This window comes from Thermococcus sp. (assembly GCF_027011145.1).
Lineage (GTDB): Archaea > Methanobacteriota_B > Thermococci > Thermococcales > Thermococcaceae > Thermococcus.
Window position 1 is genome coordinate 1 of the sequence record NZ_JALVAO010000048.1, and the last position, 56,394, is coordinate 56,394.

General features: G+C 50.8%; 58 protein-coding genes and 1 other RNA gene (1 of these 59 only partly in view). 40 read left to right on the forward strand and 19 right to left on the reverse strand.

Annotated elements, in window-relative coordinates; translation table 11 throughout:
• On the forward strand, positions 1-532 hold a 532-nt coding region (locus MVG27_RS05625), incomplete at its 5' end, for a GNAT family N-acetyltransferase (protein ID WP_297556340.1).
• Here MVG27_RS05625 and MVG27_RS05630 read toward each other — a convergent pair.
• Together MVG27_RS05630 and MVG27_RS05635 are read right to left on the reverse strand one after the other, a co-directional pair.
• Complete coding sequence (locus MVG27_RS05630; protein ID WP_297549993.1) at positions 529-1,302, reverse strand: TrkA C-terminal domain-containing protein; 774 nt, start codon at positions 1,300-1,302, stop codon at positions 529-531. The two genes, MVG27_RS05625 and MVG27_RS05630, sit on opposite strands and share 4 nt — an antisense overlap.
• A 6-nt stretch (positions 1,303-1,308) precedes the next feature.
• A complete protein-coding gene (locus MVG27_RS05635; protein ID WP_297549935.1) occupies positions 1,309-1,896 on the reverse strand; it encodes a DUF308 domain-containing protein in 588 nt (195 codons plus the stop codon).
• Between the two features lie 91 nt (positions 1,897-1,987).
• On the opposite strand from MVG27_RS05635, the gene MVG27_RS05640 reads away from it, so the two are divergent.
• The 5 genes from MVG27_RS05640 (at position 1,988) to MVG27_RS05660 (ending at position 5,024) form a co-directional block, all read left to right on the forward strand.
• Entirely contained in the window at positions 1,988-2,503 is a 516-nt protein-coding gene (locus MVG27_RS05640; RefSeq protein WP_297549937.1) for a YkgJ family cysteine cluster protein, read from the forward strand.
• A gap of 27 nt (positions 2,504-2,530) precedes the next feature.
• On the forward strand, positions 2,531-3,094 hold the full coding sequence (locus tag MVG27_RS05645) for a hypothetical protein (protein ID WP_297549938.1): 564 nt from the start codon (positions 2,531-2,533) through the stop codon (positions 3,092-3,094).
• A gap of 31 nt (positions 3,095-3,125) precedes the next feature.
• The gene (locus tag MVG27_RS05650; RefSeq protein ID WP_297549940.1) at positions 3,126-3,629 is read left to right on the forward strand and encodes a hypothetical protein; all 504 of its coding nucleotides are present in this window, start codon (positions 3,126-3,128) and stop codon (positions 3,627-3,629) included.
• An 84-nt stretch (positions 3,630-3,713) separates the two neighbouring features.
• Entirely contained in the window at positions 3,714-4,460 is a 747-nt protein-coding gene (locus MVG27_RS05655; protein ID WP_297549942.1) for a KaiC domain-containing protein, read from the forward strand.
• 18 nt (positions 4,461-4,478) lie between these two features.
• Entirely contained in the window at positions 4,479-5,024 is a 546-nt protein-coding gene (locus tag MVG27_RS05660; protein WP_297549944.1) for a hypothetical protein, read from the forward strand.
• Here MVG27_RS05660 and speD read toward each other — a convergent pair.
• Entirely contained in the window at positions 5,021-5,440 is a 420-nt protein-coding gene (gene speD / locus MVG27_RS05665) for an adenosylmethionine decarboxylase (RefSeq protein WP_297549995.1), read from the reverse strand. The genes MVG27_RS05660 and speD overlap by 4 nt on opposite strands.
• A gap of 315 nt (positions 5,441-5,755) precedes the next feature.
• On the opposite strand from speD, the gene MVG27_RS05670 reads away from it, so the two are divergent.
• From MVG27_RS05670 to MVG27_RS05740, 15 genes are all read left to right on the forward strand, one after another.
• Positions 5,756-6,664, forward strand: a complete 909-nt coding sequence (locus MVG27_RS05670; RefSeq protein ID WP_297549946.1) for a protein translocase subunit SecF — start codon at positions 5,756-5,758, stop codon at positions 6,662-6,664.
• On the forward strand, positions 6,661-8,181 hold the full coding sequence (locus tag MVG27_RS05675) for a preprotein translocase subunit SecD (protein ID WP_297549948.1): 1,521 nt from the start codon (positions 6,661-6,663) through the stop codon (positions 8,179-8,181). Before MVG27_RS05670 ends, MVG27_RS05675 begins: the two co-directional genes overlap by 4 nt.
• Positions 8,181-8,864, forward strand: a complete 684-nt coding sequence (locus tag MVG27_RS05680) for a TrkA family potassium uptake protein (protein ID WP_297549950.1) — start codon at positions 8,181-8,183, stop codon at positions 8,862-8,864. The genes MVG27_RS05675 and MVG27_RS05680 overlap by 1 nt, the downstream gene beginning before the upstream one ends.
• Positions 8,865-8,992: 128 nt before the next feature.
• Positions 8,993-9,304 carry a V-type ATP synthase subunit H gene (locus MVG27_RS05685; protein ID WP_297549952.1) on the forward strand — a complete coding sequence of 104 codons (312 nt, stop codon included), beginning with the start codon at positions 8,993-8,995 and terminating at the stop codon, positions 9,302-9,304.
• Position 9,305: 1 nt separating this feature from the next.
• Complete coding sequence (locus tag MVG27_RS05690; protein ID WP_297549954.1) at positions 9,306-11,315, forward strand: V-type ATP synthase subunit I; 2,010 nt, start codon at positions 9,306-9,308, stop codon at positions 11,313-11,315.
• A 3-nt stretch (positions 11,316-11,318) separates the two neighbouring features.
• The gene (locus tag MVG27_RS05695; protein WP_042691179.1) at positions 11,319-11,804 is read left to right on the forward strand and encodes an ATP synthase subunit K; all 486 of its coding nucleotides are present in this window, start codon (positions 11,319-11,321) and stop codon (positions 11,802-11,804) included.
• 35 nt (positions 11,805-11,839) lie between these two features.
• Positions 11,840-12,451, forward strand: a complete 612-nt coding sequence (locus MVG27_RS05700; protein WP_297549958.1) for a V-type ATP synthase subunit E — start codon at positions 11,840-11,842, stop codon at positions 12,449-12,451.
• The gene (locus MVG27_RS05705; RefSeq protein ID WP_297549997.1) at positions 12,451-13,551 is read left to right on the forward strand and encodes a V-type ATP synthase subunit C; all 1,101 of its coding nucleotides are present in this window, start codon (positions 12,451-12,453) and stop codon (positions 13,549-13,551) included. The genes MVG27_RS05700 and MVG27_RS05705 overlap by 1 nt, the downstream gene beginning before the upstream one ends.
• Positions 13,548-13,856 (forward strand): V-type ATP synthase subunit F, encoded by a 309-nt coding sequence (locus tag MVG27_RS05710; RefSeq protein ID WP_297549960.1) that lies wholly within the window; start codon positions 13,548-13,550, stop codon positions 13,854-13,856. Before MVG27_RS05705 ends, MVG27_RS05710 begins: the two co-directional genes overlap by 4 nt.
• Positions 13,857-13,862: 6 nt before the next feature.
• Positions 13,863-15,620 carry an ATP synthase subunit A gene (locus tag MVG27_RS05715; RefSeq protein WP_297549962.1) on the forward strand — a complete coding sequence of 586 codons (1,758 nt, stop codon included), beginning with the start codon at positions 13,863-13,865 and terminating at the stop codon, positions 15,618-15,620.
• 5 nt (positions 15,621-15,625) lie between these two features.
• A complete protein-coding gene (locus MVG27_RS05720) occupies positions 15,626-17,017 on the forward strand; it encodes an ATP synthase subunit B (RefSeq protein ID WP_297549999.1) in 1,392 nt (463 codons plus the stop codon).
• 28 nt (positions 17,018-17,045) lie between these two features.
• Positions 17,046-17,690, forward strand: coding sequence for a V-type ATP synthase subunit D (locus MVG27_RS05725; protein WP_297549964.1), 645 nt, complete (start codon positions 17,046-17,048; stop codon positions 17,688-17,690).
• A gap of 100 nt (positions 17,691-17,790) precedes the next feature.
• Positions 17,791-18,558, forward strand: coding sequence for an MBL fold metallo-hydrolase (locus tag MVG27_RS05730; protein ID WP_297549966.1), 768 nt, complete (start codon positions 17,791-17,793; stop codon positions 18,556-18,558).
• 9 nt (positions 18,559-18,567) lie between these two features.
• A complete protein-coding gene (locus tag MVG27_RS05735; protein ID WP_297549968.1) occupies positions 18,568-19,320 on the forward strand; it encodes a methyl-accepting chemotaxis protein in 753 nt (250 codons plus the stop codon).
• 13 nt (positions 19,321-19,333) lie between these two features.
• Positions 19,334-20,548, forward strand: coding sequence for a DHHA1 domain-containing protein (locus MVG27_RS05740; RefSeq protein WP_297549970.1), 1,215 nt, complete (start codon positions 19,334-19,336; stop codon positions 20,546-20,548).
• Here MVG27_RS05740 and MVG27_RS05745 read toward each other — a convergent pair.
• The 7 genes from MVG27_RS05745 to MVG27_RS05775 are packed head-to-tail and all read right to left on the reverse strand — an operon-like array spanning position 20,535 to position 27,292.
• Positions 20,535-21,377 (reverse strand): 7-cyano-7-deazaguanine synthase, encoded by an 843-nt coding sequence (locus MVG27_RS05745; RefSeq protein WP_297549972.1) that lies wholly within the window; start codon positions 21,375-21,377, stop codon positions 20,535-20,537. The two genes, MVG27_RS05740 and MVG27_RS05745, sit on opposite strands and share 14 nt — an antisense overlap.
• 27 nt (positions 21,378-21,404) lie before the next feature.
• Complete coding sequence (locus MVG27_RS05750; protein WP_297549974.1) at positions 21,405-22,070, reverse strand: hypothetical protein; 666 nt, start codon at positions 22,068-22,070, stop codon at positions 21,405-21,407.
• Between the two features lie 12 nt (positions 22,071-22,082).
• Entirely contained in the window at positions 22,083-23,399 is a 1,317-nt protein-coding gene (locus MVG27_RS05755; RefSeq protein ID WP_297549976.1) for an ABC transporter permease subunit, read from the reverse strand.
• Complete coding sequence (locus MVG27_RS05760; protein ID WP_297549978.1) at positions 23,392-24,390, reverse strand: ABC transporter permease; 999 nt, start codon at positions 24,388-24,390, stop codon at positions 23,392-23,394. The genes MVG27_RS05755 and MVG27_RS05760 overlap by 8 nt, the downstream gene beginning before the upstream one ends.
• Positions 24,391-24,430: 40 nt before the next feature.
• Entirely contained in the window at positions 24,431-25,336 is a 906-nt protein-coding gene (locus MVG27_RS05765; RefSeq protein WP_297549980.1) for a radical SAM protein, read from the reverse strand.
• Positions 25,337-25,383: 47 nt separating this feature from the next.
• Complete coding sequence (locus tag MVG27_RS05770; protein ID WP_297549982.1) at positions 25,384-26,085, reverse strand: dihydroorotate dehydrogenase electron transfer subunit; 702 nt, start codon at positions 26,083-26,085, stop codon at positions 25,384-25,386.
• Positions 26,069-27,292 (reverse strand): dihydroorotase, encoded by a 1,224-nt coding sequence (locus MVG27_RS05775; protein WP_297549984.1) that lies wholly within the window; start codon positions 27,290-27,292, stop codon positions 26,069-26,071. Before MVG27_RS05775 ends, MVG27_RS05770 begins: the two co-directional genes overlap by 17 nt.
• A 320-nt stretch (positions 27,293-27,612) precedes the next feature.
• Here MVG27_RS05775 and MVG27_RS05780 point away from each other — a divergent pair, with 320 nt between their 5' ends.
• From MVG27_RS05780 to MVG27_RS05815, 8 genes are all read left to right on the forward strand, one after another.
• Positions 27,613-30,162, forward strand: a complete 2,550-nt coding sequence (locus tag MVG27_RS05780) for an ABC transporter substrate-binding protein (protein WP_297549986.1) — start codon at positions 27,613-27,615, stop codon at positions 30,160-30,162.
• A gap of 154 nt (positions 30,163-30,316) precedes the next feature.
• Complete coding sequence (locus MVG27_RS05785) at positions 30,317-31,357, forward strand: ABC transporter permease (RefSeq protein ID WP_366078843.1); 1,041 nt, start codon at positions 30,317-30,319, stop codon at positions 31,355-31,357.
• Positions 31,358-31,367: 10 nt separating this feature from the next.
• Complete coding sequence (locus MVG27_RS05790) at positions 31,368-32,915, forward strand: ABC transporter permease (RefSeq protein WP_297556343.1); 1,548 nt, start codon at positions 31,368-31,370, stop codon at positions 32,913-32,915.
• Positions 32,916-32,925: 10 nt separating this feature from the next.
• A complete protein-coding gene (locus MVG27_RS05795; RefSeq protein WP_297548481.1) occupies positions 32,926-33,885 on the forward strand; it encodes an ABC transporter ATP-binding protein in 960 nt (319 codons plus the stop codon).
• Between the two features lie 11 nt (positions 33,886-33,896).
• On the forward strand, positions 33,897-34,904 hold the full coding sequence (locus MVG27_RS05800; protein WP_297548479.1) for an ABC transporter ATP-binding protein: 1,008 nt from the start codon (positions 33,897-33,899) through the stop codon (positions 34,902-34,904).
• A 27-nt stretch (positions 34,905-34,931) separates the two neighbouring features.
• Entirely contained in the window at positions 34,932-35,402 is a 471-nt protein-coding gene (locus MVG27_RS05805; RefSeq protein ID WP_297548477.1) for a hypothetical protein, read from the forward strand.
• The gene (locus MVG27_RS05810; RefSeq protein ID WP_297548475.1) at positions 35,399-36,163 is read left to right on the forward strand and encodes an NAD+ synthase; all 765 of its coding nucleotides are present in this window, start codon (positions 35,399-35,401) and stop codon (positions 36,161-36,163) included. Before MVG27_RS05805 ends, MVG27_RS05810 begins: the two co-directional genes overlap by 4 nt.
• A 9-nt stretch (positions 36,164-36,172) precedes the next feature.
• A complete protein-coding gene (locus MVG27_RS05815; protein ID WP_297548473.1) occupies positions 36,173-37,024 on the forward strand; it encodes an EamA family transporter in 852 nt (283 codons plus the stop codon).
• On the opposite strand, the gene glnA is transcribed toward MVG27_RS05815, so the two are convergent.
• Positions 37,015-38,337: a type I glutamate--ammonia ligase gene (gene glnA, locus MVG27_RS05820; protein ID WP_297548471.1), complete on the reverse strand. Its 1,323-nt coding sequence runs from the start codon at positions 38,335-38,337 to the stop codon at positions 37,015-37,017. The two genes, MVG27_RS05815 and glnA, sit on opposite strands and share 10 nt — an antisense overlap.
• Positions 38,338-38,560: 223 nt before the next feature.
• Here glnA and MVG27_RS05825 point away from each other — a divergent pair, with 223 nt between their 5' ends.
• The 4 genes from MVG27_RS05825 to rnpB all read left to right on the forward strand — a co-directional run bounded on the left by MVG27_RS05825 (position 38,561) and on the right by rnpB (position 41,255).
• Positions 38,561-38,965, forward strand: a complete 405-nt coding sequence (locus MVG27_RS05825) for a DUF61 family protein (RefSeq protein ID WP_297548469.1) — start codon at positions 38,561-38,563, stop codon at positions 38,963-38,965.
• A 5-nt stretch (positions 38,966-38,970) separates the two neighbouring features.
• A complete protein-coding gene (locus MVG27_RS05830) occupies positions 38,971-39,249 on the forward strand; it encodes a hypothetical protein (RefSeq protein WP_297470003.1) in 279 nt (92 codons plus the stop codon).
• Positions 39,250-39,283: 34 nt separating this feature from the next.
• Positions 39,284-40,894, forward strand: a complete 1,611-nt coding sequence (locus MVG27_RS05835) for a hypothetical protein (RefSeq protein ID WP_297548467.1) — start codon at positions 39,284-39,286, stop codon at positions 40,892-40,894.
• A gap of 39 nt (positions 40,895-40,933) precedes the next feature.
• Positions 40,934-41,255, forward strand: an RNA gene (gene rnpB, locus MVG27_RS05840) — RNase P RNA component.
• Here the strand turns inward: rnpB and MVG27_RS05845 are convergent.
• The 3 genes from MVG27_RS05845 to priL are packed head-to-tail and all read right to left on the reverse strand — an operon-like array spanning position 41,241 to position 44,327.
• Positions 41,241-42,095 carry a DMT family transporter gene (locus tag MVG27_RS05845; RefSeq protein WP_297548465.1) on the reverse strand — a complete coding sequence of 285 codons (855 nt, stop codon included), beginning with the start codon at positions 42,093-42,095 and terminating at the stop codon, positions 41,241-41,243. The two genes, rnpB and MVG27_RS05845, sit on opposite strands and share 15 nt — an antisense overlap.
• Positions 42,092-43,126 (reverse strand): DNA primase catalytic subunit PriS, encoded by a 1,035-nt coding sequence (gene priS / locus MVG27_RS05850; protein ID WP_297548463.1) that lies wholly within the window; start codon positions 43,124-43,126, stop codon positions 42,092-42,094. The genes MVG27_RS05845 and priS overlap by 4 nt, the downstream gene beginning before the upstream one ends.
• Complete coding sequence (priL, locus tag MVG27_RS05855) at positions 43,119-44,327, reverse strand: DNA primase large subunit PriL (protein ID WP_297548461.1); 1,209 nt, start codon at positions 44,325-44,327, stop codon at positions 43,119-43,121. Before priL ends, priS begins: the two co-directional genes overlap by 8 nt.
• A 209-nt stretch (positions 44,328-44,536) precedes the next feature.
• On the opposite strand from priL, the gene MVG27_RS05860 reads away from it, so the two are divergent.
• From MVG27_RS05860 to MVG27_RS05870, 3 genes are read left to right on the forward strand one after another with little or no spacing between them, the layout of a single operon-like run.
• Positions 44,537-45,289 (forward strand): ATPase domain-containing protein, encoded by a 753-nt coding sequence (locus MVG27_RS05860; RefSeq protein ID WP_297548459.1) that lies wholly within the window; start codon positions 44,537-44,539, stop codon positions 45,287-45,289.
• Positions 45,290-45,331: 42 nt separating this feature from the next.
• A complete protein-coding gene (locus tag MVG27_RS05865) occupies positions 45,332-46,495 on the forward strand; it encodes a hypothetical protein (RefSeq protein WP_297548457.1) in 1,164 nt (387 codons plus the stop codon).
• Positions 46,474-47,598: a tripartite tricarboxylate transporter permease gene (locus tag MVG27_RS05870; RefSeq protein WP_297556346.1), complete on the forward strand. Its 1,125-nt coding sequence runs from the start codon at positions 46,474-46,476 to the stop codon at positions 47,596-47,598. Before MVG27_RS05865 ends, MVG27_RS05870 begins: the two co-directional genes overlap by 22 nt.
• Here MVG27_RS05870 and MVG27_RS05875 read toward each other — a convergent pair whose 3' ends face one another.
• A complete protein-coding gene (locus tag MVG27_RS05875) occupies positions 47,599-47,904 on the reverse strand; it encodes a DUF5748 family protein (RefSeq protein WP_297548300.1) in 306 nt (101 codons plus the stop codon).
• Positions 47,905-47,994: 90 nt separating this feature from the next.
• Here MVG27_RS05875 and MVG27_RS05880 point away from each other — a divergent pair, with 90 nt between their 5' ends.
• Positions 47,995-49,185: a class I SAM-dependent rRNA methyltransferase gene (locus tag MVG27_RS05880; protein ID WP_297548302.1), complete on the forward strand. Its 1,191-nt coding sequence runs from the start codon at positions 47,995-47,997 to the stop codon at positions 49,183-49,185.
• 297 nt (positions 49,186-49,482) lie between these two features.
• On the opposite strand, the gene MVG27_RS05885 is transcribed toward MVG27_RS05880, so the two are convergent.
• Positions 49,483-50,226: a methyltransferase domain-containing protein gene (locus MVG27_RS05885; RefSeq protein ID WP_297548294.1), complete on the reverse strand. Its 744-nt coding sequence runs from the start codon at positions 50,224-50,226 to the stop codon at positions 49,483-49,485.
• Positions 50,227-50,262: 36 nt separating this feature from the next.
• Positions 50,263-51,525, reverse strand: a complete 1,263-nt coding sequence (locus MVG27_RS05890; protein ID WP_297548296.1) for a M20 family metallo-hydrolase — start codon at positions 51,523-51,525, stop codon at positions 50,263-50,265.
• A 106-nt stretch (positions 51,526-51,631) separates the two neighbouring features.
• On the opposite strand from MVG27_RS05890, the gene MVG27_RS05895 reads away from it, so the two are divergent.
• Positions 51,632-52,447: an MBL fold metallo-hydrolase gene (locus MVG27_RS05895; protein WP_297556348.1), complete on the forward strand. Its 816-nt coding sequence runs from the start codon at positions 51,632-51,634 to the stop codon at positions 52,445-52,447.
• Here MVG27_RS05895 and glmM read toward each other — a convergent pair.
• The gene (gene glmM / locus MVG27_RS05900) at positions 52,425-53,786 is read right to left on the reverse strand and encodes a phosphoglucosamine mutase (RefSeq protein ID WP_297549827.1); all 1,362 of its coding nucleotides are present in this window, start codon (positions 53,784-53,786) and stop codon (positions 52,425-52,427) included. The genes MVG27_RS05895 and glmM overlap by 23 nt on opposite strands.
• Before the next feature lie 13 nt (positions 53,787-53,799).
• Entirely contained in the window at positions 53,800-54,207 is a 408-nt protein-coding gene (locus tag MVG27_RS05905) for a UPF0146 family protein (RefSeq protein ID WP_297549829.1), read from the reverse strand.
• Positions 54,208-54,317: 110 nt separating this feature from the next.
• On the opposite strand from MVG27_RS05905, the gene MVG27_RS05910 reads away from it, so the two are divergent.
• The gene (locus MVG27_RS05910; protein ID WP_297549831.1) at positions 54,318-55,343 is read left to right on the forward strand and encodes a TrmB family transcriptional regulator; all 1,026 of its coding nucleotides are present in this window, start codon (positions 54,318-54,320) and stop codon (positions 55,341-55,343) included.
• Between the two features lie 5 nt (positions 55,344-55,348).
• Positions 55,349-56,394, forward strand: partial view of a glycogen synthase gene (locus MVG27_RS05915; RefSeq protein ID WP_297556351.1) — the 5' portion only. 301 nt of this gene lie beyond the right edge of the window; only the first 1,046 of its 1,347 coding nucleotides appear in the window; the start codon lies at positions 55,349-55,351; its stop codon lies off the right edge, out of view.

Genomic DNA, 56,394 nt, shown 5'->3' on the forward strand with positions numbered 1-56,394 from the left:
TAAGAGAAACATAAGACCGAGGGAGATTCGCTTCAGGGAAGTCGGTCATCAGATGGAGAAGTTTGGAGTTGAGCCCGAAATCGAGCACATAAAGCTCCTCCGCGAGGATTACGATGCCGCTGGTGGAAAGGAAATCTTCCTGAGCTTTGAAGACGTCAAAAACGATATCCTGATAGGGTTCTTGAGATTGAGGATTCCGAGTGAAAAAGCCCACAGGAAGGAGATAAACTGCTGTCCTTCAGCAATAGTCAGGGAGCTCCACGTCTACGGCCCGCTCGTTCCGATTGGAGGGAAGCCACGCTATGAATGGCAACACAGAGGTTACGGAAGGGAGCTTTTGAGTGAAGCTGAAAGGATTGCCCGTGAGGAGTTCGACGTGAAGAAGATGTTGGTCATAAGTGGCGTCGGAGTCAGAGAGTACTACAGAAAGTTCGGCTACTGGAAGAACGGCCCCTACGTGGCTAAGAGACTCGATAAGGGTTACGCCAGCTATAAAAAGAGCAAAGAGTTCGATGCGCACCTGAATACCTAAGGTCTGGCCTTTATCTCCTCTTCCATTGCCCTGAGTTGGGCCCTTTTTACGGCTTCTTCGTGAGCTTTGTCACCTTTCTTCCCCTTTACCCTCTTAGACAGTTCCATAAGGGCTTCCTCCGGGCCGTAACAGACCAAAACGTCCCCGGGAAGGATTATTGTGTCGCCTCTGGGTGCCCCTATGTAGACCTCTCCCTCCCTGGTTTTTCTGTATATTCCGAGAACCAGTATGCCCTCCTTGTCCAGCTCTAGTTCCCTCAAACTTTTGTTGGCGAGCCAGCTGTTTTTCTTCACCTTTATCTGGGAAATTGAGTAGCCGTGGGTTATCCCCAAGAGCTGGGCGTAGTCGTAGACCCTGAGCTCTGGAAAGGCTCTCTGGAGGAACCTTCTAATCCATTTTCTCATGAACCTATCGACTGTTTTGGACGTGAAGACGACGTAGAGCACAAGGAGGCTCGCTATTAGGACGAGCAGATAATCTGTGGCCTCCTCTCTTCCCTTTCCGACGAAGGTTAATACAAGAGTCGCTATGACGGAAGTTATTCCAGCGCTTCCCAGGAATATGAGAATTCGGATAATCTTTCTCCTCGCTGGATGTGAAACGACGTATTCGCTTTCACTTGTGGTAAAGCCCGTTCCTGAAAAAGCCGACTGGGCCTGGAAGGAGGCGACTTCCCTTGAGAGGCCCGTCATTTCAAGGGCTACTGCCCCAATCCTGACTATTATAAGGGAAACTGTGATTGCCAAAATTAGGGAAATAAGGGCTATCAGCCCCGTTCACCCCGCGGCTGTTTTGGTAGTTGCCTCGTGTTCGGCCTTTGCACTCAGTGCTATCGCTATGAAGTTTGCACCGCTCATTATCAGGTCAACTGAAACGAATAGCCCAATCGCCCAGAGGCTCGACCAGGGCCACTGAATAACTATCAGGAACCCCAGGATTACCGTCAGAACACCCGAGAGTGTCATCAGAGCCCACTGGCTGATATCCCTGTTCTGGAATGCAACGCCAATCCTTATGGCACCTATTAGCATCAGCGAGAAGCCCAGAACGAGAGTCAAAATTGTCGTTGCCAGAATCGGGTTCTCGAGCGTTGCTATACCGCCTATTACGTACACCACACCCATGATAATGTGGAGGGTTCTGCTCTTCCAGTCCTTGGCTTTGGCGATTCCCTGTATGACCTGCAGTGTTCCGCCGACGAGCATGAAGGCACCGAAGATGGCAACACTCGTTATGCTAACCAGGGGTAGCAACAGTAACCCGGCGAAGCCCAGCGTCATGAAGATTATCCCGAGTCCCAAGAGCCATACCCAGTTCTTCCCGACCTCTCCGTATTCCACGTTCTCACCCCCAAATTTTTTCACGAAAAGTTACTTTAAAGCTTTAAAAAGTTTTCTGTGGAAAAGTTACTAAAACATTGGGAAGTTTTATAAAGCCCTCCGCGGGGGAGAGAGCATGCGTTTCAAACCTAAACCGTTCACGGAACCCCTGCCCTTCAGGTGTCTCTACTGCCTCGACTGCTGCAGGGGGAGACACGTTTACCTCACGCTCAAGGACATCGAAGGGATAGCCAAGGCTGGCCACGACCCGCAGGACTTCGTAACCTTCTCGGTAGAGGGAGATAAGATACGCTTCGTCCTTGCCATTCGGGAGTGGGATTTGGGATGCGTTTTCCACGACCCCGAGACCGGAAAGTGCAGGATTCACCCGGTGAGGCCCATTATATGCCGGATTTACCCCTTCATGGTCTCTCGTAAGCCACTTGGCGTTGATGGTGAGAAGCCGTTTGAGTACAAGGGGGAAACCCTCTGGCTCTACTACGACGAGAGCTGTCCCGGGATAAACGCGGAGGAGCCGGAAGTCGTGATAAGCCCCGAGGAGATAGCGGAACTCGGCCTGGAGTTCGAGCGGGAGTTCAAAAGAACCGACATGGACGGCTTTGCAAAGCTTCTCGACGAGCTCGAAAAGTAGATATACAACTTCCCCTTAATACTCCTTATGAGGGGCCTCCTGCTGGCATCTGCTTACCTCCTTCAGGGTGTTCTCAACGTGGTCTTTTACGGGATTCCCTCGGTGATGTTTTCTGCTCTCCTCCCGCAGAGCGTTTTTCAGGAAAGCGCGTGGCTCCTGCCCTTTCTGGTTCTCCTGTACTTCTCCCTCGGTGCACTCTCCCTTTACTACCTGGGTTTCACAACTCTACCGAACAGGGGGAAATACCTCGGAGTCATTTACTTCTCCGTGGGGCTTATAGGTTCCCTGGCAATCTGCTTTGAGTCCGCTGTCGAGACGCCTGTTCTGAGAGCTGTCTTCGCTCTCTGGGCTCTTTCCTCGCTCCTCGGCCTGTTTCTTATTCCACGCACCGGAAACCTGGAGGACGTTCTGCCCCTTTTGACAGCTTTGACGCTACTATTACTGCTGTTCTCCGGTGCTGTGAGCTTTCTGACGGCCCAGTGGATTGTCGAGGACTACTACGCACACCTTCACATGAGCGGGGGCATTCCTGAAAACGCGAGCATTATAGTTGCCCGTCCCGAGAACGTTTCCATCAACGGGACGGGCTAAGCTTTTAAGTTTCCCATTGATGCTTAGGAACATGGAGCGTGAACTCCGTTACCGGCGCGCCTCCGCATGGGAATACGATTTGATACTCAGGGAGGCCGAAAAGTACGGCGAGCTCAGGCATAGCTTTTTTGGCGTTGTCGAGGGCAAGTTCAGGGACGTCTACGCTGTGAACGAGAGGGTATGGGCTGAGATAGAAACCCTCAAGCTCAAACCCTACGCCTATGGGACGTTCGTCGGGACAATAAAGGTGGACAACCTCGTTGAGAAGTTCTACCCCAACGTTGAGTTCTTCTACTTCGTTGACGTCCAGAAGAACTACGCGGTTCTGAAGCCGAAGGCCGGCTTCCTCTTCACGACGGGCAAAGACGTCCCGAGGAATGGCGTTAAGGAGTACATCTGGCGGGGAACTAAGAAGCTCGTTATTTTCGATGAGAACGGGATAATCCTCGGCATAGGCAGGATAAACCCCGAGAGCAGGAAAAAGTTCATTTTGAACGTCACCGACATCGGCGAGTTCCTGAGGAGAAGGCGCTAAACTTTTCTAACGTGACGTAATCTTTTTAAGACCTTTTGCGTAGAGCTTAATGGTAACTAAAAGTAACTAAAGGGGGTGACGCTCATGATTAGGAGGGTTAAAACGGGCATCCCTGGGATGGACGAAATCCTTCACGGTGGAATCCCTGAGCGAAACGTTGTCCTTCTCAGCGGTGGTCCCGGGACGGGAAAAACGATATTCAGTCAGCAGTTCATATGGAACGGTCTTCAAATGGGTGAGCCTGGTATTTACGTTGCCCTCGAGGAGCACCCCGTTCAGGTGAGGCAGAACATGGCCCAGTTCGGCTGGGACGTGAGGAAGTACGAGGAGGAAGGGCTTTTCGCAATGGTTGACGCCTTCACGGCCGGAATAGGAAAGAGCAAGGAGTACGAAAAGTACATAGTCCACGACCTAACGGACATCAGGGAGTTCATAGACGTCCTCAGGGGGGCCGTTAAGGACATCGGTGCGAAGAGGGTCGTTATAGACTCCGTCACAACCCTCTACATCAACAAGCCCGCGATGGCTAGGAGCATTGTCATGCAGCTCAAGCGCGTTTTGGCAGGGTTGGGAGTTACGAGCATACTTGTGAGCCAGATAAGCGTTGGGGAAAGGGGTTTCGGCGGACCGGGTGTTGAGCACGGCGTTGATGGAATAATTCGCCTTGATCTGGACGAGATTGACGGCGAGCTCAAGCGCTCGTTGATAGTCTGGAAGATGCGCGGAACGAGCCATTCAATGAGAAGGCACCCATTTGAGATAACTGACAAGGGAATAGTGGTTTATCCGGATAAAGTCCTCAAAAGGAAGACAATAGTTGAAATTGAATAAACACGAGGGGGTGAGAGAATGGAGGTGCCCCTGAACCCAATGGGAAGGGAGGAGATACACAGGCTTGAGAGCATACTGCTCTTTGCGACCCTCTTCAGGCCTGAGGTCATAGAGCTAATCAAGGACCCGGCCGAGAGATTGACATGGGTCGACAGTTTAGCTGTTGCGGCAGGAGCGATAGCCAGGGAGAAGGCCGGCATGACTGTCAGGGAAATTGCAGAGGAACTCGGCAGGACCGAGCAGACAATCAGAAAGCACCTCAAGGGCGAGACCAAGGCCGGGCAACTGGTCAGGGAAACTTACGAACTCATAAAGCAGGGCAAGCTCGATGAGCTCGTCAGAAACGTCGAGGTTCTGGCCAAGGGTGGCCAGCTGGTTGCCCTTGAGGAGTACGAGAAGCTCAAGAAGGAGAAGGAGGAACTTGAGGCCAAGGTTAAGGAGCTTGAGGAGAGAGTCAGGGCATTGGAGGAGGAGAACAGGGAACTTAAAACAAAGCTTGAGAACGTCAGGAAGATACTATCGGACGCTTTGGAGAGGATAAGGGAGGTAGAAAAGCTTCTTTAAATTCCATTCCCATTTTTTCTCAGACTTTCTTCCCAAGTAACTATCATGTGGGTAAACGTTTCATCATCTTCTTCAATTCCACGCTTTATCTCACTCACGTGGGCGTACTTTGCTTTGAGTTTGTCGAGGATATAATCAACGGCCTTCTCCGGATTGGCCTTAGTCCCGCAAGTGTAAACATCTAAAGCAGCGTAACCCTTCTCGGGCCAAGTATGAATTGAAATATGGCTCTCGGCAACGATAACGACTCCGCTGACGCCGGTTGGTGAGAACTTGAAGAAGTAGCTTGACTTGACCTCCATGTTGCCGACCTTCGCCGCCTCGAGGAATATCTCTCTTATTCTGTCCGCGTTGCCGAGTATCTCTGGATCACAGCCAGCGGCCTCAACAACATAATGAAAGCCGATGGTCTCTATCTCGCTCATGGTTTCTCACCTGAGGGGTGGGTAGTATGCTCCCTTTTTAAAGTTAATCCTGGAAGCGAACGGGAATGAAAAGGCCGTTTCTGTTCTAAACTGACCGGAACGGAATTTTATGAATTTAAACTGAAAGTTTTTGGTAGTTTTTGGATAATCCTGTTACCCTCTGCTAAAATTGGCTTTGAGGCGAGTGAAACCGTTTAAACCTTTCTGGTGAGTGGTGCTCAACTTAAACCCAAGAACCACTAATTTTAAAACTCACTCCCTCAAATTAACCACAAGTCAGGATTACAAAACGCCAGGGGTGAACATATGTCTAGGAGGAAAGCTAAAAAGCCCGGTGAAACAAATGAATTCCGGGCAAAAAAGCGCGAAAAGTTAAAGTTCTTAGCTGAGATGGAACCAAAGAAGATGATAATTTATCCGCTTGCGGTTTTCATAGTTGCGTTGCTTTTAGTTGCTGTCCATTTTCCTCCACTCGGCATTGATCTCAGAGGTGGTGTTGTTGTAACGGCCTACGGTGTAAACGCCAACCCAGATACAATTGAAAAATGGCTGAGCAACGAGCTTGGAGTTCAGGTCACCGTCGAGAGTTTCACGAGCGTTGAGGGAACCAAAGGAATTCGTGTTTACGCTCCCACGGGGGTTGACCCTGTTCAAATAATCAACCTCCTGAAGCAGAAGTATCCCAACGCCGAATACACCCACAGTGAAGTCCTTCCGACGTTTGGAGAGCTTGCCAAGAAACAGGGTATAAAGGCAATAACCTTCGCCTTCATAGCGATGGCCGTTGTGGTATTCCTGTTCTTCAGGAATCCAGTTTCGTCACTGGCTATAATATTCTCGGCCCTCTCGGACATGACAATAGCCGTTGCAATGATGGGTGTCTTTGGCATTCAGCTTACCACCGCGACGATAGCCGCGCTTCTGATGCTCATCGGTTACACCGTTGACAGCAACATACTTCTCACTACCAAACTGACGAAGAGGAAGGAGGACACCATTGAGGAGGCCTATCTAAGTGCCGTTTCAACTGGCTTTACAATGAGCACTACAACCCTTGGAGCACTCTTCATGCTCTGGCTGATATCAACTTCACCAACTATAGATAACATAGCTATAGTCCTTATCTTCGGTCTCCTCGCCGACTTCATGAACACCTGGATCTTCAACGCTGGAGTTCTGAGGTGGTATCTCTCAAAAAGGGGGGTTAATGCATGAACAGGAAGCTTAAGAAGCTCCTTTTCAATTGGAGGATTCTCCTTCTCATACTATTCCTTGTGGGATCAATAGCGACGTTAGCCACACGTCCTCTGACATTTGGAATCGATATAGCTGGTGGAGTTGCCATTATAGCCCAAACTGAACATCCTGTTGATTCTAAAACCATGGAGCTCGTCGTTGATTCCCTCCAGAAAAGGCTTAACACCTTCGGTTTGAGGGACATACAGGTTCAAGGACAGGGAAACGATATAGTTGTTGTCAAGGTTGCCAACGTAACGAGTGCAGAAGAAGCAAATGCTCTCAAGAAGGTCATTGAAAGCCAAGGTGTATTCTACATGGAGTTTGACGGTGTAATCTTTGGAACGGGTAAGGACATAGTTTACGTCGGACCTCCTCAAATAAAGCCTGATGGGAGCTGGTCTGTTCCTTTTAGAATATCCAAGGCGGCGGCCGAGAAGTTCGCAAAGTTGGCCAAGGGAAAAGCCGGATGGCCCGTTGACATGTTCCTTGACCCTCCAGCAAACTCTCTCCTCGTGGTTCCCAAGAGCATATATGACCTCATGAACAGCACAACCTTCAATGCCCAGGCTCCTCAGGCTCCTACTTTACTCCAGAGAATCCACAAGGCTCTCAACATAACGACCATAGTTTATACCAACCAGAGTGCGGAGGAGCTCAAAAAGCTGGCCGATGGGAAGCCCATAGTCCTCGTTGATGTTGGCGAAAACTTGGTTAATTCACTCAAATCAATGAACGTGAGCGTTCGCTACGTTCCCAAGCAGAGTGGCGTTAGCGATACCCAGCTTATCAAGAGCGTCCTCGGTCTCTACGGTCCCTACTCCCTTGGTGAGGGGCTCGCCAATGGAGAGCCTCAGACAGACGTTCAGATAAGCGGTCAGGCCCCGGATAGACTTACTGCGGAGCAGGAGGCCAAGACTGTCTACACTGTCCTCAAGAGTGGTTCCCTTCCGGTTAAGCTCAAGGTTATAGGAATGCAGTTCATATCACCAAAACTGGGTCAGGACTTCAAAAAGCAGGCACTATACGCTGGAATAGCGGCGTTGATAGCAGTTTTGGCAATCGTATACTTCCACTACAGGAGGTGGAAGATAGCCATACCCGTGGCGAGTACGAGTCTCTTTGAAGTGATTATAATCCTTGGAATAGCAGCTTTGATAAAGTGGAACCTTGACTTGCCGAGTATCGCGGGTATTATAGCGGCAATAGGTACCGGTGTTGACCAGCAGATAGTTATAACTGATGAGCTTCTTGGGGGAGAAAAAGTTGCAAGGATCACAAGGCGCTCTAGTACTTTAAAAAGAATCGGACGTGCATTCTTCATAATATTCGCCTCAGCGTCAACTACAATAGCGGCAATGAGCTTTCTCTTAGTCTACTTCGTGGGAACATTAAAGGGATTTGCAGTGACAACAATAATTGGAGTTCTCATCGGAATCTTTGTAACAAGGCCTGCCTACGCTGAAATTGCAAAGTATCTCGTTGGTGAGGAGTGATGTATGTCATTATAATGGGGGCAGGGAGAGTCGGATATCTAGTTGCAAAAATGCTCGAGGCCGAAGGGCATGATATTACAATAATTGAAATGGACAGGGAACGTGCCAAAGAACTCTCAATGCATGTAAACGGGTTGGTTATTGAAGGAGATGCAACCGATCCAAAAACTCTGGAGGAGGCTAATATAAAGCAAGCAGATGCTTTTGCGGCATTAACCGGCAAAGATGATGCGAACCTGTTGGCGTGTATATTAGCCAAGAACCTTAATCCTAGTGTCAAGACTTCACTAAGAATAAGCAATCCTAAGAACCGGAGGATCTTTGAGGAAGTCAAGGATCTAAAAAAATACTTCGACTTCGTAATTTCACCGGAGGAGATAGCGGCGGAATACATAAGCAGAAACATCGTTACGCCGGGCTTTGATAGAGTTCTCTTCCCAAAGGAAGGAGCTGAGATCGTGAGATTCAACATAGACAAAAACAGCAAAATTGCAGGAAAACTCGTAAAGGAACTTAAGCTACCAAAAGATGCTTTAATTATAGCGGTTTACGATGAAAAAGGTAATTTAATAATCCCCTCTGGAGATACGAAGTTGCCCGAAAGAGGCCAAGTGATAGTTTTTGCCAAGAACTCCGTTCTCAAAGAAGTGAAGGAACTTTTGGAAGGAAAATCCGAGTCCTAAGATTAGACTACTACCTTTAATCTTTTTCCCATCTTGTTCTTTGAAGACCATAAACTATTTAAACTGATTAGGGAAGCCAAAGTTGGCGAAAAGTTCAGCTGTTTTCATGGTCATCGGAGGGACGGCTCATGGAGGACGTCATTAAACGGATTGTTGATGCAGAAAAGGAAGCAGAGAGACGTATTGAAAAAGCCAAGGAAGAAGCTAAGTCCATAGTCCTAAAGGCTAGGGAAGAAGCCAAGGCTATTGAAGATGAGATAATTTCTAAGGCCCAGGTTGAAGCTGAATCCCTTATCCAAAAAGCCCGTGAGGAAGGTGAAGCTGAGGCCAAGAGAATCATCGAAGAAGGTGAAAAGGAAATACAAGCTCTTAGATTAAAAGCTGAAGCTAACTTTGAAAATGCAATAGTTCAGGCAATAGAGCTCGTGAGAGGGGGCTGAAATGTTCAGGCCCGAAGAAATGGTAAAAATTGACGTAATAACCCTTAATCGCTATAAGGATGCGCTATTGACTTATCTCCATGAAGCAGGTCTCGTTGAAATTCGCGAGCTTGACGTTAAAATAGCTCAAAGGGATACTCCCAATGAGTATCACCGAAAAGCCGCCTCATACAGTATAACAATCTCCCGTCTTGCAGACTTTCTTAGGGCCTATAGAAAAACAAGGGGAGGGGGAATAAAGGAATTTTTCTTCCCCAAAGAAAAGCCGAAAAAAACGTATCGATATGAGGGCATTGAGAAACTCATCAAAGATACAGAGGAATTTTTAGCTAAAGCTGAGCCTGAGATAAAGGCCGTTGAGGGCAGGATAAGCTCTCTCCAATCGGAAATAGAGAGGATAAAGGAGTCAATATCTATCCTTAAGCTACTTTCAGTCTTTAAACTTCCTGTGAAGTACCTCCGACATAGCGGGATAGTTGAAGTTTCTGTTGGTTCTGTTGAGAAAGTTAAGTTCTCTGCTCTTGTTGAAGATCTCAAAATGGCTACAGAAGGCAGGATAGCTCTCGCAAGCAGGGACGCTGGAGACAAAGTCTTGTTGGTAATAGCAACCTTGTCTAGAGATCACGATAAAGTTAATTCAGTGCTTGCGAAGCACTCATTTGAAAAGATTGAAGTCCCTGACGGAGATGGTACACCAGAAGAGCTTGTGACTGATTACCAGAGAAAGCTTGACGCAAAGCTCAGAGAGCTTGAAAATGCTAAAAAAGAAGCTGAAAAACTTGCAGAAAAGTATTACGAAGACGTGGTATTCTATCAGGAACTAATGGAAAACGAACGTGATAAGGCTTCGGTTCTTCCAATGCTTGCCAGAACTAACATGACGTTTGCATTAACCGGCTGGCTTCCGCGCGTTGACGTTCCTAAGATTCTTGAGGGAATAAAGAAAGTTACCAAAGGTAAGGCCTACATAAACATTAGAGAGCCTACAAAGGATGAAATTGAGGAGATTCCGATAAAGCTCAAGAATCCAAGATGGGCAAGACCCTTCGAGATGCTCACAGAGATGTACGGCGTTCCTAGATATGATGAGATTGACCCGACGCCGATAATAGCCTTCACGTACTCGTTCTTCTTTGGCTTCATGCTCACGGATTTCATGTACGGCCTCATAGTGGGAATAGTTGCCGCACTGCTCGTCAAGGGCCACAAGAAGTTCAATGATGGAACATACAAGTTCGCCTACACGTTGCTCGTCAGTTCGTTCTTCACGATGCTCATGGGAATCCTCTTCGGCAGTTACTTCGGCAACGCCGGTGACATAGTTCTCCAGTACATCACGGGTAATCCAAACGCCCACTTCCCCCGCATAGCTGACACGTTGAAGGATCCAATGTTTGTCCTTATGCTTGCTCTCGCCATAGGCCTCGCCCATCTCTTCACGGGCTACACCATAGGCTTCATTGTAAAGTGGAAGAACGGGGACAGGAAGGGTGCAGTGTTTGAACAGCTTCCCTGGATGCTCATCATCATAAGCATAGTGCTATTTGCCACAAAGAACGCATCCCTTATGCTCCCAGCCAAGGCCCTCTTTGGAGTGGGTATAGTGCTCTTTGCCATCGGGGAAATCATGGCCAACGGCGGACTGGCGGCGCTGATGATAATCTCGGACTTCTTCGGCTTCGTTGGAACCTGGCTCAGCTACGCCCGTCTGATGGCGCTGGCTCTGGCAACGAGTGGAATAGCGATGGTCGTTAACGTCCTTGCCGCAATGGTCTGGGGAATCAAGATAAGCATTGTTCCTCTGGGGATAGCAATTGGAATCATAATCTTCATAGGCGGTCAGCTGTTTTCGACCGCCATAAACGCCCTTGGAGCATTCGTTCACTCACTCCGTCTCCAGTATGTTGAGTTCTTTGGAACGTTTTACTCGGGCGATGGAAAGCCCTTTACGCCCTTCAAGTCCAAGAGGGAGGTTTCAAAACTTGAGTTGAAAGCTGATGGAGGTGCATGAAAGATGGATCCGATAGTTTATGTCGCCCTTGGCGCGGCGCTCGCAAGCGGAATAGCGGGTGCCGCTTCGGCCTTTGGTGTTGGTATAGCGGGTGCTGCAGCAGCTGGAGTTGTTGCAGAGGACGAGAAGAACTTCAAGAACGCGCTGATACTCGAAGGTCTGCCCATGACCCAGAGTATCTACGGTTTGATTACCCTGTTCCTTATACTCCTCAGCGCGGGAATCATCGGTGGTGGTTTCAAGTTTGCCCAAGCCACCACAGATAACATCGTCAAGAGCGCAATACTCTTCGGTGCCGGACTTACCGTCGGCCTTACCGGTCTCTCAGCTATACCGCAGGGTATCATCGCCAGCGCTGGTATCGGTGCCGTCGCAAAGAACCCGAAGACTTTCACACAGGGTATTATCTTCGCGGCTATGGCCGAGACAATGGCAATCTTCGGTCTTGTCGGTGCACTAATCATGATTGCCACAGGCGTCGGTCTCTGAACCCTCTCCTTTTTACGGTCTAAGGAGGATTGAAAATGGAAGGGGCTGAACTGATAATCCAGGAAATAAACAGGGAGGCAGAACAGAAAATACAATATATCCTTAGTGAAGCCCAAAAGGAAGCTGAAAAACTCAAAGAAGAAGCGAGAAAGAGAGCTGAATCAAGGGCTGAATGGATTCTAAGAAAAGCAAAAACTCAGGCAGAAATAGAAAAGCAGAGAATAATAGCCAATGCAAAACTCGAGGTTAGAAAGAAAAAGCTTGCCGTCCAGGAAGAGCTAATAAAACAGGTTATAGAATCGCTCAAAGAGAGACTCGCCACTCTTCCCGATGAAGAGTATTTCCCAATGATTGTTGAGCTAACTGCCAAGGCCGTTGAAGAGCTTGGTATTGATAAGATCGTTGTCAGGTCAAACGAGAGGACCCTCAAGCTCGTCGTTGAAAGACTCTCAGAGTTCAGAGAGAAGCTCAAAGATGCCCTCGGAAAGGACGTTGAAGTTACAATCGGCGAGCCAATCCAAACAATCGGTGGTGTCCTTGTTGAGAGCCCTGACGGAACCGTGAGAGTTGACAACACCTTTGAGGCCAGGATAGAACGTTTCGAGAGCGATCTCAGAGCAACTATAGCTAAAGCCCTCTTTGGGTGATTGATATGGAAGCAGTAACTGGAATCCTTGACACAACACTTGCTGTAATATTTACTTGGATTACATATAAGACCGGAAGGTATATCTACAAGTATACCCCTTACTCCTACCCCAATGCAAGGATCAAAGCCATGGAAGCCAAGCTCCTCAGCGAGCAGAAGTTCAACGAACTGGCCGAGAGCAGGACGCTTCAAAACTTCGTCGTTAACCTCGAGGACACCGACTATAAGGACTATCTTGCTGACGTTTCGAGTTACACCGTTGAGGAAGTTGAGAAGGCCCTCGAAAGGGCCCTCGCTGGAACATACGAGCTGATGTTCAAGATTCTTCCCAAGCGCTCTAGAGAATTCTTCAAACTCCTTCTTGAAGAGTGGGATGTCAGGAACATATCCAATGTCGTCAAGGCTAAGCTCTCCAACGAGCCTGCCAGTGACTATGTTGTTGAACTGGGAACCATGATTTCTAAGGTCAAAGCAATGGTTGAGGCTAAAACTATGGAGGAAATCTTGGTAATACTAGAGGGAACTCCCTACGAAGAGATTTACCAGAAGCTCTTGCTTGGTGAGCTCGATGTTACTCGATTTGAAACCGAGCTCTATAGAATATACTACAGGAAACTCCTAGACTATGCCCTTTCTAAGAGAGATGAAGAGAGGATTATCCTCGAGGAATTTGTGAGGCTCCAAATAGATAAAACTAACATTGTTACTGCTCTTCGCGCAAAGAAAGCAGGTCTCTCGGCTGAGGAGATAAAGCCAATGCTTATTCCGGGAGGAACAATTAAACTCGATCCAATACTTCACGTCGATTCCCTTGATATGGCACTTGCTGAGCTTGATTCCACGAAATATGGCAAAGTAATCAGGGATGTCAGAGAGGACATTGAAAACGATCTTAGTGTTCTCGAGAGAGCCTTGAACGAGTACATACTTGATAAAATTTCAGAACTCGAACGCTTTTATCCCTTGAGTATTGCAACACCTCTAAGCTACATTCTGAAGAAGGAAAGAGAGGTTAGAAAACTCAGAGCTATAGCAAAACTAATAGAGAATGGAGTTGAGCCAGAGCGCATAAAGGAGCTTGTAGGTGAGGTAGCATGAAGATAGCAGTCCTTGGTGACAGGGATACAGCTCTGGGTTTCCGGCTTGCCGGAGTTCATGAAGTTTATTCCTTCGAAGACACACCCGTTGAAATGGAACGGTTGAAGAACAAGCTAAACGAGCTAATAGAGAGAGGAGACATTGGGATTATCCTCATAACGGAGAGGTTTGCCCAGAGAATTGAGTTACCCGATGTTACGATTCCAATCATCCTTCAGGTGCCGGATAAGTCCGGCTCTAAATTCGGTGAAGAAGCCCTCCGCCAAATAGTTAGGAGGGCAATAGGTGTTGAGCTCAAGAGGTGAAGGAAAATGGGAAGGATAATTCGTGTTACGGGACCCCTTGTCGTAGCGGACGGCATGGAAGGAAGCAAGATGTATGAAGTTGTTCGCGTCGGTGAGATGGGTCTCATCGGAGAAATAATTCGCCTTGAAGGTGATAAGGCAGTTATACAGGTTTATGAAGAAACTGCTGGAGTTAGGCCAGGTGAGCCCGTTGAGGGAACGGGAGCTTCCCTTACAGTAGAACTTGGTCCTGGATTACTAACTTCGATATATGATGGAATTCAGAGGCCTCTTGAAAAGCTCCGCGAGCTGAGTGGTGACTTCATAGCCAGAGGTCTTACGGCTCCGGCTCTGCCAAGGGATAAGAAGTGGCATTTTACCCCAAAGGTTAAGGTCGGCGACAAAGTCACGGGTGGAGACGTCCTCGGTACAGTCCCGGAGACGAGCATCATAGAGCACAAGATACTCGTTCCCCCGTGGGTCGAGGGAGAGATAGTTGAGATAGCTGAGGAAGGCGACTACACCGTTGAGGAAGTCATAGCGAAAGTTAAGAAACCCGACGGGAGTATCGAGGAGCTTAAGATGTACCACAAGTGGCCAGTTCGTGTCAAGAGACCATATAAGACCAAGATACCTCCTGAAGTTCCGCTTATCACAGGACAGAGGACTATTGATACCTTCTTCTCCATAGCCAAGGGTGGAACTGCCGCCATTCCGGGTCCCTTCGGTTCAGGAAAGACCGTCACCCAGCACCAGTTGGCTAAGTGGAGTGACGCCCAGGTGGTTGTTTACATCGGTTGCGGTGAGCGCGGTAACGAGATGACCGATGTCCTTGAGGAGTTTCCCAAACTGAAGGACCCGAAAACAGGAAAGCCCCTCATGGAGAGAACGGTTCTCATAGCCAACACCTCCAACATGCCGGTCGCTGCGCGTGAGGCGTCCATCTATACGGGAATCACGATAGCCGAGTACTTCAGGGACCAGGGCTACGATGTCGCTTTGATGGCCGATTCAACGAGTAGATGGGCGGAAGCGCTCCGTGAAATTTCGGGAAGGCTTGAGGAAATGCCCGGTGAGGAGGGTTATCCGGCCTACCTCGCGAGCAAGATAGCGGAGTTCTACGAGAGGGCCGGTCGCGTTGTTACTCTCGGAAGCGAGCCGAGGATTGGTAGCGTCTCCGTCATTGGAGCAGTTTCACCGCCCGGTGGTGACCTCAGCGAGCCGGTCGTTCAGAACACTCTGAGAGTCGTCAAGGTCTTCTGGGCCCTCGATGCCGACTTAGCCAGGAGGAGGCACTTCCCGGCAATCAACTGGCTGAGGAGCTACTCGCTCTACATAGACGCAATCCAGGACTGGTGGCACAAGAACGTTGACCCGGAGTGGAGGAAGATGCGCGATACAGCGATGGCCCTACTCCAGAAGGAGGCCGAACTTCAGGAGATAGTCAGAATCGTCGGTCCTGACGCTTTGCCGGATAGAGAGAAAGCAATACTCATCGTCACGAGGATGCTCCGTGAGGACTACCTCCAGCAGGATGCCTTCGACGAGGTTGACACCTACTGTCCGCCCAAGAAGCAGGTTACAATGATGCGCGTAATCCTCAACTTCTACGAGAAGACTATGGAGGCGGTTGACAAGGGCGTCCCTGTTGACGAGATTGCTAAGCTTCCCGTCAGGGAGAAGATTGGCCGTATGAAGTTCGAGCCAGATGTTGAGAAGATTAGAGCTCTCATAGATGAAACCAACGCCCAGTTTGAGGAGCTCTTCAAGAAGTACGGAGCGTGATGCTCATGCCGGGAATGGAGTACTCCACAGTTAGCAAGATTTACGGACCGCTCATGATTGTCGAGGGCGTCAAGGGAGTGGCCTACGGTGAGGTCGTTGAGATAGAGACCGAGAGCGGGGAGAAGAGGAAGGGACAGGTTCTCGAGGCCAGGGAGAACCTCGCAATAGTCCAGGTCTTCGAGGGAACCCGCGATTTGGACGTTAAAACCACCCGCGTCCGCTTTACCGGAGAGACCCTCAAGGTTCCCGTTTCAATGGACATGCTGGGCAGGATATTCAACGGTATCGGCAAGCCCATCGACGGCGGACCGGAAATCATCCCCGAGGACAGGAGAGACGTTCACGGTGCGCCACTCAATCCGGTGGCAAGAGCCTACCCGAGGGACTTCATCCAGACAGGTATTTCGGCAATAGACGGTATGAACACCCTCGTCAGGGGCCAGAAGCTTCCGATATTCAGCGGTTCAGGTTTACCACACAACATGCTTGCCGCACAGATAGCGAGACAGGCTAAGGTCCTCGGTGAGGAGGAGCAGTTCGCCGTAGTTTTCGCGGCGATGGGTATCACATATGAAGAGGCCAACTTCTTCAAGAAGAGCTTTGAAGAGACCGGAGCAATAGAGAGGGCCGTGCTCTTCCTTAACCTAGCGGACGACCCTGCCATTGAGCGTATCATTACCCCCCGTATGGCCCTCACCGTGGCTGAGTACCTTGCCTTCGACTACGACATGCAGGTTCTGGTTATACTCACCGACATGACCAACTACGCCGAAGCTTTGCGTGAGATTTCAGCCGCTAGAGAAGAGGTTCCTGGAAGGCGCGGTTATCCGGGTTACATGTACACCGACTTGGCTACAATCTACGAAAGAGCGGGTCGCGTAAGGGGCAAGAAGGGAAGTATAACCCAGATGCCAATCCTGACGATGCCTGACGATGATATAACCCACCCGATTCCGGATTTGACCGGTTACATCACCGAGGGTCAGATAGTTCTCAGCAGGGAACTCCACAGGAAGGGTATCTACCCGCCGATTGACGTTCTCCCAAGCCTGAGCCGTCTGATGAAGGACGGTATCGGTAAGGGTAGGACCAGGGAAGACCACCCACAGCTCGCCCAGCAGTTGTATGCAGCCTACGCTGAAGGCAGATCTCTAAGGGATCTTGTAGCGGTTGTGGGTGAAGAAGCCCTGAGTGAGACCGATAAGAAGTACCTTAAGTTCGCGGACAGATTCGAGAGGGAATTCGTTGCCCAGCGCTACGATGAGGACAGGAGCATCTTTGAGACTCTCGACCTTGGATGGGAGCTTCTAGCGGAACTTCCGGAGAGCGAGCTCAAGCGTGTCAGGAAGGAGTACATCCTCAAATACCACCCGAAGTACAGGAAGAGGGGCAAGTGAGCCCCTATAAAATTTTTAGGTGGTCGAGATGGCAGAACTGCTCAACGTGAAGCCAACGCGAATGGAGCTCCTCAACCTCAAGAGGAGAATTCAGCTGGCCAAGAAGGGTCACAAGCTCCTCAAGGACAAGCAAGATGCACTTATTATGGAATTTTTCACGATTTACGATGAAGCTCTTACCCTTAGAAAAGAGCTAAATCTCAAGATGGAGGAGGCATTCGAAGCCCTCCAGATGGCGGAGATTGACGTTGGAACACTTCGCCTTAAGGAGATAAGCCTCTCGGTGAAGCCGAACAGGGAAGTGGAGATTAAGAAGAGAAACATCATGGGCGTTCCGGTTCCCCTTATCGAGGCTGAGTCTTTCAAGAGAAACGTTGGGGAGAGGGGTTACGCCTTTGTTTCGAGCTCCGCCAAGGTCGACCTCGTCGCAGAGAAGTTCGAGGAGGTCCTTGATTTGGCCGTTCGCCTCGCTGAGGTGGAGGAGACCCTAAAGAGGCTCGCGAAGGAGATAGAAGTAACCAAGAGGCGCGTCAACGCGCTGGAATACATTATCATACCAAGGATGGAAGCCACCGTCAAGTTCATCAAGCAACGCTTAGATGAGATGGAGCGCGAGAACTTCTTCAGGCTGAAGAGGGTTAAGGCCTTAATCGAGGCTAGAAGCGGGTCCTGAGCCCTTTACGTTCCCCTTTTTCTAAGGAGCGTTTGTGTAGGTGTTTGTGTAGGCAAATCGCTTAAATATGCTCTTCTCGTAATTAAGTTGGGGGTGAGCTATGGGAGAGTACTTTATCGAGCCCGGTTTGGACCCCAGAAAGGACCACGTTCTTTACAGGGATGATGAACACCTCGTGGTTTACCTTGGCACCCAGGAGGGTGGAGAGGACGTTGACGTTAACAGCTACCTCATAGTCAGCAGGGGCAAGGGAATTCTCATAGATCCCGGAGGATACAAGATTTTCTCCAAGGTGCTGGCAAACGCCTCCAAGTACATTGACCCGAGGGACATAGAGTACATCTACATCTGCCACCAGGACCCGGATGTTGCCGGTAGTTTGCCCCTTTGGAGAGAAGTTAGCAACGCAAAAATCATAGTTCACTGGCTCTGGACGAGGTTTCTGCCCCACTTTGGTTTTGAAGACATCAGAGCAGTTGCTCACGAGTTGTCGGACGAAGGCGAGACGATGGTCTTTGGTGCAACGACCCTTGAGTTCATACCCGCCCACTTCCTTCACAGTCCCGGACACTTTACGATATACGACCACAGGAGCAAGTTTCTCTTTACAGGGGACATAGGCATAGCCCTCCTTGAAGAGCCTTACATCGTTGTTGAGAACATGGAGAGGCACATACAGGCCATGAGACCGGTTCACGAGAGGCTAATGCCGACGAGCAGGGCCATAAAGGTCTGGCTTGACAAAGTGAAGTTCCTCGACGTTGAAGCCATACTGCCCCAGCACGGGGCGATTATCCCTAAAAAGTTTATACCCCGCTTCTATGACTTCCTCGAAAACCTGAAGTGCGGCGTTGACCTGCTCCGATGAGGTGATAGCATGAACGTCAGGAGCATCGAGAAGGCATCAAATGCATTGGCTCAGTCAGTCCGTATAAAAACTTCAAGTAAGGAGTCCAGCAAGATTATAGACGAATTAGCCGAGCAAATTAGTGGACAGTTCCTTGAGAACAACATAATGATTATTGAAAACATAGAAAAGCTTTCTCAAGTCATGAGAGAACTTGAAAGGTTTCAGGAGGAGTTCCTACCCTTCTTTAAGCGTTTTGAGGTCTTCGCTCAAGAATTTAACACACTCGTTGAAAACCTTGAGTATGTTTCAAGGATAAGCGACTCGATAGCCAGCGTGGCGAAGCAGACCAACCTGGTTGCCCTTAATGCATCTATAGAAGCGGCCCGCGCTGGCGAAGCCGGAAGGGGTTTTGCAGTCGTTGCCGATGAGATTAGGAAGATGGCTGTCCAGACCATGAATCTCGCCAAGGAAATCAAAGACTTCAACACGAGGGTGATGGGCCAGCTTGAGACCCTTAGAGACGCTCTGGCAGTTATGGACAGAATCAAGGAGGGAACTGAGATACTCGGGAGAGACATAGAGGCCATGGTCGAGATTAGCTCGGTTTTAGATGAGATTTCGCGCGAGCAGGAGGAGATTGTAAACGATATAAAGAGGCTCAAGGGGATAGCCCTGGCATTGAGGAAGTTTGCGGACATGCAGGATAAATACAATAAGGAGCTCGCCTCACTCCTTAGAATGATGGTCAGCGAATACGCGAAGGAGCAAAGGGAAAAGTAGTGGGGTGCTTGTTATGACGGAGAGGCTTTACTACTCTGATCCATACCTTAAAGAAACGACCGCTACGGTTGTTGAGGTTAAAAACCTCGGGAACGGCCTCGTTGAGGTTCTCCTAGATAGGACGATATTCTATCCTGAAGGCGGTGGCCAGCCCTCCGACAGGGGACTTATCGAGGGTGAAGGGTTCACGATTGAGGTCACCAAGGTTAAAGAGCGCGATGAAATCTGGCATGAGGGGGTAATCGAGGGGAGGGTTCCAGAAAAGGGCGAGGAAGTTAGGCTTAAGCTCGACTGGGACTGGAGATACGAGAACATGAAGAACCATACGGGACAGCACATCCTCTCGGCGGTTCTCAAGAAGCTTTACGACCTCGACACGACAGGTTTCCAGATTTTTGAGCACTACAACAAGATTGAGGTTAACGGCGACCTCGACTGGGAGGCCATTACAAGGGCTGAAATCGAGGCCAATAGAATAGTCTCCGAGGGACTTCCCGTAACCGTTGAGGAGTTCAAGTACCTTCCCGACGACATCGTTAAGACGCTGAGAAAGCACGTGAGCAAGGTAACCGACAGGGTCAGGATAGTGAGCATCGGCAACGTTGACAGAACCCCCTGCGGGGGAACCCACGTTAAGAACACCTCCGAGATAGGTCTCATCAAGGTTCTCCGCTTCTACAAGAAGTCCAAGAACCTCTGGAGGATAGAGTTCGTCGCCGGTAACAGGGCCCTGAGGACGCTCAACGAGCTCCTCGAAGACTACTGGAATTCCCTTGAGGAGATGCCCAACAAGAACAGGCCCCTCATTGACAGGGTCAGGGAGCTGAAGGGGGAGATTGACTCCCTCGAGGAGAAGATTGACGAGCTGAGGCACGAGCTCTGGCGCTGGAAGGGGCTGGCCCTCATAGACAAGGCAGAGGAGATAGGTGACTACAACGTGGTTGCCCTCGTCGAGAAGTGGCCCATGAAGGACGCCCAGGCCTTTGCTGTGAACTTTGTTAAGGAAAACCCCGGCTCAATCCTCCTCCTTGCAAGCGAGGAGTACGCCCTCTTCGCCAGAAACGAGGAAGTTGAGGTTTCGATGAAAGAACTCCTTCAGAAGGTCATTGAGGAGCTCGGCGGGAAGGGTGGTGGAACCGACAACTTAGCCAGGGGCAGGATTGAGGCGGAACCTGAAGACGTTCTCGACGTTGCAAAGGAAAAGCTGAGGGAAATCATTTCTGGATAAGTTCTATCTGGCTCTCCTCTATTCCAAGTTTTTCAAGGACGATTTTCCACTGCCCCTCCGGCACCTCTGGCCTTTGAAGTTCCTTTTCCGCTTTTTCTCTACTCATGAGGCCGTAGCGAACCAGAGCCGCTATCCGCCTGTGCTCAAAGCTGTGGCCGTGCTTCTCCCAGTAGAGTTGCAGAGCAGGTCCAAGAACGAGGCAGTTCGTAGTGTATCCCGGCAGTTCCGGGAACTCAAAGGGAAGCTTTTTCAGGATTTCAAAACGCTCTTCCTCGGTCATCATGGAGAGAAGCCTTATCTGGACTATTCCACCGCTCATAAGCCTGTATGGATGGTGGCCGAAGGGTAACTCGTGGCCAGTTATAATGTACTGGTAATTGTTTTTCAGGGCGTACTTTCTTAGCTTTTCCATTGTTCTCTTTGAACATGCCCTGCACGGGCTCTGGGCCTTCAGCAGGGCGTTTCTGAATATATCTGAGTAGTCGTATCGTAGAACTTTAAAGGGAACGCCAAGGTGTTCGGCTATCCTTCTCGCGTTCTCTATGGCCTTTTCCGACATGAGCCCGTGGTCTATCATAACAGCCTCAAGTTCCGGAACCCTGTAGACCTCTTTCGCCAGGTAGAGGGCAACAACGCTGTCCTTCCCGCCGGAATAGGCAACGATTGCCCTATCGACTTTTTTCATGAGTTCTTCAAGCTCTCTCCTGACCTTCTCCCCTTCTATTGGGTGCTTCAGGTAGACCTGACATTCGCGGCATATTGGTCTTCCGTTCACCAGGTCTATCCTTGAGGTTCTCTCATCGTTGACGCAGAGCGAACACTTGAGCATGGAAAAGGAAACGGAGAGACCTTTATATCATTTTTCAAAGCGCGAAGCTAAAGACCTTCCGCCGGATTTTATGAGCTCCTTTGTTTCTTCGGTCTTTTCAACTCCTTTCTTCCCTGCGAAGAGCAGGACGAGCAGAATCTGATCCTTTAGAAGGATTCCCTGGTTGTTCCTCGCTATTAGCCATCCGAAGACAAAGCCGAAGACCAATCCGGCAAGCCAGAGTTCTATTAGGAAAGTCCCGGCCGAGCTCCGCTGTGTTGAGACCGTTGAGAGGGCTTTATACGAGAGAGCAAGAGCCAGGACGAAGATGCCCTCGAGGAGCAGTCCAAGCTTCGTTGCCCTTGCCAGCGTTCCCAGAAGTCTTCCCCTTATCTCGCCAAGGATTTTCCCATCGTGGTGGCTGTACACAAGGAGCCGTGAAACGTTGGCCCCGCTTCTGAAGGCCAGAAACGCGAAGAGCATGGCCAGATAGTCCCACCTGACCTTCCAGAGTCCATAGAGGCCCACTAAGACCCATATCGGAGTGAAGAGTCTTTCCAAGTTTTTCTTTTCGTTCTCTGGAAGTTCAACGCGAAGGGCTTTTTTGGCTAATTTCCCAGCTATCTTCCCCATAATCCTCAGGAGGGATAACCAGAGGTTTATCCCAAGGAAAACCAGCAGTAGGAGAAAAGATATAATGTCCTGTGTTGTCATGGTACCACCTTATTAATTTTGTGTTTTGAGGGTTTTAGGTCTTTCGAGAAACTTTCGTTCAACGGTCCTTCCGAGGTCAATGAATGCGTAGGCTATCGCACCGAGGGATATTCCAAGCGGGACTATCTGCCACCAGTAGGGGACGTACTTCGCTATCCCCGCCATGAGGGGCGTGCTCATCAGCGTCCCCCAGTTGAACCCGGGAACGACGTTGAAGAACCCGAGGAGGGTTATGAAGGCGATTACCCCGGGGACGGACATTGAGAACAGATAAACGGTGTATGGAATTAGAACCGGGAGCACATGGAGCCTGAGGATTTGGAGGGGACTTGCTCCCAGGGCTTTGCTTGACTCTATGTAGCCCCTTCTTAGTTCTTCCTCGACTATGGAGCGGATCTTCCTTGATGACGTCCCGATGAAAACTATGGCCACCACAAGGGCCATTGCGTAGGGGTTCATCTGGATTTTGATAGTGGTCATTCTCACGACTTCAAGCCTTCCCAAGAGCACAACGAGTATGACCGCAAGTGGCAATGAAGGGGTTGAAGCAAGGATTTTTGAGATGACATTTATAAGGGAGCCTGCTCTGGTAGAAATAACACTCAGAGAACCGAGGGCGAGGGAGAGGAGCGCCAGTATTCCAGCCCCGAGGAGGGATATAATTATCGTTTGTCTTGCCCCGTATGCAAAACCCGTCCAGACGTCCCTCCCGTAGACGTCGGTTCCCAGTCTGCCGTAACTGAGTCCCAGGATTCTAACCCTCGGCTCGTCTCCCGGCTGGAGTCCTCCGTAACTGCCTGTTATCACTATCCTGTATGTTCCCTTGAGGGGGACGAAATTGAAAACGCAGTCCGTACCGGGTTTTGAGAATATGGCCTTCAGAGGGTTGTGGAAGAGAAGCTGAGACCACGTTGGTTTTGGAACACATTTCTCATCGGCTATCTCCTCAATGGATGATGTCAGGGTTCCAACCTTGAGGGAACCCGGGATTATACCGTTCCAGAGGAGATACTTTCTTCCTAAGGGGTCAATAATGGAGATTTTGAGGCTTCTGGTTAAGTTTGGAATTATCAGAATGTCCTGAGGAGCTTTGTTGTAGTGGAAGTCGTAGTAATAAACGAAACTGCCGTTTTCGTAGACCCCATGTAGCCATTCCGTTTTTGGGAGCCCTATGAACTCACCGTACCATTCGGGGGGAACGCCGGCGGGATTGTACTTCCAGTAGGTTTCGTTGTTCCAGTTCTCAACGTTCTCCTTAACGACCGTGTGGGGGCCGATGACGGCGAAGGCAATGAAAAACGCTATTATGAGAACAGATAGTCTACGCATCCCTCCTCACCCTAGGGTCGAGTCTCAGGTAGAGGGCCTCGAAAATCGAGGTGTTCAGGAAGTACATGACCGACATAACAAGGCTCGCAAAAAACAACAGGTCTCCCCTTCCCTTGTAGAGGAGAATCCACGCGCCAATTAGGAAGGCTCGACCAATACCAGGAACGTTGAAGAGAACCTCCACTGCCATGTCGTTTATCAGGAGGTTTAGGAAGCTGTAGCTTGTGAATGTCAGAAAGCTTGGAAGGACGACACGGAGGAGTTTTCTCTCTATCTTCCTGTCTGGAAGGCCCTTTATGATATCAATTATAACATAGTCCTCGCTCTTCTCCCTGACGACAAGGTTCCTGACGGTCATAGCATAGACTGGAATGTTTACCAGGGTCAGGGTAAGAATCGGCAGGGAGAGGCCCTTCAGGTATGTGAAAATCGTCACTCTCCCCTCGACGCTTGCCCGATGAACGTAGTCCAGATAACTCAGGGGGAGGACGCTGAGCTTCCACCACAGAACCCAGAGCAAAACAACAGCCCAGAACCAGCCGGGGATTGCCGAGAAACTGGGCCCCAGAACACTTAGAATCCTGTCCGGGAGTCCCCCTCTGTAGCCTGCCCTCAACCCCCACAGAGCGCCAAAAATGAGTATCAGAAGGAGAGAGAGCGTCATTATGGTCAGAGTCAAAAGTATTGATTTCCCCGGCGTTGTTCCCACCCATGATGTGTAGATGCCGTGGGGAGTTGGGACGTAGTATGTGAATGTAGATTCGTTTTTTGTTATTGTTATTATGTTCATTGTTTTGTTGTTAAAGACCTTAACGGAAAACCTGAGATACTCTCTTGTCTTGTTAAGTAACTTACCCGGCTGAACTGCACTTTCGACGCTTTTCCCTGTTAATCTTGCCTCGGCCGATGAAATAAGGGTAGATAGTAGGACAACTACGATTATAAATATTATGAACTCTCTGAATATGGAGCTGACTATATTCTTTGCCATCTAGAATTTTTACATCCGAAAATAATAAATATGTTGTGGTTCATTCTTCTTTTCTTTCCCTCTTCACAACGGGGGCAACTTCCCTTGCAATTCTCTTAACGCTGAAGAGCGTAAGGGCGTCCATCTTCTTGAGCTGGGCGAGCAAACAACCGCTTATCCTGACGTCTATGTATTTCCTGGCCTCCATTGCCGTTTTGAGGAGCTCCCTCATGCTCTCCGCCCTCTCGAAATCGAGGCCCGCCCTCTTAAGTCGCTCCACGTTGAGCTCGTGAATTGTCAGTGGCTGGAGGTGCATCTCGTCTATTCCAAGGGAAGAGGCTAGCTCCGCTATCTTTGGGATATCCTCTTCGTTTATCCCGGGCATGAATATTGTCCTCACGACGGAGCGGACGCTTTTGTCTTTCCCCACTATCCTCAGGGCATTTACTACGGCATCGAAGGTGTCCGCGTTGGTAATCTCTAGGTGCTTCTCCCTAGTTGAGGCGTCGAGGCTTATCATGACGATGTCGAAGTCGAGCTTTTGCCAGAGCTCCTCTGTAAGGAGTGAGCCGTTGGTCTGAAGGTCGAGCCTCGCCTCGGGAAACCTCTCTCGGAGCATTCTGTTGACTTCAACTATCCTTTTGCTGAGCAAAGGTTCGCCGTACTGCGAGATGGTTATCGCCTTTGGGTTCTCCCAGCCGTAGTAGCCGGGCTTCGGGGCCTTTCCGAGCTTCACCGCGACGTTCGAATAGCAGAAGATGCAGTCGTGGTTGCACGCTGGAGTGAGTTCGTAGCTCGGGTGGTGAACGGGGTTAGGATTGCTCAAATCGAGGCCCTGACAGTATTTGCAGTGGCTCGGGTAGAGCATGTCGTCAACGAATCTCTTTAGTAGCTTTGCCTCCCTGTTCTCGAGAATCTGGGGCTCGATTCCCATTTTTCTGGCGAACTCTTCCCAGCTGTACTTCATTCTCTCACCGGTCGGAGCGGAAAAAAGGGGCTTAAAAAGGTGATTGGTCAGAGAAGTCCCCTCAGCTGGAAGCCGTCAAAGACGGGTCCGTCGCGACACACGAGGTACTTCCCAAGGTTGCAGGAGCCACAGACCCCTATGCCACACTTCATGTAGCGCTCCGCCGAAATCTGAACGTTTTTGTAATCCATAACCCTCAAAACGGCTTTTAGCATCGCTTCCGGGCCGCAGGCGTAGGCCCCTTCGAACTCACTCCTTCTCTCCGCCAGGACATCGGTCGGGAGGCCCTTCCTCCCGGCGGAGCCGTCGTCCGTCGTTATTACAACCTCGTCCACGTAGTTTTCGACGTCAAGAAGTGCCAGCTCCTCTCTGGAGCGGGCACCGTAGATGAGTGTAACTCCCTCGAAGTCTTTTCCCCATGCCCTTGCCAGAGCATAGAGCGGTGGAATCCCTATTCCCCCTGCTACAAGCGCTACTCTGCCCCACTTCCTCTCGAAGCCCCTGCCGTAGGGGCCCCGAATCCAGAGCCTTTCGCCTTCCTCAAGCTCAAAGAGCCTTGAGGTGAAGGGTCCAACGCGTTTAACGACCAAAAGGCCCTTCCAGGCCAGGCTAAAGGGCTTTTCCCCGACTCCCGGAAGCCAGACCATCACAAACTGACCCGGCGTGAATTCGAACCCCTTCGAGAGCCTGAAGGCCCTTACGTCTTTGGCGACCTCCCATGTTTCCCTGAGCTCAACCACGCTGTACATTTAAACGAACCCCCTCAGGCTTTCCTACGATTTCATCTCCCTCCATAACGACCCTTCCACGGAGAATTGTCATTACAACTTTCCCTTTAAGCTTCTGCCCCTCCCAGGGGCTCCACCTTGATTTCGTGTAGAACTCCTCGGGTTTGACAGTCCATTCCCTTCCGATGTCAACGACTGTAAAAGTCGCCTCGTTGCCCACCTTAAAGTCCCTTCCCCTTATTCCGAAGACCCTCACCGGGTTGTCGTGCATCTTCTCAACGATGTCAAAGACCGTTATGATTCCCCTGTTCACCGCGTCTAGGAGCAGGGCAACCTCCGTCTCGAGGCCGGGAATCCCGGCGGAGCCTTTTTCCTTGTCCTCGACTGTATGGGGCGCATGGTCGCTCGCGATTATCGGGATTTTTGAGAAGTTCTCCCACAGGGCTCTAACGTGTTCTTCGCTTCTCAGGGGTGGGTAAACCTTGAGTAGCGGGTTTTTCTCGTAGTCCTTCTTCGTCAGAAGCAGGTGGTGGGGCGTTACCTCGAAGCTCACCCAGGGAAGGTTCTCGCGCAGTATGGCATTTATCCCACCGCTCGTTGAGACGTGGCAGATGTTGAGGGGCTTTCTCAGCTTTCTGGCCACTTTAAGGGCCCGTTCTATGGCCCTCTCCTCGACCTCCGGTGGTCTTTCAGGTTTCTCCCTTATCAGCTCCGCCTCTTCCGCATGAACGCTCAAAACACCCGGGGAGCAGGAGTAATCGGCCTCGAAGTTTTCTGAATAAACCCCGCCCGTTGAAGCTCCCATGAAGGCCTTGTAGAAGTCTGCCTTTACCCTTCTGGCCTCCTCGCAGTTGTCCCCCATGAGAAAGCTCAGGGCGTAGTCGGTGTAGGCTTTTCGCCGGAAGAGTTCGAGGCGTTTTTCGAACGTTTTGGAGTCCAAAACCGGAGGTTTTGTGTTGGGCATATCAAATACTGCCGTTATCCCGCCATGAAGAGCCGCTTTGGTTCCGCTCTCAACGGTTTCCTTTTTCCTTTCCTCAAAGTCTCTCAGGTGGACGTGAGTGTCTATCAGTCCGGGGAGGATTAAAAATCCTGGCAGTTTCAGTTTCTGCTCTCCCTGAAGGGCTCCAACCGCTATCTTCGATATCCTTCCGCCGTCGATTCCTATGCTTCCTTCAACAATCCTTCCGTCGAGTACAAACCTTCCACTCAGAACGAGCTCGTGCATCGAAGCCCGCGCGGGATTTTCCAATGGCCTGTTTTAAAATTTTTGGTCATGAAACCGAAAGGAAACACTTTTTTCGGATTTCTAGAAATCTAAAATATCCATTTTCTTGTTGTTGCCTAAAATCCTGGTTTGGCTTTACGTTTGGAGAATAACCAACATCGCATGCGCAAATATCTAGCCTGATTAACCGTGGATTCCAAATCTGGTCATTGTCCTTTATGTTCCTATCTCTTTTCTTTTACATTAACGTAACCCTTAAATAGGCCTCGAATGTATAGCTTCATGCCATTATACCCGGTATGTGGCAACGTTGCCAAAACTTGAAGGAGGCAGTGGTTATGAATAGGAAAGCCCTGAGCCTGTTTGTTATGGGCTTGATGCTGTTTAGTGTCTTCTTGGTTGCAAAGCCTGCCAGTGCCCAGCAGAGTGTTCCGGGAGACACCCTTAAGATAGTTCAGCTCGCTGCCCAGGGCAGTCTCTTCATGGGTGTCTTCAACCCATCACCGAGCGGAATGACTGACGTTTATACAGTACGTGTCTGGTACTTCCTTCACGACCCATCAGTTGTCATGGGACCTGATGCACAGTACCACAACTATCGCTGTGAGCTTGTTAGCATACAGTACAACGTAAAGGTTCCCGATGATGCAGTCATCTGGAACGGAACCCAGAAGCAGTGGGTTAGCCCCTACGCAGGTAAAACCGCCAAGAGCGCTGTCACATGGAAGTGTGGCCTTGGAACCTGGGTTGATGGGCAGAAGATAACTCTCGCTGACTACCTCTTCGACTACGCGATGGCCTGGGAGTGGGCCTACCAGGACGGTAAGGACGACAAGTTCTACAGCGAGGACTACGCCAACAACCTCCAGGGAACCCTCCAGCTCGTCATGGGTCTTAAGGTTGACAAGGTCACCGACGACTACATTGAGTACACCCTCTATCAGAACTACGTTGTTCCTTACGACAAGTGGAGCACCGCTATTGGAAACTTCATGGAGAAGCCAAGCTTCCCGTGGGAGCTCTACAACGTCATGAGCAACATGGTTGCCTACGGCGTCAACGGTAAGGAGTTCTCCTGGAGCACCCAGCCCCAGAACGGCTACCAGCTCGACATGATAAGCCCCGAGCAGGCCCCATACTTCAAGGCAGAGGCTCAGAAGATCCTTTCAAGCGGAAACCTCATTCCAGTCTGGCTTAGCACCCTCAAGCCGGTTCTCCAGAAGTGGGGCATTAGTGAGGAGCAGGCTGGTATCACTGAGGATATGGCCAAGCAGGGTTACAACGACATAATCAAGTGGGCTGACGAATACAAGAACGTTCTCATCAGCGACGGACCGTATTACGTTGAGAAGTACGACCCGAAGGCCATGACGGTTGTTCTTAAGCTCGCCGACAACAAGAGGATTGGATTTGCTGGTGAGGTCAACGGTAAGCCTATCCCATGGAACCCGAACTGGAAAGAGATTGACATCTACGGTACCCTCAACAAGGACACTGCAATTCTTGCCGTTGCTAAGGGTGAGTACGACTTCTACTGGTATGCAACCCCGTACAGTGACATAGCCAAGGTCATGCAGCAGTATGGTAAGGACCTCAACCCGATTAAGACCATCAGCGTCTGGTGGAGCCTTGACCTTAACCTCGTCGGCGACCCGCAGACTGGTCTCGTTAACTCCTCCGGAACTGAAAAGTTCAACCCGTTTGCCCTCAGGGGAGTCAGGTACGCTATGAACTGGCTTGTCAACAGGCAGTACATCGTCAGCCAGATCCTCCAGGGTAGTGGTGCTCCAATGTTCGGTCCAGAGGTCAGCGGACAGGTCGACGCTTACATGAGGATAATGACCGTTGCCAAGGCACTTGGATTCACCCCGCAGGGCGATGAGAACTATGCCCTTAAGCTCATTGACCAGGCTATGAACAACGCCGCTCAGGCTCTTGCCAAGAAGGGCTACAAGCTCGAGAAGAAGGACGGCATTTGGTACTTCAATGGCGAACCTGTTACCGTTAAAGTTATTGCCCGTGTTGAGGACCAGAGGCTTGACGAGGGTAAGTACATCGCCCAGATACTGCAGAAGGCAGGCTTCAAGGTTGAACTCCTCCAGTGGCAGAGGACTCAGGCTAGCAAGGTAGTCTACGGTCAGGATCCGAGGACCCTCCAGTGGCACGTTTACACTGAGGGTTGGGTCAGCAGTGGAATTCAGTCCGTTACAAGCATTGCTTGGGACTTCTGGTTCTTTGACTACTACGTTGACCCGAACTGGGCTACAAACTACCACAACCCAATGACCGTCCAGGATCTTGTGAACACCATTGCTGGTGGAGATCTCAACAAGTTCATAAGCACTCTCCAGCTCAAGTACTACAACACTCCCGACAAGCTCAAGCCACTTCTCAAGTGGACCGGCTATGACTTGGCTATGGTCCTTGCCTACAACAGCTGGAAGGGTCCGAACAACGAGACCATAAGCATAGACACTCTCGACCAGTTCTGGGACCTCTACAAGCTCGCATATGGTACACACATGCTTAACTCACCGCGCGTTTACACAGTGGAAACCTGGAACTTCTTCCTGACCAACAAGAAGATAACCGTTACCATGCCCGACCCAATCAGCGGTCTCGGAAGCTTCCTCGCAGCTAGGTCAGTTGTTCCGACCAAAGCCGTTAGCGCTACAACCACCACTACAAGCACAACCAAGCCAAGCTCAACCACAACCACGACTAGCAAGCCCACAACCACAACCAGCAAGCCCACAACTTCAAGCGCTCCGACTTCAACGACCTCTACCAGCGGAAAGAGCGGAATCTGTGGTCCAGCATTCATAGTTGGTCTAGCAGTACTCCCACTCCTCCTCAGAAAGAGGAGGTGATCTTTTCTTCCCTTTTATTGTTCCCTTGATGAACATGACTGTTCTTGTACAAAACGTGTACATTTGTGTTCTTTTTGGGGAAAACTATTTAAACTTTAACTAGCAGGTAAAACTTGAGCTTCCAGAGAACCATGGCGCTCGTGGAGGGGTTAAAATGGCAATGGGTTTCGGCAAGTATGTGTTGTATCGTTTGATAAACGCTGTTGTAATCTTATTTTTAGCAGTTCTTTTGATGTCGGCACTTTTCACGAAACTTGCGACGATTCAGTTGACAACTCAAGTTGATTCAGAAGTTCAGCAGTGGGTTAGAACTTACACTCAGACCCACCATCAGGCACCTAGCAAGGAACTAATAGAGCAGTATAGAGCGCAGAGAATGCATTACTATGGGCTCGACAAGCCATATTGGGAAAGGGCATGGATGTATACCATAGATACGTTTTTCTTTAAGTGGGGGAATTCCATCCCTGCGGTATTTGGAACCCACAACGTTAAGGATCAAATAAAAACGGCCCTGGCTAGGACAATACTCCTGTTCACAACTTCTCAGATAATCATCATATTCTTGGGCTTGGCATTGGGTGTTAAAAGTGCCCAGAAGCCGGGAAGTCTGCTCGACAGAACGATATCTATATTGGCAATGGTAACTACGAGCCTCCCAATGTGGTGGCTTGGAATGCTCATGATTCTCCTCTTCGTCGTATACCTGGGCTGGTTGCCAATAACTCTGTATTCTCAAACGGCCGTTTCAGGCTGGTCAAATATACTGAAGAAGATGAGCCTTCCAGTGCTCACAATAGTTCTCGTGTCCTTTGGTGGCTGGTCGTGGATTATCAGGAACATTATGATCGGTACAATGCAAGAAGATTTCATAATGGTTGCAAGGGCTAAGGGTGTTCCTGAGAGAAAAGTTATCTACGGACATGCACTCAAAGCAGCGGCTCCACCGATAGTAACTATGATAATCTTTGCAATGATTGGTTCTCTCGGCGGTGCTATCATTACAGAAATAGTTTTCAACTGGCCCGGAATGGGCCGTTTATACTGGGAGGCACTCCAGCTCAATGCCGTTAGGACCATGATGGCACTCAACTACATGTTTGCATTCATGACGGTCTTCTCAATGGTGCTTGCGGACATACTCTACGGCTATCTCGACCCACGTGTAAGGGTCGGTGCCTCTGCGAGGTCGTGAGGTGGTGAATATGAGATGGGTTGACTTTAAGGACAGCGTCAAAAGATTCTGGAGCGAATACAAACATCAGAAGTCTGGAATGTTTGGGTTAGCCATGCTCATCGTCCTAATACTGCTTGCCATTTTGGCTCCCGTACTGACAAGTCCTAACATTCCAAAAGAATGGCAAACAGGACAAGCTTGGATTACCAATCCAAAAAACGCTCCACCTGCTTGGGAAAACTACTTCACAAATGTTTCTAAGGCTCCAGAAAAAATTTTCACCATCAACGATATGCAAGTCAAAACTGAGAAAAACGGTACATACAACGTTTACACTCTCACGTTCACTTACAACATGAAATATAACGTTCCGCCCAAAGATATAGTTATAACCGGTCTGAAGTCGAATGCCTCGCGTCCTCAGGATACTCCATCAATTTCGATCATAGTTCAGAGACCCCCAGAGAAAGGCGTTAAATACGATACAATACTTCTCCTTATGGATACCAAACTCCCCAGTGGAGGTGCAATACAGCTCTCGTACACACCCCAGACCAAGTCTCTGCTGTTCTATTGGCTCTACCAGAACGGCGTTTACAAGCTTCCCATGCAGATACCTGAGAACTTGCCGATAGACATGAAACTTATGTATCTTAACCAGCAACTACAGATGAACAACACTCTCTACAGCTATTATCAGAGCGCTGACCCCATGAAAATACTCTTCGGTCAAATAACCGATGCCAACGGTAATGTGCTTCCCCTTGAGACCATAATTTACAACGCTAAGGGACTTGAGGGCCCCTACAAGTTCCACATTACCATTAAAGCTCCCTCATACGTTAAGGTGAACTTCGACAATTTTGAAATTGCAATGGTCGGTAGAACCTACGGTCTGCTTGGAACAGACCAGTATGGTAGGCCAATAGCGGTGGGTCTCCTCTGGGGAATAAGGGTAGCAATTGCAATTGGTATCTCAGTTGCGCTCAGCACAGTTCTCATAGGAATTCTCTATGGAGTTACAAGCGCATATCTGGGTGGATGGACCGACGAGTTCCTCCAGAGGTTTAACGAGTTCATGATGACACTCCCAGTACTTCCAATGCTAATCCTGCTCTCTCTGTACTTCGGTGGCAGAATTTCGCTGAAACAGCTTGTTTTCATCTTAGTGCTCTTCGGATGGATGGGAACAGCTAAGGTTGCAAGGAGTATGGCACTTCAGATAAAGGAACAGACTTACATCGAGGCCGCAAGGGCTCTGGGTGCTGGAACTGGTAGAATAGTCTTTAAGCACATAGTTCCCCAGTTGCTTCCCTATGCTTTTGCTAACATAGCCCTTAGTGTTCCAGGAGCAATACTCGGTGAGGCGGGACTGAGCTTCCTTGGTCTCACAAATCCCAATTTGATATCCTGGGGAAGAATGCTCAATGATGCCCAGCAGAACGGTGCGACAATAAACGGGTACTGGTGGCAGGTGATTCCTCCGGGACTTGCAATAGCAGTAGTGGGACTGATATTCGTCTTGATTGGTGTCTCGCTCGATACCGTGCTCAATCCGAGACTCAAGCGTGCGTGAGGTGGTTTAAATGACCAAAAACGTCCTCGAAGTTAGAAATCTCAAAATGTATTACTTCACCAGCAAGGGAGTCGTGAAAGCCGTCGACAACATCAGTTTCGACCTGAAGAAGGGAGAGGTGCTGGGACTGGCCGGAGAAAGTGGATGTGGCAAGTCCTCCCTCGGTTTTACCCTTTTAGGAATGCCGACTCCTCCGGGTAAGATAGTGGACGGTAGTATAAAAATTGACGGCAGAGAGATAGTCGGCCTGCCTGAGGAGGTTCTTAGGAAGGAAATTCGTTGGGAAAAAATCTCAATGATATTCCAGGGAGCTATGAACGCTCTAAATCCGGTCTTTACCGTGGGCTATCAGTTAACGGAACCCCTTATCTACCATAAAGGCATGACGCAGGAGGAGGCCCTTGACAGAGCTCAAAAATATCTCGAACTTGTTGGCCTCGATCCTGAAATTGTTTACCGCTATCCCCACGAACTAAGTGGAGGTATGAAACAGCGTGTAATTATCGCAATGGCTCTCCTTATGGAACCTAGCGTTGTCATAGCAGACGAGCCAACAACGGCTTTAGACGTCGTTGTCCAGGCGCAGATCATAAACCTCATGAAACGTCTCAAAAAAGAACTAGGTCTTTCCATGATATTTATTACCCACGATCTAAGCATCTTAGCTGAGATCAGCGATCGGGTTGCTATTATGTATGCCGGAAAAATCGTAGAGATTGGCGAGAGTGAGAAAATCTACTACGAGCCAGCACATCCATACACTCAGAAATTACTTGCGGCAATTCCAAGACTCCACGAGGACGTTGAAAAGCTTGAGTTCATTCCCGGACAGCCACCAAACCTTATTAATCCTCCGAAGGGCTGTCGCTTCCACCCGAGGTGTCCCTATGCTATGGACGTTTGTAAGGAGCAGGAACCCGAGCTGAAAGAGATTGATAAGGATCACTATGCCGCATGCTGGTTGCTGTGAGGTGTTGGAAGATGGCCGAGCCGATACTCAAAGTTGAGAACTTGAAGAAGTACTTCCCGCTCAAGAGGGGACTCTTAGCGAGCCTCCGCGGTGAACCTCCGCGCTTTGTACATGCGGTTGACGGGGTTAGCTTTGAGATTTACAAGCAAGAAGTCTTTGCGCTCGTTGGTGAAAGTGGCTGTGGTAAATCTACTACCGGAAGGCTTATTGTTAAGCTTCTTGAGCCCACTGATGGCAAAATCTACCTCGAAGGACAAGATGTTACAGAGATCAGAACTAAGGAGGAACTGCTTGCATACAGAAGAAAGGTTCAAATGATATTCCAAGATCCATTTGCATCTCTGAACCCACGTTTCAGGATTTTTGATGTTCTTGAAGAGCCCCTTCTTATTCATGGAATCGGTGAAACCAGAGCTGAACGTGAGGAACTTATATACAAGGCCTTGGAAATGGTCAAAATAACACCCCCCGAAGACTATGTCAGTAGATTTCCACACATGCTCTCAGGTGGCCAGAGACAACGCGTTGCCATAGCTAGGGCCCTCATCTTGAATCCTACTTTTATAGTTGCTGATGAGCCTGTCTCGATGCTTGATGTTTCAATTCGTGCAGAAATCCTTGAGTTGATGAAAGATCTAAAGGACAAAATGGGCGTCACGTACCTTTACATCACCCACGACCTCTCAACGGCGAGGTACTTTGCAGACTGGATTGCCGTCATGTATCTGGGAAGGATTGTTGAGATGGGGCCGGCAAAGAGAGTCATTGACAACCCACTTCATCCATATACGAGGGCACTACTTGCTGCAGTTCCCGAGCCGAAACCAGAGAGAAGGAACGTTATTAAAGAACTCCCAATCAAAGGTGAAGTTCCCAGTGCAGTAAACATTCCGCCCGGCTGTAGGTTCCATCCGAGATGTATCTACGCCAAGAAGGGTCTCTGTGACGTTGAACAGCCAAAGCTCATAGAATACGAGCATAACCACTTTGCTGAGTGTCATTTGGTCGGTAAATTCTGATTCCTTTCTTTTTTATGGTGGTGCCATATGAGTGAGATTTTTAAATTGCTTTTCAGATCAAGGCTCTTTGTTGTCGGTCTTTTGATGTTGCTTCTTGCGATGATTCTATCGGCTGTGGCAGTTTTTCAAACTGGACATCCACACTACTCTTCAAGCGGTGTACTCGGCCCTGGAAATTACACTCTAGGCAACTATACATTCGAGACCAAATATTTTTATCTAAACAGAACCCTTGAGCTGAGCTCTCGAAACGCAACTGTTAAGCTCTCTTGGGGCAATTTCACAAGAGTTTACAATTTGAGTGGAAATTTCACATTCTCTCCGAATAATCAGCCCAAGGTAATGGTTATTAATGGGACGGTCACTTATACATATCGAGTAAAGGGTGTAAGTTACCCTTACTCTGACTTGGCAATACCCGCGGCAATCCTTGCCTTTGCAGGAACAGTTTTCCTCTGGGTTGGCTATGTCAATGCCTTCAGGGGGAGGAGAAAATGAGAACGCTGGACTTTAACATCGTAGTTAATACAATTACGGACTTTATACGGGAAAAGGTGGACGAGGCTAAGGCCAGTGGTGTTGTAATCGGGGTAAGTGGTGGAATCGACAGCGCCACAACATCTTATCTTGCCGTCAGAGCTCTCGGAAAGGAGCGTGTTCTCGGCCTGATAATGCCATACTACCAGAATAGGGACGTTGAGGACGCCAAGCTTGTTTGCTCTTCCCTCGGAATCGAGTGCAGGGAGATTAGCATAAAGCCCATCGTGGATTCCTTTGTAATCCAGCTCGGATTTCAGCCGGATAAGCGTTCCCTCGGTAACATAATGGCCAGAATGAGGATGGTTCTGCTCTACGCCCATGCCAACGCCAAAAACTACCTCGTCCTCGGAACTAGTAATAGGAGCGAGTTCCTGACCGGCTACTTTACCAAATGGGGTGACGGTGCAAGTGATTACGCACCGCTTATAAACCTCTACAAAACCGAGGTCTGGGAGGTAGCGAAGCTTCTTGGCGTTCCTGAGAGAATAATTGAAAAGAAGCCAACAGCAGGCCTCTGGGAGGGCCAGACCGACGAGGACGAGCTGGGGATAAGCTACCGCCTCCTCGACGAAATCCTGTGGAGGCTCGTTGATTTGAAAATGCCAAAGGAGAAAATAGCAGAGGAACTCGGAGTTTCAATCGAGAGGGTAGAGTACGTTGAAACCCTCGTAAAGAAGAGCGAGCACAAGAGACGACTTCCGACGGGTCCAAGTTTCTGAGGTGGACTCATGAGAAAGGGCTATCTCCTCGTTTTTCTCTCTGCCTCAATGTGGGGAACCCTCGGAATCTTTGCAACGTACATATACCGATATGGCGTTGATTCCTTCACGATGGTCTTCTGGCGTGTCCTTTTTGCCCTCATGATTCTGGGTGCTTATGTCTCAATATTCCTCCGCGAGAGTCCGTTTACGCGCGAGAATCTGATGTTCTATGCAGTTTACGGCCTCGTTGGGGTTTTTGCCTTCTACACCCTCTATTTCTACACAGTAAAGATTTCCTCGGTTGGCTTTGCGGTGCTCCTCGTTTACACTGCCCCCGCTTTTTCGGTAATCCTCGGCAGGTTAATCTTCAGGGAGCCGATAACCACCGAGAAGGCAATAGCCCTGGCTATGGTTCTCATTGGTGTTCTCCTCGTGGCCGGCAACGTGGACTTCAACGTGAACAAAATCGCCATCCTGACGGGAATAGCGACGGGCTTCACCTACGCCCTATACGGCGTTCTGGCCAAGTTTGGCGTCAGGAACGAGAGACCGGAGAGGGTGCTCTTCATGACCCTGCTCTTTGGTCTGCTCTTTTTGGCCCCATTTTCAAAGTTCTCGATACCTTTTGGTGCGGTTCCCTACGTTCTGGGCCTCGCTTTCTTTCCAACGTTTCTCGGTTATACCCTCTACAACCATGCCCTCAGGGAGGTGGAAGTCAGCAGGGCGAGCATAGTGGCAACGGTTGAGCCTGTGGTTGCCATAGTTCTGGCATATGTCCTTTTCGGGGAGGCGCTAACACCACTCCAGCTCCTCGGCGGGGCCCTCATAATAGGGGCCTCAATACTGGTTCATGTAAGGGAAGAAAAGGGTCAAACGTAGAAATACCTCTCGAGCTCCCACTCCGTGACCTTCTTCGTTTCAAGGGGGAGCTCCTTTGACTCCAGATAGGCAACGTATTCGTTCCACTCCTTCTCCTTGTATTTGATGAAGTTCTCGTAGGCCCCGCCAAGTGCTTCCCTGACGACCTTATCCCTCTTGAGCTCTTCCAGAGCTTCCCCGAGGCTTCCCGGAAGGGTCTCGATGCCGGCTTTACTCCTCTCCTCCTCGCTCATCTCATAGACGTTGGTCTCAACGTATGCTTCTGGCTCGAGCTTCCTTTTGATTCCGTCGAGTCCGGCTAAGAGTATGGCCGAAAATGCAAGATACGGGTTTGCACTTGGGTCCGGACAGCGGTACTCTATTCTCGCACCCTTGCCCCAGAACGCCGGAACGCGGATGAGCGCACTCCTGTTCCTGTAGCCCCAGCTCACGTAAACCGGGGCCTCGTAACCTGGAACGAGGCGCTTGTAGCTGTTCACCGTCGGGTTGGTGAGTGCCGTTAGGGCTTTCGCGTGCTTGAGGATTCCGGCTATGAAGTGCAAAGCAGTCTCGCTCAGCCCGTCCTCACCGATGAAGGCGTTCTCTCCGTCCTTCCAGAGGCTTATGTGAAGGTGCATTCCGTTGCCCGGGAATCCATAGAGGGGCTTTGGCATGAACGTCGCGTAGAACCCCCTCATCTCGGCTATGGCCTTGACGATGTATTTGAAGCTCACGATGTTGTCGGCCGTTTTTAGGGCCTCGTCATAGCGGAAGTCAATCTCGTGCTGGGCCTTGCCGACCTCGTGGTGAAGCACCTCTGGAACGAGGCCAAATGAGGGCATGTAGAGGGCTATCTCCCTTCTCAGCTCCCTCGCCTTGTCGAGGGTTACCAGGTCGAAGTAACCGCCGCTGTCAGGTATGTGGAGCTCCCAGGTTCCGTTCTTTTTGAAGAGGTAGAACTCCGGCTCGGGCCCGATGTAGGCCTTGAAGCCCTCCTTCTCGAGCTTTTCAATAGTTCTCTTCAGAACTCCCCTCGGGTCGGCCTTGTAGGGTTTTTCGTCCTTGTAGATGTAACCATAAACCCTTGCTATCCCCTCCCACGGAACTTCAGAGTAGGTGCTCGGGTCGGCCTTGAAGATGAGGTCGCTGTCCTCTATGCCCTGGAAACCCGGAATTGAGGAGCCATCGAAGGATATTCCGTCCTCCACGGCCTCTTCGTACCGTCCTATGGGAACCTCCATTCCCTTGGGAACACCGTTTATGTCCACGAATATGAGCTGAAGGAACCTCGGGCCTTTCGTCTCAATTCCGACAGGCTTTGCACTTTCGTTCATTTTTTCCTCACCTTTTTGTTTGTTTGTTCAATTATTTCCGCTAAGTGCTGAACAGATACTCCTAATTAACTCTTTCCCTTGAATTTTTGAAAACATGACGAAAACGGGCGTGAGGGCTTTATCGTTTTGCCATAAACAGGTCTATTCTTCAGTCCATTTTATGGAATATTGACAAAAAAATGTAAAACAATGTTTATGTTCCGTGACTCGAATTGACACCCGTATGAACATGGAAAACGCCCTCATAAGGGAAATCTACCGCATAAACAACCACCTCCCGGCAAGGCGACCAACTCTGGCACAGCTCCTGGAGCAGGAGGAACCCTCCGTTCGGCTCAGGGATGGCAGTAGTCACTCCTTCAGGAGGGCCGAGTTGGAGAAAATCAGGGCACTCGTAGACCCCGGCGACGAAGAAAAGCTCCTAATACCCATAGTCCTTGAAATAGTGAGCGACTTCAGGGGTTATTTCCGCGTTAGGGGAAGGGTCGCGGTCAAGGTAATTGACAGGTTGCTCGACTCTTACGACCCCCTCGACGAGCCCGAGGAGAGGCTTTATCCCCGATACCTCCTCCCGAGGGTCAGGCGGGAGTTACCAACGACGACAACCTATGCATTCATATCGGAGTGATTGAAATGGACGATAAGAGAGTCTTCCTCAACTACCTCGCCTTTACGGTGCCTCACGTAACGGTTTTCGCCGGTGCGATTTTTGGGATACTTGTCCTACTTGGGATTAACAAGCTCCTTGCCCTTGGAGCCTTTGCCCTCCTCTACGGGATAATGCTGTTTGCGATAGGGCTTGTTGCCAGGGAGCACTTCTCGGGACTGGGGCTCTATCGTCTTTACATCCTGTTCTCGGTTTCCATAGCCATCTCGGGAGGGGTTCTGCTGTACCTCGCCATCAGAGGGTAAATTTAAATTCGAAAAGCCCCTATTATTCTGGGTGGTGATTGTGAAGAGGGTTTTGCTTATTGTCCTCATGCTAACCTCGATGTTCCTCCCCTTTGCAAGTGCCCAGTTTGGGACAATCTCGGTTACAGGCTCTATAACGGTTGTGCGCGGTGACTACAGTGAGGGGACTCTAACACTCACCAACAATGCGGGGGTTGTTTATTCCGTTGTCAGTTTTCAGACGTTCTGGGTTGAGGATTCCCAAGGAAACCGCGTTGATGGGTTCAATTTCACCATGTTTCCAAAGGTTTTCCCCAACTGGGGAAGGGGCCAGTCCAAGGTCGTTGAATACAATCTAACCGTTGCGAAAAACGTTCTACCGGGCAACTATACCCTCTACCTCCGCTTTATAGCGACTTACTCCGGAGAGGTCTACATACTGAAGGCCAAAGTTCCCGTTGAAGTCCTTGCATCTCCCCTGACGTTTACGAGTGCCTACTACTACGTTCCCGGGAGGGGCGACGTCCCGAACGTTTTTCTCGGGGAGAACGTTACGGTCTATTCCCACGTTGTCAACATCGGACACTTCAACGTCACCGTCGAGGTATTTTCGGCGCTTAAGAATGATGGAAAAGAGTATTCCGTTGTTTCCAAAAACGTCACCGTTCCCCCTGGGGATACCCTGATAAAGCTTTCCCTTCCGGTCAAGTGGAGCTACCCAGAAGGTAACTACACGCTCGTTTACCGCCTCTCTTATGGTGACCAGAGTTACGTCTACACAAAAAAACTGACGGTATCGTTGGGTGTTAGACTCGTCGGCGTCTCCGTCGAGAAAGAGAGTGCTTTGCTTAACGACACCCTCATGGCATACGTCACTGTAATTTCTGAGAGAAGGGTTAGTGCAACTCTCTCCTGGGTTTCCCTCTTGAATGGAAGTGAAATCTTCTCGACTAGAACGAGGACTTTAGAACTTTCACCCGGAACCGATGTTGTTTCCATTCCGCTTCCCACTTCCAAACCCGGTAAAGTTTCGACGGTTATAGGCCTATCCGTCCACGGTTGCTCCGCGGGAAACGAAACGGTTAGTTATACAGTTTATGCCCCGCCCTCCATAGTCTCGTTGGGCTCGAAGTTAATCAACTCAACCCTTGAGCTCAGGGTATTGCTCCTCAATCCAACTCCCCAGACAGTTAGCGGGACGCTTGAATACAAGGTTCTGGCCAACGGGACTTCCCTCTATTCTGACGTCCTCGACGTTACGATTCCTCCGGGCAAAAAGGAGCTTTCCTTTACGTTCACTGTTCCAACGGGAACAAATGTTACATACTCCTTCAAGCTTAAGGCCCTCGGCAGGACGAGCGTTAAGGAAGGCAGTCTCTGGGTTCCTGCACCTAAGCCCAAGCCTTCACCTACGGAGACCGAGACAACAACTACCACTTCTCCGAATACGACAACCACAACCGAAAACGCAAGCGGTGGAGGTTTCCCTTGGTGGCCCGTTGTTGGACTGTTCCTCATAGCCCTTGCAATTCTTCTCTACTACCAGAACCGGCCAAAGGAACGGAGACCCAGAAAGGGCCCGAAGCGTCACTCGCCCCTCGGCAGGTTCAAGAGGCCGAAGCCCCCGAAGTTCCAGGAGAGGGACTCATTACCCAAGAAAAGGTAAACCAAACCTTTTTATTCTCCATTCTCTACTCTTTTCTCGGCGAGGGGGTCGGGGGCCCTCGGGGTGCTCCCGAGGAAGTTCCGCCCACCGCACCGGGGCCGCGGTGCCGCAAGGCACCTCCCGAGAGGGAGGGCAACGGCGCAGAAACGACACGGCCCCCGGGGAATGTGGATGACGCGTGCGAAGGGCCCGGCGACGGGCACCGAGCTAACCCGCAGACAATCCCGGGGGATGCGGTGAAACGGCCGTCCCGCGGGGTGCAAGGCCGAGGAAGGGGCAATGAGTTCCCGGTGCGAGCCCCGTGGTAGGCCGCTCAGTCGAATGCCCCCTTGATACAGAAGGCGGGCTACGACCCCCTCGCCTTAACCAAATTCATGGCCGAAGCAAAGAGTATCATCGCGCCTCCAACTATTGTTCTCAACCCGGGCACCTCCCCAAAGACCAGAAACGCGTATAAAATAGCGCTCAGCGGGTCCAAATAACTCAGCAGGGATGCATCTTTCACCTCAACCACTTTGAGCCCGTCCATGTAGAGGTAGAGGGCAAGGACGGTGTGGACTAATACGAGAACTCCAATTGCCCACCATACGGGATTCCCGGCTTTTTCCACGGCCATGAAAGGCAACAGGACCAGGGTGGCTATCGAGAGCTGAAGGAACGTCAGGCTTTCCCCGTCAACATTGCGAAGGAACCTTCCAATGTTCGGAATCAGGGCGTAGAATATTGCTCCCAGAAAAGCAAACACCACCCCAACGAAGTCCCCATCTGAGAGGCTGGCCCTCTGGGAAGACGCTATGAGGAGGAGACCCATGAAGGCTGTTCCCAGGCTTACCACGTTTCTCTTGTCGAGCCTCTCCCCGAGAAAGCGCCACGAGATGAGCGTCGCCAAAACTGGTGCTGTGTAGTAAACCAAAACCGCGTTCGCTATCGTTGTGTGGTTGAAGGCCGTAAAGAGGAAGACCCAGTTCAGAGCTAAAGCCGTCCCGAGGGCCAGTAGGGGCAGAACGTTTGGTCTGAAGGCTCTGAGGGTTTTTCCAAGTTTTCCTCTAACCGCTAATAGGAGAAGCAGTGCGAGCGCCCCGAGTGAAACTCTAAAGAACGCAACTCCTAACCCCGAAAGCCCAGAGAACCTGCCGAATATCCCAACGCTTCCCCATATTAGCATTGCAACCGCTATCTCAACCTTTCCCCTAAGTTTCATTGCGAGCTCTCCCACTCCTCGTAGGCTTCCCTTACTTCCTCTTTCCTGAACTCTGGAACTGCGTCGTTGAAGGGGTTGAATTTCTCAAGCTTCTCCTCATCGGGGCCGATGTATGTGGCGATGAGCCCTACCTTCGAGTGCAGGCTCGAGGGCAGGCGGAGTATTCTTTTAACGTCCACGGTAACGCGCCCGTCGAAATAGGCCTTTGAAAACGTACCCGATATCGAGAAGAGCCTTATGAGGGTTTTGTATCCTACGCCACTTGGGAACGCCGCTAGAAGACCCCTCTCCACGAAGCTCTTTACGATTCTCTCCCTGCTCTCTTCGTTCAGTATCTTCCTTGCAATGCCCCTCTTTATTCCAGCGCTTACCAAGTGGTTCTCGTTGGCGCGCTTTATGAAGTAGCCGAAGCGAAGCCTGAAGACCCTGAAGTAGCCGGAGGAGAGCATGATCCTCCTGCTCATGACGTCCTCGTAGGTTACATCCTCCGAGGCACTGATGTAAGCCAGAATCCTCTCGCGGGCCTTTGCGTCCAGTTTCAGTGCCCACTCGTCGAGAACCCTGATGTGGTAGCCCCTGCCCGAGTAGACAACGTGGACGTTTTCAAATCCAAAGTCCTCCTTCAGGACTATCAGCGTGTCCCTTGCGAGTTCCTTGGCATCTTCAAGGCAGAGTGGACAGACCTGACCGCTCGGGTGCCTGTCCTGGCATCTTCTCAAAGGCAGGTCCTTCGCGTCTATGTCGAAGACGAGCTCCGCCCCGAGCCAGCCCTCCATCTCGGCGGGCTCTCTGTAGAGCGCGACGGAAGTGTATATCGCGTAGGGCGAAGTGGCTTTAACGTAGTCCTCCAGGTCCCTTACGTCGGTGAATATATTCTTCCTGTCGCTCGGCCCCTCGCCGGTATGGTCGAAGCCGAACTCACGCCTCTCAAGGCTCTCCAGTATGAAGTCAGGTATCCTATCCGCTTTCCATTCGGTTCGATAGTAGAGCTCCCTCTCCTCCCTGCTGGCCTCTCTCAGGAGTTCAGCCACCGTTATCTCCCCCCTGGTTTTCTCCACTTCTCTCTTCCCTCGCGAGCCTTCTCAGATAGTACGTCAGCGGGTTCTTAATTCCGCGACAGTGCTTGTCCGGCTTGCAAAGCTGGGGTGCGTTGGCCCTTATCTTGTCGCAGTTCGGCGGGAAGTACCATGTCGAATTCCCACTGTCCTCGAGGGTTGGTTTATCGGTCAGGCCGAAGCCAAGGTGGTACCAGATGTTCTTTATCTCGTGGGGCTGGTCCTCGAAGAGCGGTGGCCTACAGCGGTTTCCTGCCTCTATGATGACCGGGAGTATTTCCTCCTCAATAACCTTCAAATCGCTCACGCAGTCCTTAATCCTGACGTCTCTCCTGGGTGGATTTGGGCAGAGGCGCGCGTAGCTCAGGAAACTCGTTAGAAGAACAGTTATGGCGTAGTTTCTCATTCCGGCGGGGACGCCTTTCAACGCCTCCTTGACGCAGGGCGGGAAGAGGTCAAAGCGGAGCGGTTTGGCACCGACTTTGCCGAGTTTTTCAAGCCTCTCCTTGAAGTACTCCCCGGCTATTTTCTCGAGCTCCCCCGCGAGTTTCTCGTAGAACTCCGGCAACTCGTCCCTGACGTCGGATAGTAGGCTTACGGCCCTGTCAAAGCGCCTTTCGAAGGCCATCTCCCAGAGTTTTAGAGCGTCTTCCCAGCGGAGGTAAGCATAGCCATCCCTTATGTAGACCTCCTTTAAGGAGCCCTCCCATAGGCCAATGAACTCGCTCAGGGGCATTCTGTATTTGAGCCTGAGTTTCTCCCTCTCTTCCTCGGGAAGGCTCCTGTCCATGGCCCTCTCCAGTATCTTCCTGTCCCTTTCGGGGATTCCACTTGCCGGTTCGACCTTCAGAAGGCTTTCCTCAAGGGAACCCTTCTTCCTTATCCTCGCGCGGTAGAGTTTTGAAGTGGCCTCCCTCACGAACTCAACTTCGAGGCCGTAGGGGGAAAACGCTAGGGCACCGAGGAGGGCGTAGAACCGGAACAAATCCATGAGCTCATCGAGGGGATCAACTTTGAGGAGTTCTTCGGGGGGTTCTTTTGAGTTAAGCCTCCACTTGACTAGGAATAGGGGTTCTTCTGGACTAATACTGTTAGGAATTTTTTCTAACAATGTTAAAATATCCCCAAATTCCTTTTTTATAAGCTCTTGAGCCTCTTTTCCGAAGGGGTCAAACATGATTTCACCGTTTTCACTTTGATTTTTTCAATAAAACGTTTCCGCTATCTAGTCATTATCGGGAATTTGATAACAGTATCGTTGTAAATCTTCCATTAAAAAAAACTTTAGTTCCTTTATCTTCCAAAAGTTTTATATCTACAAAACCACAAATTAGCTATAGGTGGCTTAAGTAGAGGTAGATACCAACAACCATCATGGTGATTCATATGAACAGAGAAGTTTGGCAAGTCCGCAGAGTCAAAACCGGAATCCCCGGTTTTGACGACCTCGTGGAAGGAGGATTTCCCGAGGGAACCACGGTTCTTGTAACCGGTCCTACCGGAAGCGGTAAGACGACATTCGCAGTTCAATTTGTTTATAAGGGGGTTGAACTTTATAATGAACCTGGAGTCATAGTAACACTCGAGGAGAGGGCTCAGGATTTGAGAAGGGAAATGAGGACTTTTGGTTGGGACATAGAGCGGTATGAGAAGGAGGGAAAGATAGCCATAGTTGACGGTGTAAGTGCCGTTGTTGGTCTTCCCTCCGAGGAGCAGTACGTTCTCGAGGGTAATCTCAACGCTGAGGACTTTCTTAGATACGTTTACCGCGTCGTTAAGGCAATCAACGCCAAAAGGCTCGTCATAGACTCTATTCCTTCCATAGCCTTCCGCCTCAAGAAGGAGGAGGAAATCAGGGAGATGCTCCTTCAGCTCAACACTATCCTCCTTGAGATGGGCGTCACCTCAATCCTTACAACAGAAGCCCCTGACCCGAGCAGGGGCAAAATCAGCAGGTATGGTGTTGAGGAGTACATCTCCAGAGGTGTTATCCTACTGGATTTCATAGAGAGGGAAGTCGAACTCAAGCGCTATCTGCTGATCAGGAAGATGCGCGAAACGAGGCATTCAATGAAGAAGTACCCCTTCGAGATAACCGAAGAGGGCATAGTCGTCTACCCGAGCGGGGAAATCTATTAGCAATCGAAATTTTTTTAAGTTCTTTTCTCTTTACTTTAAATAATGGTGTTAAGAAAAACATTAACAATAGTTTTACTGTCATCTCTCATCTTCGTTTCAATCGCCCTTAGTCGTTACTCTCCTGAGACCGATTCCTTCACCGGTCTTTGCGTTTATTCCTCGGATTCGTTTTCCGTCCTGTACAACGGTTCCGTTAGCCTTGCCCTCAGGGAGCATTTGGAGCTCGGCAACGTCTATCGGGTGGAGGGCAGGCTGAGGAAGACCAGCCGGGGCCCGTGGATTGACGCTTCCTCGATAGTTCTGGCAAATGTGACCTTCCCCCTCGAACGGGTTGAGGGTGCCTACTGGGTAACCTACTACCCCCAGCTCCTGACTCCAGCCCGAGTTCGCCTCGCCTACCCACTTAACGTTTCCAAAGGGGAGCTGGTGAGGGTTTATGGGCTCAGCTATGGGGGTAGGTTCTACCCATTGAGAGTGGAGGAACTTGGCCATTCCAAGGAACCAAGAAACGGCATGCCATACCCCCTCGAAGGCGTTGTTCTCTACGGGGGAAATCCCGCAACGCTCTGGAACGGGAGCAAGGCTTTTCGCGTTTACCTGCCCCACGGTCTCTCCTTAAAGCCCGGTCAGAGGGTTAGGGTTCTCGGCATCGTTAGGCTTTACTCAACGATTACCCTCTACGTTGATTCAAGCGAGGAAATCCGGGTTCTCGGTTACTCTAAGGTGAAACCTCTTAACTTGGCCGGAATCGGGGAGATAGCGACCGGAGAATGCCTCGTTATTGGGAGAACCTCCCGCTATCTCAGGCTGGACTGCACATCGCTGAAGCTTTACGGGTTCTCTGCCAGGGTAGGGGACACCGTAAAGTTCACCGCCCTCAGGAGGAAGTCAAGTTTGCTCTGTCTTAACTGCACCGTTTTAAGGCCCCGGGAGGAACTGCCCAACGCAATCTGCTCCTTTGAAGAGGGCAATTTCGCTAGAATCTCGGGAAGAGTGGCGTGGGTTAAGGTCTATAAGAACGGCTTTGGGATTGCCAACATTACGAACGGGAGCTGTTCCATTCTCCTAAAGCTCCCTTCAAGGCTTGAAGTGTCCCTTGTGGAAAACGAAACCATTACAGCTTACGGGTCTTTCACAACCTACAGGGGAAGACCAGCCTTTGAAGTTAGTTCAGGTGACGACATATGCTCAGGGAGACACTGCTAGGCCTTTTACTCGGAACCTTAACCGGAATAACCCCCGGAATCCACGTGAACACGCTGGCCTCCATGCTGAGGGACTTTGGCTTGAGTTCCGTTGTGCTCTTTGCTATGGGACTAACCCACACTTTCCTCGACGCTTTGCCCTCGACGTTTCTCGGAGTTCCCGATGAGGGAACCGCGCTGGGGATTCTGCCATCCCACAGGCTCGTTATAGCTGGAAGGGGTATGGAAGTAGTTAGGATAGCAATCCTTTCGAGCTTTCTGGCGGTGCTTTTCTTCCTTCCGCTGATTCCCCTGTATCTTCTCCTGGCACCTTACTACAGGCCGGAGATTGGAAAAATGGCCGTTGTTTTTCTTATTTCCTTCCTCGTGTTTACCGAACGTAGGGCAAATCGACTTGGTGCCCTCTTTATAATCCTTCTCTCGGGAGGTCTCGGCCTGCTAATCCTCTCGCTGAATCTAAAAGAACCCTTCTATGCTCTCTTCACGGGCCTATTTGGAGTCCCCGTAATTGTTTCTTCACTTTTCTCCGGGGTCTCTGGCGTTGAGCCGGGAGATGCCGAACTCAGGATAAGGCCCTCAAGGCTCGTCCTGTTCTCCTTCATCGGGACGCTCTTCGGCATGCTGGCCTCTCTCCTTCCGGCCTTTACGGCCTCCCAGGCGGCCCTCCTAGGCTCTTTCCTTTCAAAGGAGGAGCGTTCTTTTTTGGCAGTGGTTTACTCCGTGAACACCTCCAACTTCCTCTTCGCCTTCCTCAACTTCCTCGAAACTGGAAGAACGAGAAACGGAATCGTTGCCATGATGGAGCCCCTTGGCCTCAAAGCACTCCCCGGTTTTCTGCTCGTGGCCCTCTTCGTTGGTCTTTCAGTTCTCGTTTACGGCGAGTTTCTCGCGGGCCTCTTTGCCGGTGCAATCTCACGTGCGAACTACAGGATTGTCAACGGGGCCGTCTTGGCCTTCCTCCTTTTCCTTGCCTTGAGCTTCGACGGCCTTCCTGGGATTCTCGCGCTCGTGGCTTCGTCAATAGTCGGCTATCTTGCCCTTCTCCTCGGGGTAAAAAGAACGAACTGCATGGGAGCCTTGATGGTTCCCCTTCTACTCCGCTAGTCAGGATTTTTCCTTTGCAATCTTCTGGAACTCGGAATAGTCTGTGACAATCTTCTTTCCGTCGAGGGTCTCAAAGTAGATCTTCTTGACCTTGACCTTTTTAACGTCGGTGTACTTCATCTCGGGCGGGTCATAGGAACCGGGCTCAACGACCTCATCCTCAACGACGTAAGTTTTAAGCTCCGGCTGGCCGACGTAGCGCCAGACCTCGTAGAAGACCTTCGGCTCGAGGTGGATTTCGTCGTCGAGCTCTATCCAGTCGGCGCCAATCTCTTCCAAGAACTCCTTTATAACCTCGAAGTGCATAGAAACCACCGGTCTAATATAGGTCTCCGGGGGTTAAATACCTATCGCCGGTTTTTTAAACCCCTTTGCGTAGCGACTCCGGTGGTGAGAATGGCGAGGGTTATAGTTGACGCTCAGGCCGCGAGGGCCATCGGAAAGGGCGCGATGATAGTCTTCAAGAAGGGTGTGGTGAGAACCGAGGGCGACTTTGAGCCCGGTGACATCGTTGAGGTCTACACGCGCGGTGGCAAGTTCCTCGGGAGGGGTTTCGTTAATCCGAACTCAAACATAATGGTCCGCCTGCTCATCAAGGACAGGGAAACGCCCATAACGAAGGAACTATTCCGCGAGAGGATTAGGAAGGCCAACGAGTACAGGAAGAAGGTGCTCGGCTACGATAAAGCTTACAGAATGGTTTACGGCGAGGCCGACTACCTTCCGGGCCTCATAGTTGACCGCTTCAACGAGATTGCATCGCTCCAGATTTCGAGCATTGGAATGGAGCGCTTCAAGCTCGATTTGGCCGAGGCAATAATGGAAGCTGAACCAGAAATCGAGACCGTTTTCGAGAAGAACACCGGGCGCTCAAGGCGGAGGGAGGGTTTGCCCGAGATAGAGCGCGTCCTCCTCGGAAAGGAGAAGTACAGGACGATAATAGAGGAGGGCAGGGCCAAGTTCATCGTCGACATGCGTGGCCAGAAAACCGGCTTTTTCCTCGACCAGAGGGAGAACAGAATAGCCCTTGAGAAGTACGTCAGGCCCGGAATGAGGGTCCTCGACGTCTTTACCTACACCGGTGGCTTTGCAATCCACGCCGCCGTTGCCGGGGCCGAGGAGGTTATTGCCGTTGACAAGTCCCCCAGGGCCATAGAAACCGCCAAGGAGAACGCCAAGCTCAACGGCGTCGAGGACAGGATGAAGTTCATAGTAGGTTCGGCCTTTCCAGTCATGGAGGAACTCCTCAGAAAGGGCGAGAAGTTCGATATCGTAATCCTTGACCCGCCTGCCTTCGTCCAGCACGAGAAGGACCTCCAGCGGGGACTCAGGGCTTACTTCAACGTCAACTACGCAGGTTTAAAGCTCGTTAAGGAGGGTGGAATCCTGGTTACGTGCTCCTGCTCCCAGCACGTTGACCTGCAGGCCTTCAAGGACATGGTAATCGCCGCGGGGGCCAAGGCCGGGAAGTTCCTCAAGATGCTCGAACCATATAGAACTCAGGCTCCCGACCATCCGATTCTCATGGCCTCGAAGGACACCGAATACCTTAAGTGCCTCTTCCTATACGTAGAGGATATGAGGTGACTTCACGCCATTCCAAAACCTTAACCTTTATTTACTCCTCGGATACACTTTTATACGGAGAGGTTTATGAGTTTAGGGGAGACTCTTCCTCCTTGGGCTTTAAGCAGAATAAGGGATGAAGAGCAAAAGCTTGAGCATAATCGAGGGAGTAGAAGCAAAGACGAAGACCTTTCCAAAATCTTGCTTAGGGGTTTTAAGAGACTGATCAAGAAGCTGAGAAATTGGAGTTGATAATTCTGGGACGATGACGAGAAAGCACCTCCTCTGAGCGGTGAGGAGACGCCCACGGTCCGAGTCCTATAATTTTAAAATCAGGCTGTGCCTCCACCTCGTCCCGGCCCTGAACCTGACGTCCCTGATTTCGTACCCTAGTTCCTTTCCCCTTTCCTCAATTGCCCTGAGTAGCGGTTCCTTGTCCGGCAGAAAGAGGGCGACTTTTCCGCCGGGCTTCAAATAATTCAGCGCTTCTTTGATAAGCCTTATGGAAAACTCCTCACCGTACTTTCCACCCCCGAGACCTTCCCTCTCCGTCAGAACACCTCTGGTGGGTCTCTTGTAGTAGGGCGGGGCGGAGAAAACGACGTCAAAGGACTCCCCCTCTGGAATAACACCCCTTATTATCCCCCCGTTGCTCCTGATTAGCCTCACCCGGGCGTTGTTCCTCTCGATGTTCCTCCTCGCGTATTCAAAAAACTCTTCATCGAGCTCCGTTGCTGTAACATTACAGCGGAAAATCTTCTCGGCAATCAGTGCCATTAGGGCGGTATGCCCGGTTCCTACCTCCAGAACCCTCTCACCGCCCCTCAGGAACGTCTTTAAGAAGAGGTAGCGCGATACTGGTGTCGTGACGAGTCCCCGCGGGTGGTACTCAATTTCGAGGCCGAAGAGCGCCTTTGCCACCGCCCTGTTGTAGAGGATTCTCGCCCTCCTGTTCGAGAAGTCGAGCCTTCCGCGCTCGTCGAGGTATTCTCTAAGTTCGGGGAACAGCTTGACCGCTTCCTCTATCGGCAGTCCGAGTTTGCCGTCCTTCCAGAGAACCATGGTGAAAGGTGGGAAACGGAAAGAAAAGGTTTTCGCTCAGCGTAGCATGAGGTAGGCCATGACCTTCGCGTCTTCCACCATGTTGTCTATCTTCGCGTACTCGTTGGGCTGGTGTGCCGTCTCGTCTAGTGTTGCCCACACCACCGCGGGGATTCCCTTTTTCCTGAAGAACGCCGCAAAGGTTCCTCCACCTATTCCTCCAACTATCACCTCCTTCCCGCGGAGCTCCTTTATGGCCTCCTTCAGGAGTCTCACGATTTCGCTGTCCGGGTCAGTTGGGGGCGCCGGGTCGGCCCTCTGGAGTATCTCAACCTCGACCTCCGGGAGAACCTTCCCGTTAAGCTCCTTCCTGTATCTCTCCTTCACTTCACCGGCGAGCTTTTCAACGTCGCTCAGAATCTCGTCGAGGCCATAATCCGGCAGAACCCTGCAGTCAAAAACCACCTCGTGTTCTCCCGGGATTATGTTGGGGCTATCTGCGGGGTTTCCACCCATGGTCGGCTCAAAGGTGCTCTCGGGTGGGTCAAACAGTTCATTTTTCTTGTTGTACTTTTCATGGAGAAGCCTGTCAAGGTTGTAGGCCAAATCGAGGGCGACGCGGTGGGCGTTTAGTCCCTTCTCGGGCATACTCGCGTGGACCTGCTGGCCCTTGACTTTGAGCCTGAACCAGAGTATTCCCTTCTCGGCAACCTCTATGAAGGTTCCCTCCTCGTTTCCTCCGTCGGGAACGAGAACGAGGTCGTTTTCCCTGAAAAGCTCAGGGTGGTTTTTCATCAGCCAGTCTATACCGTACTTGCTTCCGGTTTCCTCGTCGCTGACGAAAGCCAAAATTACAGTCCGCTTCGGCCTTATCCCGAGGTTCATGAGTGCTTTGACTGCGTAGAGGGAAGCCACCAAACTCTGACCGTTGTCCTCGCTTCCTCTACCATAGACCTTTCCGTCCTTAACGACCGGCTTAAAGGGCTCCGTAACTGTCCACTTGCTCAAATCCCCGGGCGGAACAACGTCGAGGTGCGTTAGAATCCACAGCCTCTCGCTTTCCTCGCCCTTTTCGCCGTAGTAGTAGGCCAGGATGTTAGGCCTAACGCCGTTCTTGGCCCTCTCGTCTGGGGCGTTGTAGACCTCAACCTTGTCAAAGGGCCAGTCCTTTATTATCTCAAGTAACTTCTGGGCCTTGTCGTATTCCCCATCATAGCCGTAGTCAGGGCTTATCGCCGGGATTTTTATGAGTTCGACGAGGGTCTTCACCATCTCGTCCCTCAGGTTCTCGACCTCTTTCGCAACCCTTTCGAATTCCATCGTAACCACCGGGTTTACTTCTCCGGGGAGCTTAAACCGGTTTCGGAGCGCTTATATACCCCACCGCCTAAAGCCTACCGTCCGCAAAGGAAATGGAGGTGAGGCGGTGATAGAGATAACCTTCCTCGGGAGCGGTGGAGGGAGGTTCATAACAATAACCCAGTTCCGCTCCACGGGGGGATTCCATATAAAGGCGAGCAGGAACGTCTACGTTGACCCCGGGCCCGGAGCCCTGGTGAGGAGCTGGCGCTACAAACTCGATCCAAGAAAGCTCGACGCAATCTTTGTGTCGCACAGGCACGTCGACCACTGCAACGACCTTGAGGTAATGGTTGAGGCCATGACTGGTGGCGCGCTGAAGAAGAGGGGGACGCTTATAGCATCGAAGAGCGTCGTTTATGGCGATGAAACTCACACTCCCGCGATAAGCAAGTACCACATAGACGTCCTTGAGAGCGTCCACACGCCGGAACCGGGCAACAAGATAGCGATAGGCGAAGAGGAGTTCCTTATAACCCCGAGCCAGCACTCTGACCCGACGACGATTGGCTTCCGCATGAAAACGGCCTACGGCGACATCTCCTACATTCCAGACACGGCCTACTTCGATGGGCTCGTTGAGTGGCACGACGGGGCGAGGCTTCTCATCGCGGCCATAACTAGGCCGAGGGACATGGGGATTCCATACCACCTCAGCACGGACGATGCCGTTGAAATGCTCAAGAGTATGGAGAAAAAGCCCGAAGTTCTGATAATGAGCCACATAGGAATGAAGATGCACTTCGCCAACCCCTACAAGGAGGCCAAGTACATAGAAACAGTAACTGGCGTGAAGACCTACGTGGCCAAGGAAGGGTTTAAGGTCATGGTGAATAGAAAGGAAATAGCCGTCAGAACCCTCAGGCCCGCGCGCTTTGTCTGAGCTTTTCCACCTCTTTTACCACGGTCTTATAGGCAAGTTCAAAGAGCTCATCCCTTCTTTTCTTGCTCGGCCCCTCGACGACCACGCGAACCTTCGGTTCAGTCCCGCTGGGCCTCACGAGAACCCATGAACCGTCCCTCAGGTTGAAGCGGAAGCCCGAGATTGTGAGCACTTCCCTGATTTTTCCTCCGAGGCTTTCCTCAAGCTTTTTCATTGCATTCTCAACGACTTTGGCCTTGAACTCGTCGGGGCACGGAACGTTCTCCTTCCGGAGGTAATACACCGGAATCTCGGAGACGAGCTTTGAGAGCGGGCCGTTCTCGTCAATCATCTTAATAAGGAGTGCCATTGTCACGAAGCTGTCAATCCAGTTGCCGAACTTTGGATGGACGAGCTTCCACGGTTCGCCGGCAAAGATGGCCTTGTAGCGCTTTATCCCGTCGTGGGGCTGGCCGAGGGGGACCCTGACGACCTTCCCCCCTGCCTTTTCGACGACCTCGTCAATCCTCGAGCCGGTGTTTATCGACGTGACAACAACCCCCCCACCGTTTTCCTCAACGTAGTGCTTGGCGAAGAGCGCTATTACCGTGTCCTCGTCTACGTAGTTGCCCTTCTCGTCAAAGATTGCTATCCTGTCAGCATCTCCGTCCTGGGCTATTGCCAAATCCACCCCGAGTTCCCTTACCAGTTTCCCGAGGTAGGCTATGTTCTCGTATCTCGGTTCGGGCTTCCTCCCCGGAAAGTGGCCGTCAACATGGGCGTTTATGCTTATAACCTTCGCCCCCATCTCCCGGAGCAAATAGGGAGCCAGAACGCTTCCCGAACCGTTCGCTCCATCGTAGAGCACCTTAAGGTTAGTCTCGTGGTTTACGAAGTCGAGGACCGCTTGAATGTAGTCCTCTATCACGTCGAGGGGTTTGACAGTCTTAATCTCGTTCCACTCCGCCTTCCTGAACTTCCCGGAGAAGATTATTTCCTCAAGTTCTTGCTCCTGCTCCACATAGAACTCGGTTCCATCGCCATTGAAGACCTTTATCCCGTTGTCCGTCGGCGGGTTGTGGCTTGCGGTTATCATGACACCTGCATCGCCGTGTTCCCTTGTCGCCCAGGCCAGAGCCGGCGTGGGGATTAAATCCGCATCGAGAACCTCCATTCCGCTCGCGAGAAGGCCTGAAATGAGGGCGTTTTTGAGCATTACGCTGGAAGTTCTCCCGTCGCGAGCAACGACGGCCTTTCCGCCCCTGTAGGTCCCGATGGCCATGCCGACCTTCATTGCCAACTCGGGGGTTACCTTCTCCCAGAGCCTGCCCCTAATCCCAGCCGTGCCGAAGAGTTTCATACCATCACCGGCTCTATTTTGTTCGTGGCTTATAAACGTATATCGCGAGGTTGCCATGGTTGATGAGCCTGAACCCCCTTGGAACGGTGTCCCCGCTCAGGGGCAGAATGACCACCGGAATGCCCGTTCTGTGGCTTAGCTCGGCGATTGGCCTCATTATCTCGGGCGTTGGTCTAACAGAGTACAGAACCACGGCATCTCTGTAGAGCTCCAGCCTCGGGCTGAACAAATCGTCCCTTACTGCGTTTATCCCGAGCCTTCTCGCGTTTTCAACGGCCTTCTCGTTCCAGTCCACAGCTAGAACGTCGTAGCCGAGTTCCATGAGCTTTAGTGCCACCTTCGTCTGAAATCCTATTCCGAGTTCCACCGCTTTCCCCTTTGGAAAGTTTTTTGAGATGAACTTCGCCATTCCCTCCAGCATGTTCAGAGTTCTGGCTTTCACTTAAAAAGTTAGGCAAAAGCTTTATACACTCTCGGTGAGTATATACCACTTAGAATGAACAAACTAACGCTGGTGAATAGGTGACGGAAATGAGGGAGGAGGAAATCGTTGAGAAGCTTCAAAAGCTCGGTCTGACCAAGTACGAGAGCTTGGCATACATAACCCTTCTCAAGCTCGGACCGAGCAAGGCCACTGATATAACCAAGGAGAGCGGTATTCCACACACTCGCGTTTACGATGTCCTCAGCTCGCTCCACAGGAAGGGTTTTGTTGATGTAATGCACGGAACTCCAAGGCTCTACCGCCCGGTCAACCCAGAGGTCGTCCTTGAGAGAATAAAGGAGGAGTTCATAGAGGACATTGAGAAGCTTAAAGGGGCCTTTGTTGAGCTCTATAAGAAGACTCACGGTCAAGACCTGCCGGAAATCTGGACGATTCTCGGATTTGACAACACCCTTGAGAGGGTTCAGCACATAATAAGGACTGCCCGCCACGAGGTTCTAATCAACACCCCCTACGAGTTTCTGGAGCTCCTCAGGAGGGACATAAAAGCCCGGAAGGACATAGTGTTCGTAATTGTAACAAACGTTCCGGATGAAATCCCGGAGTGGCTTAAAGCAGATAACATTCTACTCGCGAGAACCGGCGGTGCCCCCTGGCTTATGGCCAGCTGGATAATAGGAGATGCGGACTACGCAATATTCTTCGGTGCCATTCCAAAGGACAAGCGCAGGGAGAAGTTTTACTCCTTCTGGGCCAAGAGTCCTAGAGCAGTCTTCCAGTACATGCACTGGTTCTACACGATTTACTTCGACAACAGCGAGATCGTTAAGCCCCTGAACTACGAGGCCCTTCCAAAGCCCCTGACACTCGTCAACATAAGGACGCTGATTACAATCCTCAAACAGGTCGGTCTTCCGAGGGAGGCCGAAATCACCGGAAAGCTCGTAGATACCCGGGAACCCATCGAGCTTCGGGGAAAGATTGTTGACTACGAGTACACCCCGCTGGTTGCGAACGTCACAATCGAGGCCGGTGGCAACCGCTGGAAGGTCGGTGGGATAAGCAGTTACGTCGAGGACGTTGAGGGTGAGAAGTTCATACTCCTCGAGTGATGCCTATGCGCGTTCTCATGCTCTCCTTTGAATACCTTCCAGTCAAGGTGGGTGGCCTGGCGGAGGCAGTTACGAGCATAGGGGAAGGCCTTGTGGAACTCGGCAACGAGGTCGTTGTCTTCACTCCCGACCACGGGAGGAACCTGGGCGAGCACCTATTTTCCTTTGGGGTTGCATTTGAGGGCAGGGAAGTCTCAATAACGGTGAGAAAAAGGGAGCAGAACGGTGTCACGGTTTACACTCTCTCCGGGGACGTTCTTGATACCGATGTTTACCCCGACTGGGAGACCCTGCTCAGGAAGGCGGTCCTCTTCGGTAAGGCCTCCGTCGGTTTGCTTAACAGCATCGTTGAGGCCTTTAAGCCCGATGTAATCCACGCCCACGACTGGCACACCGTTTTTGCCCTTGGATTGCTCAAAAAGTACTTCCAAGTTAGGACCGTCTTTACAGTTCACAGGCTTAACAAGGCCAAGATTCCTGCCTACTACTTCCACGAGGCCAACTTGGGCGAGCTCGCACCTTATCCGGACATAGACCCGGAGCACACCGCCTGTTACATAGCCGATGCGGTCACAACGGTGAGCAGGAGCTACCTCTGGGAGGAATGGGAGTTCTTTGGAAACTTCGACGGCAAAGTAACGCACGTTTTCAACGGCATCGACTGCTCTTTCTGGAACGAGGAACTCCTTGAAAACGCAAACCTCCCGAGGGAGGAGCGGAGGAAGAGAATCCTGGAGAGCTTCGGCCTCTCCGATGGAAAAGCCTTCATGTTCATCGGCCGTTTTGACCGCTCCCAGAAGGGTGTTGATACGCTCCTAAGGGCGATAGAGATACTCTCAAGTGACCCGGCCTTTGGGAACATGCGCTTCCTCATAGTCGGCAAAGGTGACCCAGGCCTTGAGGAGTGGGCGAGGGCCGTTGAAAACCGCTTTCCAGAAAACGTCAGGGTAATCACCGACGTGCTTCCAAGGGAAACCGTCCGCGAGCTCTACGGTTCGGTGGACTTCGTGGTTATTCCCTCCTACTTTGAGCCCTTTGGCCTCGTCCAGCT

Coding starts and splice junctions, on each gene's coding strand:
- MVG27_RS05645 (WP_297549938.1), top strand. CDS start 2,531: ATGAGGGGCCTCCTGCTGGCATCTGCTTACCTCCTTCAGGGTGTTCTC.
- MVG27_RS05730 (WP_297549966.1), top strand. CDS start 17,791: ATGGGAGAGTACTTTATCGAGCCCGGTTTGGACCCCAGAAAGGACCAC.
- MVG27_RS05660 (WP_297549944.1), top strand. CDS start 4,479: ATGGAGGTGCCCCTGAACCCAATGGGAAGGGAGGAGATACACAGGCTT.
- MVG27_RS05865 (WP_297548457.1), top strand. CDS start 45,332: ATGGTGTTAAGAAAAACATTAACAATAGTTTTACTGTCATCTCTCATC.
- MVG27_RS05640 (WP_297549937.1), top strand. CDS start 1,988: ATGCGTTTCAAACCTAAACCGTTCACGGAACCCCTGCCCTTCAGGTGT.
- MVG27_RS05695 (WP_042691179.1), top strand. CDS start 11,319: ATGGATCCGATAGTTTATGTCGCCCTTGGCGCGGCGCTCGCAAGCGGA.
- MVG27_RS05775 (WP_297549984.1), bottom strand. CDS start 27,292: ATGCACGAGCTCGTTCTGAGTGGAAGGTTTGTACTCGACGGAAGGATT.
- MVG27_RS05815 (WP_297548473.1), top strand. CDS start 36,173: ATGAGAAAGGGCTATCTCCTCGTTTTTCTCTCTGCCTCAATGTGGGGA.
- MVG27_RS05910 (WP_297549831.1), top strand. CDS start 54,318: ATGAGGGAGGAGGAAATCGTTGAGAAGCTTCAAAAGCTCGGTCTGACC.
- MVG27_RS05795 (WP_297548481.1), top strand. CDS start 32,926: ATGACCAAAAACGTCCTCGAAGTTAGAAATCTCAAAATGTATTACTTC.
- MVG27_RS05745 (WP_297549972.1), bottom strand. CDS start 21,377: ATGCTCAAGTGTTCGCTCTGCGTCAACGATGAGAGAACCTCAAGGATA.
- MVG27_RS05740 (WP_297549970.1), top strand. CDS start 19,334: ATGACGGAGAGGCTTTACTACTCTGATCCATACCTTAAAGAAACGACC.
- MVG27_RS05690 (WP_297549954.1), top strand. CDS start 9,306: ATGTTCAGGCCCGAAGAAATGGTAAAAATTGACGTAATAACCCTTAAT.
- MVG27_RS05725 (WP_297549964.1), top strand. CDS start 17,046: ATGGCAGAACTGCTCAACGTGAAGCCAACGCGAATGGAGCTCCTCAAC.
- MVG27_RS05885 (WP_297548294.1), bottom strand. CDS start 50,226: ATGGTTCTCTGGAAGGACGGCAAACTCGGACTGCCGATAGAGGAAGCG.
- MVG27_RS05680 (WP_297549950.1), top strand. CDS start 8,181: ATGTATGTCATTATAATGGGGGCAGGGAGAGTCGGATATCTAGTTGCA.
- MVG27_RS05845 (WP_297548465.1), bottom strand. CDS start 42,095: ATGAAACTTAGGGGAAAGGTTGAGATAGCGGTTGCAATGCTAATATGG.
- MVG27_RS05650 (WP_297549940.1), top strand. CDS start 3,126: ATGGAGCGTGAACTCCGTTACCGGCGCGCCTCCGCATGGGAATACGAT.
- MVG27_RS05830 (WP_297470003.1), top strand. CDS start 38,971: ATGGACGATAAGAGAGTCTTCCTCAACTACCTCGCCTTTACGGTGCCT.
- MVG27_RS05790 (WP_297556343.1), top strand. CDS start 31,368: ATGAGATGGGTTGACTTTAAGGACAGCGTCAAAAGATTCTGGAGCGAA.
- MVG27_RS05710 (WP_297549960.1), top strand. CDS start 13,548: ATGAAGATAGCAGTCCTTGGTGACAGGGATACAGCTCTGGGTTTCCGG.
- MVG27_RS05805 (WP_297548477.1), top strand. CDS start 34,932: ATGAGTGAGATTTTTAAATTGCTTTTCAGATCAAGGCTCTTTGTTGTC.
- MVG27_RS05720 (WP_297549999.1), top strand. CDS start 15,626: ATGCCGGGAATGGAGTACTCCACAGTTAGCAAGATTTACGGACCGCTC.
- MVG27_RS05715 (WP_297549962.1), top strand. CDS start 13,863: ATGGGAAGGATAATTCGTGTTACGGGACCCCTTGTCGTAGCGGACGGC.
- MVG27_RS05785 (WP_366078843.1), top strand. CDS start 30,317: ATGGCAATGGGTTTCGGCAAGTATGTGTTGTATCGTTTGATAAACGCT.
- MVG27_RS05905 (WP_297549829.1), bottom strand. CDS start 54,207: ATGCTGGAGGGAATGGCGAAGTTCATCTCAAAAAACTTTCCAAAGGGG.
- priL (WP_297548461.1), bottom strand. CDS start 44,327: ATGTTTGACCCCTTCGGAAAAGAGGCTCAAGAGCTTATAAAAAAGGAA.
- MVG27_RS05670 (WP_297549946.1), top strand. CDS start 5,756: ATGTCTAGGAGGAAAGCTAAAAAGCCCGGTGAAACAAATGAATTCCGG.
- MVG27_RS05890 (WP_297548296.1), bottom strand. CDS start 51,525: ATGGAATTCGAAAGGGTTGCGAAAGAGGTCGAGAACCTGAGGGACGAG.
- MVG27_RS05755 (WP_297549976.1), bottom strand. CDS start 23,399: ATGCGTAGACTATCTGTTCTCATAATAGCGTTTTTCATTGCCTTCGCC.
- MVG27_RS05675 (WP_297549948.1), top strand. CDS start 6,661: ATGAACAGGAAGCTTAAGAAGCTCCTTTTCAATTGGAGGATTCTCCTT.
- MVG27_RS05800 (WP_297548479.1), top strand. CDS start 33,897: ATGGCCGAGCCGATACTCAAAGTTGAGAACTTGAAGAAGTACTTCCCG.
- glmM (WP_297549827.1), bottom strand. CDS start 53,786: ATGAAACTCTTCGGCACGGCTGGGATTAGGGGCAGGCTCTGGGAGAAG.
- MVG27_RS05735 (WP_297549968.1), top strand. CDS start 18,568: ATGAACGTCAGGAGCATCGAGAAGGCATCAAATGCATTGGCTCAGTCA.
- MVG27_RS05870 (WP_297556346.1), top strand. CDS start 46,474: ATGCTCAGGGAGACACTGCTAGGCCTTTTACTCGGAACCTTAACCGGA.
- MVG27_RS05655 (WP_297549942.1), top strand. CDS start 3,714: ATGATTAGGAGGGTTAAAACGGGCATCCCTGGGATGGACGAAATCCTT.
- MVG27_RS05860 (WP_297548459.1), top strand. CDS start 44,537: ATGAACAGAGAAGTTTGGCAAGTCCGCAGAGTCAAAACCGGAATCCCC.
- glnA (WP_297548471.1), bottom strand. CDS start 38,337: ATGAACGAAAGTGCAAAGCCTGTCGGAATTGAGACGAAAGGCCCGAGG.
- MVG27_RS05700 (WP_297549958.1), top strand. CDS start 11,840: ATGGAAGGGGCTGAACTGATAATCCAGGAAATAAACAGGGAGGCAGAA.
- MVG27_RS05750 (WP_297549974.1), bottom strand. CDS start 22,070: ATGACAACACAGGACATTATATCTTTTCTCCTACTGCTGGTTTTCCTT.
- MVG27_RS05770 (WP_297549982.1), bottom strand. CDS start 26,085: ATGTACAGCGTGGTTGAGCTCAGGGAAACATGGGAGGTCGCCAAAGAC.
- MVG27_RS05685 (WP_297549952.1), top strand. CDS start 8,993: ATGGAGGACGTCATTAAACGGATTGTTGATGCAGAAAAGGAAGCAGAG.
- MVG27_RS05760 (WP_297549978.1), bottom strand. CDS start 24,390: ATGGCAAAGAATATAGTCAGCTCCATATTCAGAGAGTTCATAATATTT.
- MVG27_RS05875 (WP_297548300.1), bottom strand. CDS start 47,904: ATGCACTTCGAGGTTATAAAGGAGTTCTTGGAAGAGATTGGCGCCGAC.
- MVG27_RS05880 (WP_297548302.1), top strand. CDS start 47,995: ATGGCGAGGGTTATAGTTGACGCTCAGGCCGCGAGGGCCATCGGAAAG.
- MVG27_RS05765 (WP_297549980.1), bottom strand. CDS start 25,336: ATGAAGTACAGCTGGGAAGAGTTCGCCAGAAAAATGGGAATCGAGCCC.
- MVG27_RS05825 (WP_297548469.1), top strand. CDS start 38,561: ATGAACATGGAAAACGCCCTCATAAGGGAAATCTACCGCATAAACAAC.
- MVG27_RS05810 (WP_297548475.1), top strand. CDS start 35,399: ATGAGAACGCTGGACTTTAACATCGTAGTTAATACAATTACGGACTTT.